The sequence below is a fragment of the Paenibacillus sp. FSL K6-2524 genome (assembly GCF_038005525.1).
Classification (GTDB): domain Bacteria; phylum Bacillota; class Bacilli; order Paenibacillales; family Paenibacillaceae; genus Fontibacillus; species Fontibacillus anaericanus.
Genome location: NZ_JBBOSP010000001.1, coordinates 638,871 through 696,541, shown reverse-complemented (window position 1 = coordinate 696,541; position 57,671 = coordinate 638,871). Strand labels below are relative to the sequence as shown.

Below are 57,671 nucleotides of genomic sequence, written 5' to 3'. Positions count from 1 at the left end.
GGTATTGGCTAAATAGAATATAACCTGTTATCAGATCACCAAATACAAACCAAGAAATAATCGCCGGTAAGAAAGGATGTATATCAGGTAACATCTCCTTTCCAAACGGTATAACTGCCATAGAAACGATAATAATAAATAACGACAAAATCCAAGCGAACTTTCTTTGCTTGTTGCCGGAGGGAATGTCGAATATCTGGGTTGCTACCTTCAAATTATTCTGCAAAGGCGAGTCCCCCCCCTTCATGTTGTGATGGTACTAATTACAATTACAACATATTAGATTTAATATATTTACGCAATCTTTTTACCTTAATTGAAATTTTCCATATTAAGAGAACGCATTAACAGGGCTATCCAAACGCCAATGTGGCCTCTAGATAACCCTGTTTATTCGTCTATATTATTATTTACAAACCAGCACTCGTTTCGCTAGGACGAAGAATGGCCGAGCCAATGGCTAGTAGAATCACGGCCATCAAACCCAGTATTAGCATGGGTAGCGCTAGGCTCTGCATACCCGCCCCAGTTGATAAGTTCTCCACCGCTTCAATCGCCCACTTCTGTGGTACAAAATTCGCTGCTTTCTGCATAATATCAGGCATGAAGGAAATGGGCCAAAAACATCCGCCAATCATACTTGTAGGTATAATAATCAAACTATTTAAAGTCCCCGTGTTTTGTGGATTGCGGATCAAACCAGCTACTGCACTCGCAAGCCCCATCGCCACAAGCATAAAAGCGCTCAAAACTAGAAAGTGTGGCAGTACAGAAACACCATAATCGTAGTTCAGTACCGAGCGAGTCAGGAACAACACCACAACAATTTGCATAAGCCCCACAATGAAGCTGCCTAGGAAGTTACCCAAAGCAATCTCCCACGCCCTTACGGGAGCACTAAACACCCTTGCCATCGTCCTACGGCTGCGATCCTCTACAATTCTAGTAACGGTGCTACTGACCAACCCCATCAAGAACATAAGCGTAAATCCTGTAACTGTTGTAATTCCTGGCTTAGGATATAATCTAAGGTCATTATCAACTGCGCTTATACGGTGTTTCTTGATCTCGTCCAGTACTCGCGAAAAGTTGACACTCACCTCACCCTGAGCTATCGCGGAAGCATTCACTCTTGCCGCAGTCGAAGACATCCCTGCTACTAGATTGTTAATATTTATTTTTATCGTAACCGTTGCTTCACTCATCTTCATTTCATAGGTTTGCAAAATCGGAGTATTCCCTGTTAGAACACCTTCCGTAAACCCAGAAGGGATCATAACGCCAACACTTCCTTTCAGCCCGATGAGATATTCCTTCATAACCTCTTCACTTTGGAACGACTTCAATACATAATCCGGTTTATTAGCCAATTCATCGAGCAGATACTCACTTGCTACACCTGTATCTTCATTGACATAGGCAATTTCTGCTCGGGTTATTTCTTCCCTTCCAAGCAAACCAACAACTGCAGCAATTACAATGCAAGGCAAGAAAATATGCGCTAATACGCCTTTTTTGGTTCCAATCGTTCGCTTAATTATATTCAACGCAATCGTAAAGCTATTCATGGTAACCCACCTTTCGGTACGACACCGTGCCTACCAGTAGCAAAATGACATTAAATAATCCTAATATCAACACATGCTGAAGTATTTCCCCAGTACTCGCATCCAGAATAATACGTATCATCCCTTGCAGCGCCCAGTGATTAATTGTAAATTCACCTAACTTCTCGATAATATCAACCGGAATCCGTTGAAAACCTCCGCTAAGAAAAGTCATTCCAACAATGATAACCTGAAAAATGGTCTGTGCGGACTCTGAAGATTTCGATAGAAGAGTTATGACTACTGCCATTAGCATCGCTGCCATAATGACCAATGCGCACAGAAGAATTAGATATATAGGATGTCTTCCCCAGTTCACACCGTATAGCCATGTAGTACCAAGAATAATGACTACAGCCTGAATGCTTGCGACTAGGCTATTTCCACCTATTTTCCCCAGAAAAATCTTCAGCGTGCTAATTGGCGTTGAGTTTAAACGATAGAGTGTCTTGTTCCTCTTCTCACTCTGAAGACTGCTACTTGCCGTAAGTCCAGAATAGAGCAAGAACATGATAAGCATCGACGCAGCATAATATTGGAAAGCTGAATAGGCATTACCCTCTTTATTAAGTGAAGCCATTTCAACATAGGATGTAGGAACATTTTGTGGTGCAGAATTGAGGGTATTAGGTCCAAGCACCATGGTTGAAGCTTGCACCCGATTCACCTCATCCAAATAAGATTCAAAGATCATCTCAGCCACATGATTTTTGGAGTGATCTTTCCCATAAATCATCTCCCATTTGACCGACTCACCTTTCATGACCTTGTCTGCAAAATCCGGCGGAATAACTACGGCAAAGTCACTATCGCCTGATTTAAGTGAGCTGATTGCTTCCTCACGATGATCACCGTGTTGAACCTTCAGCAGTTCACTTATCTCTGGAGTCTTAAGGAATTCATTCCACCCCACACTTGTTAAAGCTTCTTGCCCAGGAGACTCTACAATCATTGCTGTGACCGTATCTATCGGGGCATCATCTCCTAATGAAATCATCCCGGACAAGGCATTGCCCAGAATCAAAATCAGCACCATTGGAAGTAGAAATTGATTGAGCAGTACAACGCGCATTCGGATCAACATTCGGAGTTCAAACCATATAATATGCCACATCTTCATTACGATATCCCCCTAATCTCGCAACGTGCGCCCGGTCAGATTTAGGAATAGTGTCTCTAGCGTAGGCCGCTCGCACACTACAGAATGAATGACCACATCATGCTGTGCACAAATATACAGAATATCCTGAAGATCACTCTGTGAGGAGGCTGTATACAGCTCTAACACATTATCATGTTGGTGTAAGCTATTAATCCGTGGATGGAGTTTTAATTCCGCAAGAACCGCTTCCCCTATTCCCATTGCCGTCATGACAATTTTTTCTTCTCCTGCAACAAGGTCGCGTAGCTCCTCTTGGGTGCCACAAGCAATGACATGCCCCTGATCCATGATAGCTACTCGGTCGCAAATAGCTGACACCTCTTCCATATAATGACTCGTATAAATAATCGTAGATCCCATCCGATTTAATTCCCGTACTGACTCTAAAATATGATTGCGTGATTGCGGGTCTATCCCTACAGTTGGTTCATCCATAATAATCAATTTTGGGTGATGCATTATCGCGCAAGCAATATTTAACCGCCGTTTCATCCCCCCCGAGAATGTACGCGGCGCTTCTTTAGCTCGATCCTCAAGACCTACAAATCGTAACGCTTCGGTCACCCGCTCCTTGAGTTCACGCCCCCGAAGACCGTATAATTTCCCGAAAAACGTAATGTTATCTGCGGCTGACATCATCTCATATAACGCTAAATCCTGTGGAACGAGGCCTATCTTCTTCTTTACTTCCAATGGCCGATCTTTAACGGAAATTCCGTCCACAAGGATTTCACCTTGATCTAACTTAAGCAAACCTACGATCATGTTTATCGTCGTACTTTTCCCAGCACCATTGGGACCAAGTAACCCGAAGATCTCGCCCTCCTCTATACGTAAGTTGAGATGATCCACCGACAACTTATCTCCATAACGCTTACCGACATCGTTCACTTCTATAAATGCCATTAGTTTCTTCTCTCCCCCAAATGAGCTGATTTCCCAATTCCATGTGTTTATTGTATCAAGTCAGCTTTCATTACGAAGGTCCGAATGGTCATGAATTGAAGGTGACTATAGTCATCTCTTCGGCCAAAAATGATTATGCTATAATAACTCCATTGAAGTCATCCCTATAAACATGTCCATATCTCGAGTAAAGGGTGGGAATGATGTCTAAACATACTCTCCTTCCACTGATGTACGGAATGGTGTTGATTCCGGGAATTATCAACATCTTCTTACTAAAAGATATCTCTTACGAAATATTCGTTGTTCATATTCTATTATTTTTCACACTAGTTGTACTTGGCCGTTTTCTGAATAAAGAAGCGCACTTGACGTTGCTCTCCATTGTCGAGATCATTTTCTCCACCTGGTTATGTATGACATATGGAAATTTGATGTTCATCATTGCGCTTACTCCGTTATTTGTATACTTGCTTCTTCCTGTTATAATGGTTCGCTGGGTGATGCTTGGGATGCATCTAATTGCTATTAACTACGCCCTACTGAATCATCCCCCTGTTCTGATTGTAACCAGTAATATCTTCTTATTACTTATCACCGCCTTAGTAACCTTATTACAGCGATTAGAGCTTCGTAGGGAAGCAGCTCAACTTTTATATGACGAACTGCGCAAGAAACATTATGAGCTTGATGAATCCAAGAGCCGACTAGTCTTATTTAGCAAGCAAGTAGAGGGATTTGCTCAGGCAGAGGAACGCAGTAGAATCTCGCAGCAACTTCACGACGATGTTGGACATCGCATGATTCGAACCAAAATGATGATGGAAGCAGCACTTCAGATTATTCCAGCCGACCAGGACAAGGGAATGGACTTATTGAAGGAGATTCGCGATCAGTTAGCAACCGGACTGGATGAAATGCGTGCAACGGTTCGCCGAATGAGACCATCCCCACAAGTTACAGGGATGCACTCCCTAAGCCGAATGCTGGAGGAAATCGGTAGAGATACCGGTATCCTTACCTCTTTGACTGTGGAGGGGGTACCTTGTACCCTCTACCCTAGCCAAGAGATCATCCTGTATAAGAACGCGCGTGAAGCGGTGACGAATGCCCTAAGACACGGTCATGCTGAATCGATTGGAATTGTTATTCATTATAGAGACACGGAGGTTTGTATGTCGGTATGCAATGATGGCATTCTACCCGCGGGTAATCTCCAACTGAGTGCAGGACTTGGTCTAGCGGGGATGAAAGAACGATGTGACTTGGCCGGAGGGCATCTGGAATGGAGCCTAGAGCCCCGCTTCACCGTCACTACAAGACTTCCAATTACGTATCGCCAAGAGGTCAGATAAGAACAGGAGTGTTACACATGTCAAAGATCGCAGTGCTGATTGTAGACGATGATCCTTTTATTCGAGAGAGTTTAACACTTTTAATTGGAATGGATTCGGATATTGAAGTGATTGGATCTGCATCGAATGGAGCCGAAGCGGTAGATTTCTTACAACGCGGAGGACAACCGGATGTCGTGCTGATGGATATACGTATGCCAGTCTGTGATGGTGTAGAAGGAACTAGAAGAATCAAGGAGATTTCAGCTAACACTTCTGTTCTGATATTAACCACCTTCGATGACGACGAATTCATTCTCGAAGCACTACGCAATGGAGCTAGCGGTTATTTACTTAAAAATATTCCGCCGGATCGAATCATTCAAGGAATCAAAACGGTACAAAGCGGTAGTATGCTTATTCATCCCGATGTCGCCCGCAAACTGTCAGGGCTACTTCGTCCAGCGATGCCAACTCCACAAGTAAACAAACTATCTGTAGCGGGGCTGACAGCAACTGAGCTCAATGTTGTAACGCTAATTGCGGACGGGATGTCCAACAAAGAAATCGCACAGAACCTATTCCTGAGTGAAGGAACGGTTAAAAATTACATAACTGATATCCTGGGCAAACTTGGCGTCCGAGACCGAACACAAATTGCTATCCTCTATTGGAAAGAACAAACTCCATCTACAGACATTTAATTAGTTAATAATTTACATAATAAAAAAGCAGCCCTAATCGTAATAACGAGTAGGGTTGCTCAAATTCGATCGAATTACGATGAACTAGCGATCAATCTTTACGCCTTTCGGCAACGATTTATGATCGGAGTTAGTATTCACAAGTTGGGGGAGCATTTTAGTTCCCTTCACCATTTCAGAGGAACACAGAGGACATACCGGAGTGTAATCAAACGCAAAATTATCCCTCATCCATCCGTTGCAATCCTCACTGCTACAAGACCAAACCGGTGTACTCTCCTCAGGAATTTCTTCTAACGTTTTTTTACGGTAATTCATGCTTTTCCTCCTTCGGGTTTTGGAATGGGCCTATAAGATCCCGATACCCCAAAATAAACAAAAACTGCTCTTAACGCACGCGTTAAGAGCAGTTTAGCCTGCATTACAGTTTTACGACGTTTTCGGCTTGTGGTCCGCGGTTGCCTTGAACAACGTTGAATTGTACACGTTGGCCTTCGTCAAGCGTTTTAAAGCCTTCGCCGGTGATAGCACTGAAATGTACGAATACGTCATTTCCGCCTTCAACTTCGATAAAACCGAAGCCTTTTTCAGCGTTAAACCATTTTACTGTTCCTGTTTCCATGAGGGTACCTCCTAAAAAATATTAACATGCTCCTTTTTTACATAAAAAAATTCACATATTGAAAAAAGTTCCATTTACAAGAGTGACACTCTTTTCAATGTGTGAATATTGTTTTTTTTAATAACTCAAGTAAATTCATTATATCCTCCTTTTAAGTAAAAAGCAAATCCAGAATTAATAAATAAATTTACTCGTCATGTTTTATCTTACACTTCTTTTTAGGAATATTCAACTATTCAGCAGGCCTGCACGGCCGACCAAATAAATAGCCTTGAGCCAGTACTACACCACTGTTCAGGCAAAATTCGAAGTCTTCTCGTTGTTCTACTCCCTCTGCTAATACCTTCCCCCCAAATGCATACGCTTGCTGTATAATGAGCTTAATTTGCTCTTGTTTGAAAAGGTTACGACTACACCCGTTCACCAAGCTACGGTCGATCTTAATATAGTCAGGCCGTAGAGCATTCATCTCCTCTAGTGTAGAATAACCCGATCCCACATCATCAAGAGCCATCGAAATCCCCATATTACGGCACACTTTAAAAATACTTTTCAAATGAGACATGTGTGTAATTCGTTCAGTCTCGACGACTTCAAACACAAAATCTCGCGGGTCGAGCGACATTTTCTCCATCGCCGCAAACGTTTGATTTAAGCATTGATTGGGGTTCTCGATTGAAGACGGCAAAAAATTAATAAACCGCTTTATTCCGCGGGGTAAATGCCGCGCACTGGTCTCAATAGCCGTCAACCTAGCTGCCTGATCAAGCTGAGACTGAAGTCCCGTCTCCCGCGCCACATCAAATAGATCACTTGGTCTAAAGTGATCCTTACTCAGTGAAGGCCGAAGTAGAAATTCATACCCAATAGTCTCTTCTAAAATATTCACAATAGGTTGCATATGACTCTCGAAGCATTTGTTCACGATAATATTTATAATTCGGCGACGCTTCATACGAGACTCCATTTGAGGTAAGGAAAACCACAGCGGAGATCGATTCTGCTGGTCGCCTGTAATCAAGCTGCCCATAAGTATTTCTCCAGTTAAAGAGCTATAGTCAAGCGCACAGCCAAGCAGATGAAATGCTTCATCCCATGACAAGTAATTATACTGACAACCAAGCACACTGCTATCACGAATACATCCCTGGTCTTCCATAAAAGTCATCAATGGCATCGAACACGGACGAAACGAAATAGCTCCCTGATCGACAAGTACCGCATGAATGCCATGATCACTACGCAACATGTTAATCCCCCTAGAGTCACTTTAGCAGTTGATGAGGAAAATTATAACATAACCCAAATATATCTTAGAGTGACCTTAGTCTCTTTATCAAATACGAAAAAAATAGACCAGTAGAAATCTCGATTACAGATTTTCCAGCTAGTCTATTTATTGGTTTAATATAATTCCTTCCATTACTCCATTAATAAATATTTAGAGTTTCATCGGAAAGTTTCATAAATGCATGCACTACATTAGGATCAAATTGGGTACCTGCATGCCGCAGTAATTCTAATTTGGCTTCACTAGTACGCATTTTACTTCCATAAGGTCTGTCTGATAACATAGAATCGAATGCGTCAATAACGGCACATATTCGTGCATGCACTGGAATCTGTTCCATACTTAAGCCTTCTGGATATCCTCTACCATCCCACCGTTCATGATGATGTCGAATTAACCCGAGAATGTCCCCGCTAAGTCCAGTGTTCATTTCAACCATTTCTGCCCCTAGTATGGGATGCATCTTAATAATATCCCATTGCTTCCTAGTTAACGGGGCTCGCTGAAGAACGAGCTCACGAGGAATCATTGCTTTGCCAATATCATGTAAAAAGCAGCCTCGAATCAGTTGATCCTTATCCGCACTACTTAACTCTAATGGAATTGCTATTTTTTCAGCTAAAATGGCCACCCTAACACAATGCTGATAAGTCTCTGGATGTTTCCGCCATAACATACTAATCCACTTGGCAGCATCCGGTTCCCTATCTATATTCTGTTTCTCAGCTCCGTTTGGAACAGTCACCACAGTCCTTTGCCTCCTAAAACTAAGTCGTACTTACTTATCGTAGCTTGTATGACCCCTCTCGTCCCATTCTCCCCTTTTTAGTATTTACAGGCGGAAATTGGATATCTTGCACTTACAACTATACGCCATATTTTACAAAATAAACAGTCGAAATTTAGCATCTCTTGTCGGAAATATCGATTATATTATAGGATAAAAAGGGAATTATAACATAGACATACTTACAGTGAAATTAATATAAACGAAGTCACTTTTTTAAAAACAAACCCCAACACTCATCATCAGCAGCATAAATACCCTCCTACTGGAGGCGGTTCATATAAACGCAAAAAAGCGCCTGCTTTTCGCAGACGCCTTAAATGCAGCAGCAGAAAACCTATTCTGCTTTAGACAACATCATATCCTTGTTCTTCGATGGCTTCTTTAATGGCTTCAACCGTCAGCTTACTTTCATCGAAAGAAACACTAACACTTTTCGCCCCTAGATCAACCTTCGCTTCTGCGCCGAGACCAGCAACAGCACCCTCTACGGATTTAACACAATGACCACATGACATACCTTCTACGTTCAAAGTAATATTTTGCATGAATAATTCCTCCTAAAAGTTTTGTTAGCATTACTTCATTGAATATTGTTCGTACAAAACTTACATCGTAAGCATAAGCTTAAAGTTTTGTTAGCATTACTTCATGAATATGGATCGTACAAAACTCACATCGGAAGCATAAGCTCAAAGTTTTGTTAGCATTACTCCCAATATTATTTCATTAACTTGTTCATCGTAACCAACAACTCATCAACAACATCTTCTTCTCCAGCCTGAATGCGTTCTATTACACAGCTCTTCATATGGCCTTCGAGGAGTAGACGCGCCACACTATTCAGGGCGGACTGGGCAGCGGCAATTTGATTTAGTACGTCATCGCAGTAGGTGTCCTTCTCGATCAATCCTTTGATTCCGCGAATCTGTCCTTCAATTCTGTTTAAGCGGCTCGTCAGATTACTCTTAGTCGCTTCCGAATGATGACTGTTTCTGATCCGTTTGCCGTCCTCTTGACCTTCTTCCCTAGCACAATGCGATGAAAGAGGATGACTCTCCTTCTCCATATAAACCCTCCTCACAAAACCCATTAGCTTTTCCCTACAAATCCATTATTACATACCCCCTAGGGGTATGTAAAGTGCGAGTTTCATTTTTATTAATATCTTCTTTAATAGATTGGAATATTCATTCAAAGTGAACAACTCGAATAAATGATCCCACCTCTCTATCACACCAGCACACAAAAAAATCACCCTGCACGCAGCACATCTGCATACAAGGTGATCTTTATAACTTGAACTCATTCAATTATTTACTATTGTATTACTTGATCTGGTAGCCCCAAATCATCGTAAACAATGTACCAAATATGGTGATTAAACCAACCAATAACGCATATCCGAGATTTGTGTATAGCGCTGTTTTCGATTTATTCTCACCAATGTGCATGAACATGAACAACTGAACTGACATCTGAACGGCTGCACAAATCAGCAGGATGGTTAATCCCAGAGCTACAGACATATCCCAAAGTATTACGGACAATGCAACGACTGAAAGGATAAGTGAAAATAGATATCCCATCACGTGTTGAATCGGGAATAGCTTTTTCATATCACATCAGTCCTTTCAAATATACAAAACTGAAAATGAAGATCCAGACAACGTCAAGGAAATGCCAGTATAGTGAGAAAATAAACGATTTATTTGACGTTTCTAAAGTGTAACCTTCGCGTCTGATTTGTAGCATAAGGCCACCGCCCCACAGCAATCCCATTAAAACGTGTAGTCCGTGTGTCCCTAGAAGAACAAACAAGCTGGACAAGAACGCACTGGTTTGAAGTGTAGCACCTTCATTTACATATGTTACAAATTCCATAATTTCTACACCGAGGAACCCTAGTCCCAATAACAACGTGATTCCAAAGAACACCATCGAAGGTTTCTTCAGTCCAAGTCGCATACTATGCACTGCAAGACCGCAGGTAAAACTACTAGTCAAGAGCAGGAATGTTTCAATGAGTACCGGCCCGATTTCAAAGATTTCCTTGGCATCAGGTCCACTCCCAGTACGAGTCCAAAGTGTCAAGTAGACAGCAAACAGAGTTGAGAAGAGCACAATTTCCGCTCCAAGAAACAACCAGAACCCGAGAATTCGATTACTGTTCTCTTCTGATCTATATTCCATTGGCAAAGTATTGTCTAATTTCATGACTGTTCACCCCGCAATCGTTGTTCCGTCTCCTTAATTTCTTTGACAGAAATATGACGTCCATGATCGCGTTCGAATGAACGTACCGCGAGCATGATCACAATACCAATTCCGAATACTATCGAAGGAACCCACCAGCTGAATACCATACAGAATCCGAAGGCCATGAAAATCATCCCTAGGATAAATGGCTGTCCACTGTTGTTCGGCATATGAATTTCTTCATATTCTCCTTCAGTTAACGGTTGTCCTGTCTTCTTAGAATTCCAGAAAGGATCTAGTCCGTCCACTTTAGGAATGAGTGCAAAGTTGTACTCTGGAACTGGACTTGGCGTGCTCCATTCCAACGTACGTGCATCCCACGGATCGCCCGTAGTATCTCTCGGAGCATAACGGAAACTCCAGTAAATGTTATATACCAGATATACAAATCCAAGAGCCAGACCGACAGCACCGATTGATGCAAGCATATTTAATGGACCAAAACCTGTTTCTGCCGAATACGTGAAAGTCCGGCGTGTCATTCCTTTAAGGCCCAAGAAGAACAATGGCAAGAAAGTCACGTTGAAGCTGACAGCGATTAGCCAGAAAGCACGTTTACCTTGCTTATCATTCAATCTAAATCCGAACAATTTCGGGAACCAATAGTAGAAGCCTGCAAGTACTGCAAATACTGTGCCTGGGATTAATACATAGTGGAAGTGAGCTACCAGGAACATTGTATTATGATACTGGTAATCGGCACTTGCCATAGCAAGCATGACACCTGTTACGCCACCGATCGTAAAGATCGGAATGAAAGCAAGTGAATACAACATAGGAGTCGTAAATTCGATCTTGCCCTTTCGGAGCGTAAACAGCCAGTTAAATATTTTAACCCCAGTAGGTACTGCAATGGCCATCGTTGAGATGGAGAAGAAGCCATTGACCGTAACACCATGACCCATTGTATAGAAGTGATGCGCCCATACAAGGAACGACAATAGCGAAATGATAACCATACTGTATACCATCGATTTGTAACCATACAGATTTTTACGAGAGAACGTTGAGATAATCTCACTATAAATACCAAATGCTGGCAATATTACGATGTAAACCTCAGGATGGCCCCATACCCAGAACAAGTTCGCCCAGAGCATATCCATTCCACCGTTTGCCATCGTAAAGAACTGCGCACCGAACATACGGTCAAACATCATCAAAGCTAGCGAAACCGTAAGCACCGGGAATGCGAACAAAATAATGACGTTCGTGATTAATACTGACCACGTGAACATCGGCATACGCATTAACTTCATACCAGGCGCACGCATTTTAAGAATCGTAACTAAGAAGTTTACACTTGTTAGCAAGGTACCTATCCCTGCAATCTGCAGTGCAATTGAGTAATAGTTATTACCTACAGTCGGACTAAGTTCAATACTCGCTAGCGGGAAGTAAGCAGTCCATCCTGCATCCGGGGAACCCCCGATTACGAATGATATATTTAATAGCATTGCACCCGCGAAGAACAACCAGAAGCTGACAGCGTTTAATCGAGGGAAAGCTACGTCGCGAGCACCAATTTGTAGCGGTATTACGACGTTCATCAATCCTATAACGAAAGGCATAGCCATAAATAGAATCATGATAAGTCCGTGTGTAGTAAATATCTCATTATAATGCTGCGCGTCCAAAAGCCCATTCTCTGGAATGGCAAGTTGGGCTCTCATTAGCAACCCGTCCATACCACCGCGGAATAACATGAGTAATGCAGCGATAATGTACATGATACCGATTTTCTTATGGTCAACAGTCGTTAACCATTCACGCCACAAGTAGCCCCATTTCTTAAAATAGGTCAACCCAACGACGATCGCGAGTGAAGCTAGAACGATACTAGCCATCGCCCCGTAAATCATCGGTTCTCCTGTGACGAAAAATTCATCCCATTTCATTTAAAATATACCCCCTTCCAGTAGTTTCAGTTGCCGTTCGTCGCATTTTCCTCTGAATGATCCATGTTAGAATGGTCCATGTCCATTTCAGAGTGGTCCATCTCCGTGCTAGAATCAGAATCTGAGGAACCCCCATGATCATGTCCCGCATTCTCACCCTCAGGTGGCGGGTTAAACTCTAAATGCGTTGATTTATAGGTCTTTCTACCAGCAAAATTCATTTCTAAAAGAGAATTGAATTCTTCTTCGGTTAGATCCGAAGCCGTATCCTTGACTTCTTTAACCCATTCTGCGTATTCAGTAGGCGACATCGCTAAAGCTTCAAACTCCATTTGCGAGAAGCCTTTTCCGGAGAAGTTAGCATTCTTACCAACATAAGAACCCGGTTGCTCTGCCAGAAGATGTAGGGTATTAACCATATCGCTCATCGCGTACTTCTGACCACCAAGCTGCGGAATCCACAAACTCGATATTGCACCGTATGAGTACAATCGAAACTCTATCGGGCGATGGGTAGGGATATTAACGTAATTTACCGTTTCAATTCCTTCCTCAGGATAGCTAAAGTGCCATTTCCAATCCGAGGATGCGGCATAAATAACTAGTGGTTTCTCATTCTCATAACCTGCAGCAACATTCTCAACTGCACTTGTACTCCGTACCGTAACAACAGACAGCACAGTAACAATGATGATAGGTATGACAATCCAAACCATTTCTAACAACCAATTCCCCTCTTCATGAGGTGGCTCATAATCTGGTGCCGCTTTGGACGCACGGTACTTAGTAATTATGAAGATATACAAAACATAAACAACCAGTAGTATAATCGCCATTACTATCATTGAAAAAATAATGACTTCAGATTGAGTCTTGGCCGCCGGACCTTTCGGGTTTAATACAGCTAGTGAATTACAACCGGTCAGGAGAACAAGAAGCGCTGAAAAAACTACAAGCAGCAACCCTTTCCTTTTCATAGGATACTGATACCCCTTTCTCTAAATATCATCTTCCCGATCACATCGGAATGACTTTGTCTTACATCTAAGTTCTATGTTATGAAAGCACCAAATTAAATACAAATCATAGAGAAAGTAAATTATGTAATATATTTACAAATGTAATCATCTATATTGCTCCCACATTGAATTTATACCCCGTTTACGTCCATATTCGGTCATATTTCAGCAAATATCACGATTTCGATAATTGTTCACATTAATCATCATAAACGCATAAGTTCGGAAAATTGTCATATTATAAACATCGATTGTGATTATTATCACTTATTAAATGAAATAATCATCAATCACCTCTTTTGTTTTAGGTGTTTGATGACTATTTCATTCCGTTTATTCAGTTCGTGTTTACTTCGCCAGACTCTGGATCAAAAGAGAAAAAGACATCTCTCCCCTCCATTTCCGCAAGGAATATTAATTTCTCATTATTCCAGAGTCGCGTGGTAATCTCTCCTGGCTCTGCTCCCCCAACTAACTGGGAAATTAACGTCATTTTATGGCTCCGCAGGTTCAACCTTTGAATATCCGTAGACTTCCGGGTCATGACCATAAGGATATTCCTTTTTACGTCGATAGTAATCGATGACCGTATTACGGCTAACTGTCATTAACCATGGTTTCCATTGATCCGGCGCTAATGTACCTATGACATCGATTCTTTGAAATACTTTACGAAAAATCTCACTTACTAAATCATCTGTAACCCATCGATCTCCTGTCTTGAACAAGACAAATCGATAAACACCATCGAAATGTTGATCATATATACGCTCAAAATTCTCATGCAACCGGTAAGCACCTCCTCATGAGTATTAATCGAATCAGCACTACGAAAAGTATCAACCACTTTAAAATCAATTTTTATAAAAAATTATGTATAGCGACGCAAGTATGTTTGTCCAACACAAAAAAAACCGCAAGAACATAGGATTCCTGCGGTTTAGAATTGATTTATGAAGAAACGAATAGCCTAATTCTACAAAAGTTCTTTGCGAAGCTGCTCTGGCGACTTCGGTGAGAGTAAACCAAAAGGGATGTCGAATACTGTCTTAGCTCCGGCTTGTCCATCTTTGGATAACTTGTATACCGCACGCGTATAGGCTACAAGAACACTGGCAGTGAATTCTGGATTACTATCGAGTTTCAATCCAAATTCAATAATCTGCGTATTGTTCTCACCTGTGCGTCCACTTCTCAACACCGTACCACCGTGAGGCATTGCAGAGTGATTGCTCTTCAATTCCTCTTCACTAATAAAATTAACAGTTGTCACATAATCAGCGAAATAGTTAGGCATCTCTTTAATCTCACGTTCGATCTTCGCTTTATCTGCGCCTTCTTCGACAACAACGTAGCACTCACGAAGATGCTTATCTTTCGTAGTTAACACAGGGTCCTCACCTTTACGAACACTCTCTACCACGGATTCTACAGGAATCGTATATTGGACACCATTCTTTACGCCCTCAACACGACGAATCGCATCGGAGTGGCCTTGGCTAACGCCCTTGCCCCAGAATGTATACTCTTTACCTTCAGGAAGCACCGACTCTGCTAGCAAGCGATTTAACGAGAATAAACCTGGATCCCAGCCAGTAGAAATTACACTTACGTTACCACCTTGAAGTGCCGCCGCGTTAACTTTATCGAAATACCCAGGAATGTTTGCATGGGTATCAAAGCTGTCAACAGTGTTAAACAACGCTGCAAGCTCTGGACCTTGCTCTGGAAGATCAGTAGCCGAACCGCCACAAAGAATCAATACATCGATATCACCTTTATACTTCTCTACTTCCGAAATATGTACGACTCCGTTTCCAGCCGCCACATCGTCCGGATTTCTTCTTGAAAAAATTGCACGTAGTTCGAAATCCGGGTTTTGTTTCAGCGCTTTTTCCACGCCACGCCCTAAGTTTCCGTATCCTACAATACCTACTTTAATCGTTGTTGACACTAACGTTTCCTCCTTAAAATACAATCTGTTATCATTTTATCTTACTCTTGTTCATTTTTAAATAACTAACATAAAAAGTAAACAACTTTTCCACTGTATATAGTCGGGATGTACTATCATTCTACATATTTATACACGTACATTTCCAGTCCACATATATTTATAACCCGTTATAGGCATGTTCATTCGGGAAGAATAGTTGTACAATGATTACCGTCACATATTACACCCATAGATAAGGAGATTTGATGATGAATAGATTCAAAAACCGTTTTATCAGCTCTTTCACCATCGCCACAGTTGTATTGTTACTGTTCTCTGGTATAGCCAGCGCGCATGTCACTGTAAGCCCTGGAGTTTCTTCTCCTGGTGCATGGGAGACCTACAGCATCAAAATTCCAGTTGAGAAGGACATTCCGACCGTCAAAATTTCACTTGAAATACCAAGTGGTATGGAATTTCAACAATATCGCCCAGTGCCCGATTGGACAGTAGAGTTGGTCAAAAATGATACAGGTTTAATAACGATGATCACATGGTCTGCTGAAGGGGATGGGATACAACCCGGTCAATTCCAGCAGTTTGAATTTGTAGCTAAGAACCCTAAAGAAGAGAGCCACTTAGCGTGGGATGCTTATCAATATTATAGTGATGGAAGTATTGTAGAATGGACTGGCGCAGAGAACGAGAAGAACCCTCATTCAATTACAATGGTGACTACCGAAACAGGCACTGAAATGACAGGTGGCCATAACCATACTAGTGGAAGCGCCTCCTCAGGCAATACTGCTACTCCAGCTAGAGAAGCGACACAAGGTGGTTCTACAGCTGCAGGTACAACGAGCATCGTGCTGTCCTCGGTAGCATTACTTATCGCACTCATAGCCTTCTGGATCTCTTTACGCTCCGCTAAGAAGTCAACTTAGTCATACATGCTGAAACAACAATGAACCTCCTGAATCGCCCATAGAGCCGATTCGGAGGTTCTTTATTTTACACAGTAGCACCAAACTAGAGTTTGATTGCCCTCTGCTTGTTATATCGCTCCAATTGGAGTTTCATTTCCTGGATCACTCTCGATCCTCTTTTCATCAGGTGCAATTTTAAGCATACAGAGTAATGCAAGCAGCATACCACCAGTAGCACTAATAAAGAGTGCAGAATATCCAAATGTATCGATTAATAGGCCAAGCAAAGGTGGAGATGTAATTGCAGCTAGTGAAGATACGAAGTAATAGATCCCTGTCCGAGTACCGATACTCTCCTCACGCCCTGTCGATACAATCCAAGGATATGAATTAATATTAATACACGCCCAGAAGAGACCTCCAATAATAAGAAACACCCGCAACCAAAGGACAGACTGGATGAATATTAATGATCCGAAAATTACCATAAGACCAACAACACCGATTAAGATAATTTTCTTCTTCCCAAATTTAGCCCCAAGCCAACCACTCGGCAGAGCAAAAACAAGGAAAGCAAGTGAAAAGAACGTCAATGAGAAGGAAGCAGCGCTATCCGACATTCCTAATTGATTTTTACCATATAAGGTAAATAGGGCTTCGACTCCCTGATAAGCAACAAACCAGAAGAAGATAGCAGCCAAAATGAATACCGTCTTCTTGTCTAATTGTTCCCGAATCCGCACTGGATTTTTCGGTTTCACTTCTGAAGGATTTATAGTCGCTAAAGTTATAGGCTCCTTAATCACCGCTTTAAGCACAAACATGGAGAATAACATCACAAGCCCTGCACAAAGGAACGGAAGATAAGACCCCATCCCGTACAATTTAGAACCAATACCAAATGCAAGTACCGACCCCAGCCCGCCCATAAAATTAATGACTCCATTTGCCTTTGTACGCAGGTGATCCGGTGTAATGTCAGGCATCAGTGCGACCGTTGGAGAACGGAATAAGCTCATAGATAAGTTCATCAACACCATAAATATAACTAATGTAATGAACCCTGTATGTAAAGGAATTAGTGTGGCAAAAACAGCACCCAGTGGCATTCCGATTAACAAATAGGGCATCCGTCGCCCGTATTTGGAATTCGTCTTGTCACTACGGTGACCAATCCATGGCTGCAAAAACATCGCAAAATAATTATCAATCGTCATCATAAACCCGATCATCGCCGTACTCTTTAAATAGTTGTCCAAAAACAATGGAACAAACGCATTATACAAAGCCCAGGTTATGCTGATGCTAAAAAAACCAAGACCAAGCAGCCAAGTCTTTTTCACCCCATCACACTCCTAATAATTATAAAAGTTCTGCCAAACGGTCTGGATAATCTGTAATGATTCCGGCTACTCCCGCCTTAATTAGTGCTTTCATTTCACTTTGCTCGTTAACAGTAAATGCATGATAAACTACTCCCTGCTCCGCAGCAGCTGCGACGAGTTCTGGAATTACGGCAAACTTATTGGCATGCAGTGCATCTGCTCCTATCCGCTTTGCATAATCCCATGGCTCATATAAACCTTCCATATACAGAATGCCTGTACGGATTTCCGGCGCAAGCTTCTTACATTCCACCAAAGAATAATGATTAAAACTAGAAATAATAACTCGTTCCGACATTTCATATCTTTGCACTGTCTCAATTACTTTTTTCTCGATATCGGGATACATGACGATACCATTCTTAAGTTCCAAATTAATGATGGTTTCACTGGATTTCACAAGCTCTAATAGTTCCTCAAGTGTAGGAATTTGCTCTCCACGGTAATCTTCATGAAACCACGAACCAGCTTCATGCGATTTCACTTCCTCTAATGTCAAATCCTTTACCCATGCCGCAACCCCTGCCGTACGGTGCAGGTTCTCATCATGAATCAATATCAAATGTCCATCCTTCGTCACTTGTACATCCGTCTCAATCCCAGTTGCTCCAAGTTCTAGGGCACGGGCAAATGAAATCATCGTGTTCTCCGGGTAGAGTCCTGCTGCCCCGCGATGCGCAAAATTAATTATGTTAGTAGTCAAAATTTCGTCCTCCTTAAATAACATCATGCTACCTTATTGTAATTTAACATTGTTAAATCTGTATAAAGGAGAGGCGCTTTACGCCCCTCCTTTTACTGTTCATTGTTCGCTATTTCCTATACCAGAGACTTCAACTCGGCATTCAACCACGCTGCTTCCACGGCTGCTCTCGAGTCGTTCTTCATATCACCCGGTCTGCTGGCTTTACCGATAATGTACCCTTCAAAAGGGAGGCCAACATAATCAAATGTATATTTCAATTGTTGAATTAGGGGTAATGCTTTAATTCTCGGATTGTCTCCCCCAACAGTAATAACATATGCCTTTTTCTTAGCGAGAATAGCCTTCAAATCGTAATCAGGTGCTCGTAAGCTTTGTGACCAGCGGTCGATGAAATTTTTTAAAATTCCAGAAATCCCATACCAATATACCGGAGTGGTGAAAATAAGAACGTCATGTTCTAATACTTGTCTTATAATCCCATCATAATCGTCATCTACTGCATCAAAACCACCTTCATCATGCCTTTGATCGTGAATCGGTAATATCGTCTTATCGCGAAGTTTAATTTCCGTATGAGGAATCCCTTCAAGAACAAGTTTCGCTAGTTCCTCGGTATTCCCATCCTCTCTTGTGCTGCCGTGTAAAATTGCAATACTCATGTACCGCACTTCCCTTCTTATTGTGATCTTATGTTGATCCATCCGATGAAACAGCTTCCCTATTGTTATACTACGATTTAGCCATTTTATGCCAGCCCAGACTTCTTGACTAGGAACTTCCTCGACCAAAGTCCAGTCTACAAACGGTCTGCAGGCCGTTATCAGGCGCCACGAATCCCGTTAGAATAAAGACATGAACAACGGACAAATACAATTACCTTCGCCATAAAATCATAAAAGGAAAGTGAGTGGTTAGTATATGAAAAGGTTATATCGATCTGTGACAGATAAACAAGTCAGTGGATTATGCGCAGGGGTGGCTCAGTGGCTTGGAATAGATCCTACAGTAGTACGGCTAGTTGCAGTAGTAGCAGTATTGTTCAGTTTCGGTACTGTAGTTGCCTTGTACCTGCTCGGTAGTATCATCGTGCCCAAAGAGCCAACCTACGGTTTCGGACCTAATGACCAATTCTCAAGTTATTAAATTCTAATTATCCTAAAGGAGCGAATAAAATGAACCTATTCGACAGATTATCTAATTTAACCAAAGCTACGATCCATGAAGTATTGAACAAAGTAGAAGATCCCGTAATGATGACAGGACAATATTTACGTAACCTGGAGGGAGATATCGCTGCAGCAGAAAACATGCTCAAAGAACAGAAGATGACGGCTAGTATTCTGAAAAGAAAGAATTCTGAGGCAGAAGCAACATCGAAAAAATTCGAGTTAGATGCCTTGGCAGCACTAGAAGCGGGAGACGAAGATCGTGCCCGTCAAGCTGCTGTAGCTAAGATCAACTATGAGGAGCAAGCCGCACAGTTTGCAACTGAAGCGGAAGAAGCTAGAGGCCGAGTAATTGAGTTAGAAATTCGCCTGAAAGAAGGCAAAGAGGAATACGATCGTCTGAAAGAGAAGCAAAACGAATTAGCGGAAAGAGCACGTAAAGCGAAGGAACGTGCACAAGCTGAACGTCCTAACTTCAGCCGCGGCATAGAAAGTGGCGATGCAGCTAAAGGATTTCAACGAATGGAAGAAAAAATTCTAGCTTGGGAAGCTGGTGCTGAGGTCTCTGGCCATCAATACTCGCCTAGCGAGAGTATTAATTCTACTCCAGCAGTAGATGACTCCGCAGTCCGCGATGAAATCCAGCGTTTGAAGAACAAATTGTCCTCGAAATAAATCTTAGATCTGTAGAATCAGATCATTTACCAGGCAATTTTTTAGAGCTATAAGAAGAGCCCAGGATGTAAGTATCCTGGGCTCTTCCATTGCATCTGTATTGAAGTTAATTATTTAGTCTCTTTGCTTGCTTTGAAGATTTCACCGATAGCTCCTAAGCTACCCAGCGTCTCGATCGCATTCGAAGGAATAAATACTTTATTTGCAGGTCCTTTAGCGATATCACCCAATGCCTCAAAGGAACGATAAGCCAAAATTTGCTCATTCAATCCAGCGCTTGCCAAGAACTCAATCCGTGCCTTCTCAGCCTCGGCTACTGATCTAATAGCAGCTGCTTCCCCGAGTGCTTCCAATTCTTGAGCTTGACGTAAACCTTCTGCTTCACGAATACGAGCTTCCTTATCCCCTTCCGCCTTGAGGATCTTACTTTGCTTATCCCCTTCTGCGCGCAGAATCATATCCTGCTTAGCAGCTTCAGCTTCCAGAACGATAGCACGCTTGCTACGCTCAGCTTTCATTTGTTTGTCCATCGACTCTTGAATATCTAAAGGTGGTTTAATATCAATAACTTCAACCCGCTCAATTCTTACGCCCCACTTCTCAGTGGCCTCATCCAGGGCAACCCGGATTTCAGTTGAGATTTTCTCACGGCCGGACAATGTTTCATCCAGTTCCAGCTTACCGATAATTTGACGCATTGTAGCTGTTGAAATGTTTCTAACACCATATACATAATCGGAGATACCATAAGTAGCTTGTTCAGGACCTACGACTTGATAGAAAATAATCGTATCGATCTGTACTTGAACGTTATCTTTCGTAATTACGGTTTGTGGTGGTACATTAGCTTGTTGAATCCGTAGATCATGATTAACACGTACTTGATCGATAACCGGAATCAGAATGTTAAGACCCGGCGTTAGTAAACGGTGAAATTTACCTAGTCGTTCTACGACACCTACCCGCTGCTGTGGTACTACTTTGACTGTAAGTGAGATAAATACAACTACTACTAGAAGAACGACGACTATAATTGCCCATTCCATTAAATAATTTCCTCCCATCTTTCCACTTCGATAATGGTACTGCTTCGTTCCAGCACGCGCACCCGTTCATCCTTACGTAGAGTCTGTGTTGAGATGGCGCTCCAGGTATCTCCCCCAACCTTCACAATACCATACTGGCCTTGCTCGATCGGTTCGACCACTACTCCTTGCTTTCCTACTAATTCGGTCCCAGTATCCTGAAATCCTTTTGAAGCACGAAGCTTTTTGACAATTGGCTTTGTAAAAAAAGTCAAACCCAAAGCAACCAAACAACCAACCAACACCTGCAACAGGAATCCCTCTGGAGTAATGAGTGCGATAATCGCTGCGACCGCAGCACCTAGACTCAACCAGAGAAGATAGAAAGTTAGCGTCATCATTTCAAACACCAACAGAACTCCTGCGGCAATTAACCAAACTACCCATGCATCCATCTAGTAGATGCACCACCTTTCCGCATTATACTAATAGTATACGGGTATCTGAGTAAAAAGTATCAATAAATGAAAGTTTTGTATCTAAAAAATTATTCGGAACACTAAAAATCAGGACTTTTTTAGGTCTTCATTGTCAAAATAAGCCATGAAATTCTATTTTATTCGCAATTAGCACATCAGATCATTATCCTAAAATGGACTAATTCCTGATACTTGATCTCGTCCGATCAGATCTATTCTCTCCCAACGGCGCGATTTCCATCGACGCCTTAACAGGAACGTTTTAATCCATTCATCAGCTATAAAGGCAATATACACTCCCACCATTCCAAATCCGAAATACACTCCGAGCACATAGGATAGTGAAACACTGACAATCCATACAGACGATACGCTAATATATACGGGAACCTTCACGTCACCTGCTGCACGCAGTGCATTGATCAGGATCAGATTACCTGACCTCCCCGATTCCAATAATACCGCTAGCCATAATAGTTGCATCGCCTGACTAATGATTACTTCATTATTCGTAAATAACGAAATCAAAAAACTGGAGCTTAAAGCAATCAGTAAAGCTGAACCAGCTGACAACATTGCAGCAGCTCTAACATATATCTTGCCTCTCCTGTAAGCATCATCAAACAACTTGGCACCAACGTATCGACCAATCAAAATTTCCGTTGCCAGTGCGAGGGAGATGGTGAAGAGGTTGTTGAACATCCCGATATTCTGAGCATAAATTTTAGCTGATAGTGCCTGGGTACCTAAAAGAGCAATAAAAGAAGTAATACAAATTTGGGCCAAAGTCGAAAAAAAACTCTCCCCCGCTGTTGGAATTCCAATTTTAAATAACGCTGAAGCATGAGTTCGAATTGTTGCCCCTCGCAATTCCCGCGGCTTCCAAGTGAAATCCGTTTTTATCCTCAGCAAGATAAGCAGGAGAACTAAACCGATCAATCGGGAGAGCACTGTGGACATGGCTACACCTGTAATCCCAGAGAACGGCGCTCCGAACGACCCATATAAAACCGCATAATTGCCACCCAAATGAATCACATTAATTCCAAGAGCTACGTACATCGTCAAACGAGTCAATCCATAACTACGGATAATGGTCGACAAAGTTAACCGCACAGCCTCAATGAACACAAAACCACCAGTAATCAATAAATAAGTTGTGGCATCTGGAGCTAATTCTTCTGGAATGTTCATGAGACGGAATACAAATTTTCCACCACCTAGTAGCAGTCCACTCACTAGAATCCCAAATAACATATTTAAAACAATGGCTACGGAAGCCACTTCTGTCGCAGATTTCTCCCTGCCTGCCCCTAAATTCTGGGCAATAATAATACTCGTACCCGCTGACACAACATTAAACATTAAGTTTATAAAAAATAAAATTTGATTCGCTACCCCCACTGAAGCCACTGCCTGATCTGAATAATGACTAAGCATGAAAGTATCGATGTTGCCCATAAGCATACCCAAGAGCATTTCAATAAATATGGGCCAAGTCAGTGCAAACATCGATAAGTTACTACCCGTATTCTTCACCCAAACTCCCCCTTCATTGACAAAAAAATGAGAAGTAGATATAATCTCCCCATATTAACTTATACGTATAAGTATAAGAACTTAATCGAATAAGTAAAGAGGAGGAATCGTATGAAATCAAGTTTTGTTACTTTCGAAAATCTGAATTCAAAATTTCTGCAAAGCAGTAGGGATATCATTATTTATTTACCCCCTTCTTATGAGAGCTCACTTAATAAACAATATCCTGTTCTTTATGTACACGACGGTCAGCATGCATTTCAAGGAGACCTACAAGGTGGATCATGGGATCTACACATTGCAGCAGACCACTTAATCAGCGAAGGAATGATGCAGGAGATCATAATTGTCGCTATATCTTCCGTTTCTCATTTGAGGGTAACAGAGTATTTTCACTATAATCAGGATGTAGAAGAGCGCTACCATTATAAATGTGCCGGAGAGCTCTATGAACGTTTTATAGTTGAGGAACTTAAACCTTTGATTGATATTCGGTTTAGAACATTGTCAGATCAACAAAATACCGCGATGTTAGGGTCTTCTGCTGGCGGGTTAGTTTCCTATCATATTGGATTTCGTCGTCCAGATGTGTTTGGAAAAATCGGAATTCTCTCGCCATTTTTTGTCCAAACCGAGTTGGTGTCACTTGAATCTGGAGATCAGGACATGATTGAAACAAAAAATTATACAGAATTTGATGAAAAGCCTACTCCACCCATTAAAGTTTGGATGGATATGGGCGGCGCAGAAGGAACACTCATGGTTAAACATGTCCGTTCAGTTGCGGATCAATTCATTGATATTGGATTCACCCCAGGATCAGATTTCGTGTTCTTGCTTGATCCAGAAGCAAGCCATACTCAGGAGGAGTGGGCAAAGCGAATATATTCCGTTTTCTTATACTTCTTTGGTGATATAGGAACTCCGCAATGTATAGATATTGTTGGCAGAACAACCATTGGACTAAATGAACGACATTTACGATTATATCCCACCGTCACCTATGATTCCGGCTTCAAAATGAGTTTATTGCATGCTGATTATTCGATAGATCAACCTGATATTGTGTCAATTTTATCGGATGGTACCTTAACCCCGAATAGGGAGGGTTTAACGAACTTATCTGTTTCTTTTGAGAATCTAAAAGCTAGTACAAATATCGAGATCGTACAACATATTTCAGAGGCTGTTGAACTAGTCATTACTGTAGAGGTGCCGGATAGCACACCAACTGATACAGATATTCATGCTGGCATAAAACTTCAAAAAGTACGCGATGGCTTGTATGAAGGAAGATTCATATTGCCACGTGATCTTACCTTTGATATTAAGGTATCCAAAAAATTCGGGAGTCATGAGAAAAGAAAAGAGAGTCGTAGATTCTCAACTACAAATAATCAACATTTGAAATTCATTGTCGAGGAGTGGGAAGAATGAATCAGTCCAATCTCACAGGTCGAATCCTTCATGTTGGCCCCATAAAGTCAGAATATCTACAAAACGAACGTGGAATTACAGTCTATCTTCCGCCTAGCTATGATACTCAAAGTAATAAAGGTTATCCGGTTCTGTATTTACATGATGGACAAGGCCTATTCGAGCCCAATCCTTTCTCCGGAAGTTCTTGGAGGATTCATGAGACAACGGACAGATTGGTCTCACAAGGACTTATGAAAGAAATCATTATTGTGGGTATACATAATCGAGGCTCTGAACGACTTCATGAATATACTCATTCTTTAGATGAACTCGGGATTCAAGGAGCACCCGATATCGAGACTCGCGGAGAATTGTATGAACGATTTATTATTGATGAACTGAAACCTTATATTGATAACACCTTTTCAACGATACCAGGTAGAGAACATACGGCGTTAATGGGCTCCTCTTTAGGAGGGTTAGTAACTTATAACATCGGCCTTCGTAATCCTGAAATCTTTTCCAAGCTCGCAATTCTCTCTCCATTTTTCATTCGACTCAATTTAAACAGCTTACAAGAAGTAATCTTCTATAAACGCTATCCTGAAGTTGATAAGGCTAACTTATCCCTTTGGATTGATATCGGGGAAAACGAGTCGAATATTCTCGTTCAGCATGTTCGTAAAGTAGTAGACCAGCTCATTGATGATGGCTTCGTTCCTGGTCAAAACCTCATGTATTACGAAGTTCCAAATGGGGCCCATACTGAGAGGGACTGGGCACAACGTGTGCATGCTCCATTGCTTTATTTCTTCGGAACTATCGGCCATCCCGTATCAAATCATCTATATGGTAGGAAGGAACTAGGTTTGACCGGAATGGAAGTTAAGACAAATGCTGTTGTAACCTACGATAGTGGGTTTGTAATGACTGATCTATCCGGTATTTATCACGTTGACCACCATGATATTCTAGAGATTAAGCCAAACGGAACACTCATTCCACAACAAACTGGAAAAACTGAGGTGTCATATGCTTATGATGGCGCTGATTCTGTTGTCGGAAGATATAATATAATTCCCCATTTGAACGAGCAAGTCCAACTTTCTCTGTTAATTACAGTTCCTTATAAAATGCACTCAGTTGATACGCTATTCGTTGATAAGTTGGCGGTTCCGCGCCTATCTGATTGTAGTTATGGCGGGACATTTACACTGCCAAGGGACATCGGGATGCAATTCAGGATAAAAGTTCAGGATGGAAATCAAGAAACCTTCAGATCTCAGGATCCAAATTACTATCGTATTCTTAAAGTAGATCAGGATATGGCGGTTAAATATTTCGTAGAAGCTTGGGAAAATGACATCTCCACTTAGGTGCATCCTACATGGTTTGACAGGAAAAAACCGCGGTGATAGAGTTGGAGTGATATTTTACAATTCACAATGATTCATGGTTCATTCTGTCATCTGTCAATGGAGGCGACAAGTTGAGAAAGATCACAATGAAAGATATCGCACGTGAAGCCAATGTGTCTTCAGCAACAGTCAGTTATATTCTTAATCAAGTAAACAATCAAACCATTTCAGATGAAACACGTAACCGTGTTTTAGAAATAGCATCCAGATTAAATTATGTCCCTAACCTAACAGCAAGGTCACTTGTTAAAGGAAAAACCGGTCTGTTAGGTCTCTTATTAATGAGGAATTCAAACGACGGATTTTGGAGAAAATTATATTGGGGCATGTTAACTGAAAGATTAGAGTCGCTGTGTAAGGACAAGGGCTATCATTTACTCGTATCTTATATAGACACCAACAAACCGAGCCTAAATATTGTTTTAGAGCGTGAGTTGGATGGCGTTTTCCTTGTTGATGTTAATAGTGATGTATTCAATGACATATCCGTGCATTTTCAAATGGGTGTTCCGTTAATTGTGTTGGATAGCTATATTCAAGACCCCTTATTCTATAAGGTACTCATTGATTATGAAGAGGCCTTTTTTAAACTCAGAGAAATGGTTGGAGTAACATCGAAATCCTGGTTTTTGGTTACTGAAGCGTTTAATAATAAAGAGATGACTGAAAATATCATTCGCTCTTCACAGGTCCCAGCCGATTGTGTATATGTGCTCGATGCTGATAATATGGAAGGCTTGTCTTCTTTCCTTGAGCAACAACGTGGCAACATGGGGATCGTGACTAACGAATTTATTGGAACATTGGTAGCCAATGAAACCGTTCGATTGCAACTTGACGTGTTTGTCCTTTGTACTGGAGGATGTCCACATATACTCCCCCCAACAGTGCAACCGATTCATATGAATCCAACAGCAGATACTGCGGAACTTGCTTTTGAATTAATGCAACATCTTTTACATGCCCCCATACCTACTAATGTGGCTAATAGCATAGAGGATCCAGCTTCACATATAATATTTAGTAAGATGATGCGATAATCCTCCTCCTTTTTTCTCATTTAACTGGAGTAACTCGAGTACATTTAAGCATTCTCCATCTCTTTTGCATTAAAACGTAAAATCAGATGGAGAAACTTCATTTAAGTTGAACACGAGTCGATTTCAGTCATTTGAACTGGAGAAATCTCCTATCCTCACTTTAATCTCACTTCAATCTCACTTCATATCATTCAGTATTCAAACCAAAACAAGTGCTGCTATCTCCTAAAACTTTAGTTCCTTTTTCGATGTGCAAACGTTTGAATTATTTCGATGCCTGGGGTATGATGAGTTAATAAAGCGTTTACACTTGTAAGGAGGTCATTTATGAAATATCGAAATTGGTTTATCTCTTCAAGTCAGACATCCAGATGGACCCTACATGTAGCCTTAGTCACAACCCTATTCATAGTTCTACTGACAGGTTGTACTGGGGGCATTTCCAACACCTCTTCGAATGGAGCAAATGAGACAGAATCCCCCACAAATAATCTAAGCAATGATCCTAGCATACCTACGTTGACAACAACTTCCTTAGATACTCAGCCATCCACCGTTTATTATGAAATTTTCGTCCGCTCCTTTTATGACTCAGATGGTGATGGAATAGGTGATTTCAAAGGGCTTACGGAAAAGTTGGACTATCTGAACGATGGTAATCCAGATACAGACAATGATCTTGGTATCGGTGGGATATGGTTAATGCCTATTAACACTTCACCTAGCTATCACGGTTATGACGTCAGCAACTATCGGGAAGTCAATCCTGATTATGGTACAATGGAGGACTTCACAAATTTTATTAATGAAGCGCATAAACGGGGAATTAAGGTCATTATGGATTTAGTCGTCAATCATACAAGTAATGAAAATCCATGGTTCACCCAGTCCGCCAAGGACAAAAGTAGCAAGTACCGCAACTGGTATGTATGGGCCGAGGATTCCAATCGAAGCCTAGGTGGAACCAGTGCTGCTAGTACTGGTGATCCTTGGCACACTGTGGAGGGCAAAGATGGTCACTACCTCGGTATCTTCTGGGGAGGTATGCCAGATCTGAACTTCGACAATCAAGAAGTCCGGGATGAGATGAAAGATATAGGGAAGTTCTGGTTAGAAAAGGGGCTGGACGGCTTCCGAGTGGATGCAGCCAAACATATCTACGAGGATTTACTAACCGATAAAAGCCAAGAAACGACAGATAAGAATGTGGCTTGGTGGCAAGAGTTTCGCAGCGGTCTAGTGCAAAGTAATCCCAATACTTACCTCGTCAGTGAAGTATGGGATAAAGGAGCTGTGACGGTTGCCTCTTATCTCAATAAAGCGTTTGACTCCAGCTTCAATTTCAGCTTAGCTGAGACGATAATCCAGTCTGCTAAATCAGAACGAGACAACAACATTGGTTTTATTCTCGAACGTACCTATAAGCTATATGCTGAGAAGTCTGGTGGCGAATTCGTCGACGCAACATTTCTGACTAATCATGACTTAAACCGAGTAATGAGCCAATTAGAGGGGAACAAAGAACATGCTAAGATGGCGGCGAGCCTCCTGCTGACTCTCCCAGGAAATCCATTTATCTATTACGGAGAAGAGATTGGGATGCTTGGAGTAAAACCTGACGAAGGGATCCGCGAGCCAATGGTTTGGTTCACAGATGACAGTGCCGCTGGACAGGCGACTTGGCAGGCATCTATCAACAATCATGGCACAGCAAGATCTAGTGTGGAAGAACAATTATCTGATCCAGATTCTCTACTCTCCCATTATCGACAATTAATTCGTTGGAAAAGTTCTATACCCGCTCTAAGAGACGGGGGAATCCAAGAATACACGACCGATAATGCCAGTTTGGCAGCTTACATCCGTCAGAGTGATGAGGAAACGGTTCTTGTTGTTCATAACTTATCAGGTAAGGAACAAACGTTAGGATTAGCTCTGGACACAGATCTTGGCGAATTTAAGAGTATTTTGCAAGCCACGAAACCAGAGGCTACCCTTACTAGTAACACGTTAACTTTACCGGCTTATACCACTGTAATTCTCAAATAGTTACACTGCAACTCTCCTGTTGCTCAAGAACATAAAGGGGCTGTTCCCAGGTCGATAAAGACTTCTGGGAACAGCCCCTATTCACGTGTTTATATAAATCAAAATTGCTTATTACGCTGGAACATCTTTATCCGTCTCGATATGAAATGCATTTAAGGACTGATTTAGTGACTCAGCAAGCTCCTCTAAACGGTTGGATAGCGCAACAAGTTCTTCACTTACCTTATATTGATCTGAAGACATGGAGGCCACCTCTTCCGTTGAAGCATTACTCTGCTGGACTACTGAACTTACGTTCATGATGAATTCTCCCAGCGATACTTGAGAGGCCAACAGTTCATGAACCGAGGTAGAGGAGCTCTGAATATCTCCCACGAAATTCTCCATTTCCCCTGTCACGTTCTGAAAGATGGAACTCACCTCGTTCACCGAGTTTAATTGCTCATCAAACATAGGTGAAATACTTAGCAATACATTCACCGTATTCTGAATCGCTTCCTGAATTTCCTCTGTAATCATAGACACCGTCTGAATTGAATTGTTAGATTGAACAGCAAGTTTACGTATTTCCTCCGCAATGACCATGAATCCTTTGCCCGCTGCGCCCGCTCGTGCCGCTTCGATTGAAGCATTAAGCGACAGGATATTCGTCTGCTTGGTCATTTCCACCATGGGTGCTAATATGTTTCGGATTGAATAGGTGCTCTTACTGAGCTTGTCGGAATTTTCTTCAATTAATCCGGTCATACGTGTAACGGCTTCTGTTTTGCTGACTAACTGCTCCATATACTCTTTGCCCTGATAACTAACTTCAATAACACGTTCAACCGATTGATTCATCGTATCATTCATTTCAACTACTTTGTTCATTTGAGTGCCTATATCCTCTACAAGTTCAGTACCTCTCTCTGCTTCATTAGCTAAACTTGCTGCACCTTTGGCAATTTCTAATGTTGCTCCTGATATTTCCCCTGCGGTTTGAGATGTATCCTTCGATGCCTTTGCCAAATTCTCAGCTGTCGTTAGTAATTCCAGCGTCGAATGGTTCGTTCGATCTACCAGCAAAGAAATCTGTTCCAGCATCTTATTGAAACTATGTCCGAGTCGGCCAATTTCATCCCGCCCCTTAAAATGAGCACGCACCTTCAAGTTCCCGCGCTCCCCTTCTTCCATCAAACGACATAATTTCTCCAGTGGCTTGCCAATCATTCGGACCAAAGAATATCCAATAAGCAGTGCCACAATAATAGCAAGCAACAATACGATTAACATCACATAAATTAGCTTGTCCGCTGCACTGAGGAAGTCACTTTCAGGAGCATACCCTATAATGCGCCAATCCCCCGTTAGCAGTGGTTGATAAACCACCAATTGTTTAACACCTTGTTCATCTTCCCTGCTGAACGAGCTTTGTTCACTCTTCAACACACTGTCATCTAAACCAATAAATGACTCGGACTCCAATAGTTCAACATCGGGGGCATGAACGATCTTATTGTCCGCTGTCAGGATACGTACTTCTCCGGAATTACCAATCTTTAAATTGGATAATAAGCTTCCGAGCGATCTCTCCTTGATCTCTATTAACAGTATGTATTCCGCATCCGGGTTCTTCATGTTTCGTAACAGTCTACCCATGGTTACCGTTGGTTCCGTGTAGGCGTCGAAGAACCCCTTCGAAAGTGCGGGTAACCATACTGGTTCACCACTAGCATCAAGGACCGACTTCACCCTACTCTCAACAACCTCATCCGTGCGGATAGCAGCAATACCAGTAGACTTGTACGATTTAACATCTTCCATGCTCTTGCTGACAAGTCTCACAGCTAATAACCGATCATCGGACGCTCTCAAGGAATCCAATCTTTTATTAATCCGACTCTCAGCTTGATTCTTTGTTACAGTATCAACATTTTCCTTGTTCACGATCTCCAAATCACTCTTCAAGGTCTGATCTACAGCTAACTGTCTAGATATCGATTCATATTGTGTAAACAGGAAATCAAGCTTGTCCGCCGCCTGTTCAATCGCTTGACTCGATGCCATCCCAACCTGACCACGGATGATTTCTTTGGACATGACATACGAGCTTAACCCCAAAACCACTGACAACAATACAATCGCCCCAAATATAATAAAAAACAACTTCATTCCGACCGACTTAAATTGAATCCGACCCCAAAATTTCATAGTTTGCCTCCCCCTTCTAATGGGTAATTTCAGTAAGAAATATTCAAAGGGTTTTTATTGTGAAAAAATGGTATAGCCTCTCGCGAATGCTGAGACTATACCATTAGTGATTTTGCTCTTTATGATGGATCTACTTGGATCCTCTATGTTGTAATTATTAACCTTTACTAGCGCCTGATGTTAAACCATCAACCAGTAATCGCTGTAGAAACATGAACAATATTGTAATCGGCACGGCGATTAGGACTGCTCCAGCTGCAAATAATGTGAAGTTGGAGTTCTGGTTACTATTAACCATGTCCCACATCCCGACCGCAATGGTCCATTTGTCTTTAGACCGGAGAACGAGCCTAGCAAAGATGAAATCCGCCCATGGGCCAACAAACTGGAGTAATGCTAGATAGGTCAGTATAGGCCTAGATAAGGGCAAAATAATACGTGAGAAAATAGCAAAATTGCTGGCTCCATCAATTCTTGCCGCTTCATCCAGAGATCGAGGAATCGTGTCAAAAAATCCTTTTGCTATCAACGTTCCTCCTAAAGGTGCTCCAGATGCATACACAAGAATTATAGCGGTGTGTGTATCCAACAAGTTTATTTCTTTAAGCAATAAGAAGATTGCAATCATACTCATAAAACCAGGAAACATCCCTAATACCAGCACAACCGAAAGCGCAGTCTGACGTCCACGAAACCGGAATCTGGATACAGCATAACTAGTAAGCAAGATAAGAAGGACTCCTAGTATCGTTGAAAAAGTAGCAACCTTCAAGGTGTTCATATACCATTGTCCAAATAGAACAGTTTGTGAATGGAATAGCTCTTTGTAGTGACTAAACGTAATGGACTCGGGAAACAGTGTTTTACTATATAAGGACTTTCCGGGCCGAACGGAACCCATTATGATCCATAAGGCCGGGTAGATCGCCGCAATTGCCAATAAAACCAATGTAATATAGCTTACACCTAACCGTAGGTTATTTTTGATTTTATGTCCGCTCATTGGATCATATCCTCCTCTTTAAATGACTTGGTTCGACGATAGTTGTATATCGAGAACGAGGCAACGATCAAGAAGATAATGATACCGATAGCAGAAGCCATGTTGTATTTATTCTGATTTAGCGTTAGTTTATATAACCATGTTACTAGCAAATCAGTAGCTCCAGCATATTGATAGTCGCCTTTGACTGGATCTCCACCTGTCAACAGGTAGATCATATTGAAATTGTTAATGTTACCAGCAAACTGCATGATGAGCGTTGGCGCCGTTGTAAATAAAATCATCGGTAAGGTAACGATCTTGAACTTTTGGAATCCAGTCGCACCATCGACCTCAGCCGCTTCATACATATCTCTTGGTATCGTTGTCAGCACTCCCATGATGAGTAACATAGAGACAGGAATACCAACCCACATATTAACGACGATTAAGGTTACCTTGGCCCAGAATTCATCGGTCAGCCACGGCAGCCCTCCAAGTCCAAAATACCCAAGATATTGATTTATTGCTCCAAACTGGCCGTTAAACATCATTCTCATAACTAGTAACGAGATAATCTGCGGAATTGCGTAGGGAAGAATCAATATCGTTCTCCATAACCCCTTAAAGCGAATCCCCTTTTGATTAATGAGCAATGCAACTAGCATTCCTCCGAAATAGGTGGTGACCGTTGATAACACTGCCCAGATAATAGTCCAAGTCAATACACCATAGAAAGTTTGACTCCAGGTCTTAAGTACTAATAGGCTTTTAAATGTATCGAATCCAACCCAACCCACTAACTTAGCTGGAGGTATATGATTCGGTGCAGAATAGTTAGTGAATGACAACATCACCATAAATATAATCGGCATCACCGTTAAGAATAAAATCCCTGTAGCAGGAATACTCAAAAAGGCTAGGGCAAATTTATAGTCAAGTACATATCTGACTGACTGCCTGAAATTATTCACTTGTTTCCCAAGTTCCCTATCCCGGCCAATCTTTCTGGCATCTTTGACATTTAGAATATAAACTCCAATAAAAATCAATAGAAACAATATCGTAATCAAACTAGTTACCATTATAAAAATGGAATGGTCCCCGTCCATCCATTTTCCTTTTACGAGCATTCTTGGCTTTTCCCCAAGAGTAACAATTCCCCATAGTGCTCTTGGCAAATTATTAATGAGATATGTAACGCTAAAGACTTCAAATATTAACAAGATTAATCCTTTTATAAATTGCCGGTTATATAATTGTCCCAATCCCATGCATAAAATTGACAGTATCGTTGCTTTGTTCCGATGTCGGTCCATTGCGTTCCTTCTCCTCTCCCTTTGAAATCGAGGAATTACCCGCCGCCCTTAGGCCGCGGGTAAAAACAGCTCCACGTGGGTAGTATTATCCTCTGATTACTCGGCAGCAACTCCGTTGTTCAGATCTGTAATTTGTTTCAGAGCATTTTCCATCGTTGCTTTTGGATCTGCGTTGTTATTCCATATTTCTGTTAAAGCTGCTCCCATCGGAGACCATGTGTTACCTATTTCCGGAATAGAAGGCATTGGTTGAGAATTAGCAGCTTGAACTGCAAATCCGGATACGATTGGATCATTTAAAATTTGATCTGACTCTAGAGCTTCCAAGTTAGTAGGAACTGAACCAACTGTTTCGTTCAAGAGAAGTTGGGCTTCCTTCGACGATGCGAATTCTGCAAACAATTTAGAAGCATTTGGATATTTCGTAAACGAGTTAACAACGTAAATTTTCATACCTGAGAATGAAATAGCTGTCTTCCCATTAATCGTTGGAATTGGTGCTATTGCTAAGTTATCGCCTAAAACTTCTTTGTAACCAGCAACTTCCCAAGGACCGTTGATATCCATAGCTATATCGCCAGTACCGAACAAACCACGTTTGATATCTGCGTTAATATCGCCAGCCTTGATTGGAAGAATTGCATTCAAGCTTTGGAAAACCTTCAGGCCTTCAATTGCGCCATCTTTAGCAACACCAATATCATCTTTGTTGGTACCATTGTCACCGAAGAGGTATCCTCCACCAGTTGCGATAAACGGATAGTTGTAATACATATTACCTGCTTCCCACATCAAAGCGTATTTCTTTTTCTTAACATCATTAAACGTTTTTGCGAACTCAATGACTTCTTCGAAGGAGGTCGGAGGAGTTGGCACAAGTGACTTGTTATAGAACAATGCATAGGTTTCAGCTGCTCTCGGATAACCGTATAACACACCATCATATGTGGATGCTATAATAGAAGCTTCCGTATTGTTCTTTGTTGTTTCTTCTGCGAACACATCATTAGCTAAAACTAAACCTGAATTCGCAGCTTCACCCATCTTATCATGCGGAGTAATAATTACGTCAGCTGCAAGTCCGGAAGGACCATCTGTTGTCAATCTACCTACTTGGTCTGTAGGGGCAACTTCTTCAATTTTCACCTTAACACCATACTTCTCTTCAAAGCGTTTCACAATTTCATTCGTGAATTTTATTTCGTCTTTACTATCCCAAATTAACAATTCTGCGCCTTCTTCAGGCACAAGCGCCGTGTCAGCTGGTGCTGGCTCTGTAGTATTCTCAGGTGTATTTTCAGTAGTTGGTGCTGGAACATTGTTGCCACCGTTAGCAGTGTTGTTCTTCGAACCGCAAGCTGTGATAGACAGCATCAAAGACATTGCAGCAACTAGAACTAGTAGCTTTTTAAGTTTCATTAAATAACCCCTCCTAAAATGTATACATCATGACCACCAAGAAATTGCGCAAACGATACCATAAATTCTGAAGATGTCCCCCGTATTACCTTAATCTCTCTTAAAAAACCTGAGACAAGACCAGTTTTCAGGATAGAAAGCGCTTTATCCTTGGGAACATCATACAACACAGATCCATCTTTGTAAAAACGTTTGCACATATCGTTTTTATGTTCTTTTGCCCACTTATCTTTGGATATCTCCAACATACTCACTTTATCGCATTTTATCTTTATTTAATGAAAAAAATAACTCACTTTTTGTTGATAACTCCTATGTTTCCCCTTATAAATCAACACTTTATTAGGATTATTTATTCCTATTAATTCCTTAAATATTATGTGCAAAAAAATATGTTGTCATCTTGTACAACGGTTTGAACAGTGTTATACTCCTGAGCTATATTGGATATTACATAGGTTACTATCTCCTAATCACATACGAACTATAGGAGATTCTTAGCGAAAGGTACATCTTCGGCTGTAGTTCTTCGGCCTATTTGTATCTTTTTTGATTATCAAAAGTATATAGGAGGAATTACTCAATGCTACTAGAAGCAATTTATCATCGTCCTAGATTAAACTGGTGTTACGCCTATGATCGTGAGACCATTCATCTTCGGTTACGTTCCAAGAAGAATGATCTTTCTGAGGTATTTGCTTACATAGGTGACAAATATGCATGGGAGCAAACAAATGAATTGATTCCTATGAAGAAGCTAATATGCGATGAAATGTTCGATTATTGGGAATGTTCGGTGAAACCTCCATTTCGCCGTTTGAAATATGGATTTTTGTTGCAATCTGGACACGAACAACACTGGATGTCCGAGGATGAGTTCACTATTACACACCCAACTACCCCCAATCGTTTATTTGAATATCCCTACCTTAACCCGTCCGATATATTTATAGTGCCAGATTGGGTTAAAGATGCCACCTTTTATCAAATTTTCCCGGAACGCTTCGCCAATGGAGACCCCCAAAACGATCCTGCAGGTGTTCTTCCCTGGGGTGGTAAACCTGAGCGTGACAATTTCTTTGGAGGTGATCTGCAAGGAGTTATCCATCACTTGGATCACTTAAGCGAACTCGGCATTACAGCTATTTATTTCACGCCTGTATTCACAGCAACGACCAACCATAAATATGACACTACCGATTACATGACAATCGATCCACATTTTGGTGATGTAGAGACCATGAAACAACTTGTTATCGCTTGTCATGAGCGGGGAATTCGCATTCTACTCGACGCGGTGTTCAATCATTCAGGTAAAAAGTTCGCGCCATTCGTTGATGTACTTGATAAGGGAGAACATTCCGATTATAAGGATTGGTTTCACATACATAAGTTCCCTCTAAATGTGGTTGATGGGATTCCAACCTATGACACTTTTTCTTTTGATCCGATAATGCCTAAACTAAATACTGGTAATCCAGAGGTACGGGACTACCTGCTGCAAGTTGCACATTTTTGGATTAAAGAAGTCGGAATCGACGGTTGGAGACTAGATGTAGCGAATGAGGTCGATCATCAATTTTGGCGGGAGTTCCGTAAAGTTGTGAAGCAAGCTAACCCTGAGGCATATATTCTTGGGGAGGTTTGGAATGAGTCATCCAATTGGTTGCAAGGAGATCAATTTGATGCAGTCATGAACTATCCTTTTACCGATGCCGTACTAGATTTTATCGCAAATGGAACCTTAGACGCTCAAGGCTTCGCCCATGCTATCGGCAAACAGTTATCGCGTTATCCGCAGCAGGCAAGTGAAGTTGCATTCAACCTACTCGATAGTCATGATACTCCACGTCTGCTAACTGTTTGTGAGGGGAACAAGAATAAAATGAAATTGGCTTCCGTGTTATTATTTACTTATAGCGGAACGCCTTGTATCTACTACGGTAGTGAAATCGGCCTCGACGGTGGACAAGATCCGGATAGCCGAAAATGTATGGAATGGGATGAAACGTTACAAGATCGCGACTTATTTAATTTCTACCAACGACTAATTTCTCTGCGCAAGGAACTTCCTGCACTACGAACAGGTTCGCTCCAGTTTTTGTTGGCTGAAGAATCCGCTACAAAGTTAGCCTTCAAGCGCCAGATTGGTGATGAAACAGTACTCGTACTGCTCAATAACGATAATTCCGCTCAGACGATAGAGCTAGTAGTGGAGCAATGCATGTGGTTAAATACCAACAACGACATCACTATAGAGGCGAAGGGTAACACATTATCAGTCCACCTTCCAGCCTATGGATATGCTATACTAACGGCAATCAAGTAGGAAAGATACCAATACCAACCGAAATAAGCAGGTGCCTATTATATACTACTTAGGCACCTGCTTATTTTATTTGATACCTATTAGGTCCACGCCCAGAAAAACCCATCTCTATCCCAGGCAATCTTCCCAGCGTGCAATTTACGAAACGCCTTCTTTACTTCTTTGGAAAGTGATGAATGTCCCTTCTCATTCACAAAAACAAACTCATCCCCGAAATGTGACTTGACATAGGCTATGGCATCACTTTGACTAAGGATTCCTTTAAACTTGATTTCATTTACCATCCATTCGGCAACGTCATTCTCTGTATACTCCACTAAAATCCTCCCTACTATATCGGCTTATGTTGTGAACAACACAATATACAGATAGGCGTTGTAATAAAAACCAGTCTACATGTTGCTAACGATCTTATCTATTTCACTCTTCAACAATAGATACCTATGGACATTTCTCATGATTGGAACTTTAGTTAGTTTGTTTTTATCCACATAAACTTTCATTTGATCCTTAGTTAGACCTAAAGATTCCCCTGCTTCCGTAACCGTTAATACAACTTCATTACTTGTCGCATTAAAAGTTTTCTTCGCCTTTTGATTCCAATCCTCAAATGCAAGCATATATAATAAACCCTTTCTTAAATCATTCTTTTTAACTAGATCCTTCATTATACCATGAATGCACAAAATTTGAGCCAATTAGAGAAATCTCTTTCAATCCTCCCTTTATGTAAAACGTTTGCTCAAACCATAATCCAGCTCTAATTTATTTTATTGCAAAAATATCAGATACAATTCCTGGACATACCCAAAAAAACCTATATCATTCATATTTACCAGGTTAATATTCACATATATAGACATGATTAGGGTTAGTTCATTCTTAGGTCACACTTTCACTGGGAATATCTATTTACAATCTATTACCTTTAGATTAAAATTACAATGTAAAAGCAAACGGTTCCACAGAGGAGTTTTATTATGGCTGTAACCATAAAGGATGTTGCCAAAAGGGCTGGAGTATCACCTTCTACCGTGTCCCGGGTACTATCCAATCACCCTAGAATCAGTACCGAAACTTCAAGAAAAGTAAAACTTATTATGGAAGAGATGGGTTATCACCCTAACATCATGGCCAAGAGCCTAGTTTCCAAAACAACGAATAGTATTTGTATCATGTTACCGAAATCAGCCGAGGAGTTATTCTCTAACTTTTTCTTCATGGAGTTGATTCGTGGTATTGTGACACAAGCTAGTCGTCTGGGATACGATGTGTTGATCAGTTCAGGTTCTAATGAGAAAGAAGAAGTTGATGGAGTATCTAGGCTTCTGAATGGACGTCGGGTTGATGGAGTGATTCTACTTTATTCGCGCAAAGACGATCCAGTTATCGATTTTTTACATGACAATGGACATAATTTCGTCTTGATCGGACGCAGTGAACAATATCCCGACATTTTATCGGTAGATAACAATAACGTACAGGCTTCTTATGATGCCACGAAACACCTAATCTCTTTGGGACATGAGCGAATTGGATTCGTCAGTGGACCACCACATCTTGTTGTATCCAAGGATCGACTCAAGGGCTACTTAGACGCACTTCATGATGCCGGACTCGAGTCGAAACAAGAATGGATTGTGGAAGGTGAGTTCCTTCAGGAAAGCGGCTACCGAGCCATGTCATTCTTCATGAATCTCCCTGATCGTCCCACATCCATTGTGCTGATCGACGATGTCGTTGCCTTCGGTGTTTTACGTGGATTAAATGAGCTCAATTACAAAGTTCCTGAGGATTTATGTCTAGTTAGCTTCAATAACATTCCTTTAACGGAATTATCAACACCACCACTGAGTAGTATAGATATCGGGATATATAACTTAGGTTATACCGCTTCCCAGGTCTTGATCCAGTCTATTCAGAACAGTAACGATGCATCTTACCAAAAGCGACAGATCATTCCTCATCGCTTAATTGTTCGCGATTCGTCTATGTACTCTGTACCGAAGCACTAAGTAATAAGCACAAAAATAAATGAAGCATTCTGCTTCTTTTATTTTTTACACTTTGTTCAAACGTTTGCGCTATTGAGAGGAGAAAGTTATATGTCCCCCATTAAAGCTTGTTTATTCGATTTAGATGGTGTCTTAGTTGATACCGCTAAATATCACTATCTAGCTTGGCAACGATTAGCAAATGAACTAGGATTTGAATTTACTGAACAAGATAACGAGAAGCTAAAAGGTGTTAGTCGTATGGCCTCACTAGACATTTTATTGAGTATCGGTGGGCTTAGCTTGGACGAATCCGTCAAAAATGAGCTTGCAACTCGTAAAAACGAATGGTATTTCCAGTCCATCTCGACGATGGATCATTCAGAAATCTTATCCGGTGCGCTGGAGTTTGTTAAAGAATGCCGCGATCATGGCCTAAAGATTGCCTTAGGATCCGCCAGCAAAAATGCAATGACGATCCTAAATAATACAGGCCTTACTCCATATTTCGACGTGATTATTGATGGGACTCGAACGGCGAGTGCCAAACCCGATCCAGAGGTGTTTATACTTGGAGCTGCTGAATTAGGTGTTCTTCCAGAGCAATGTGTCGTCTTTGAAGATGCTGAGGCGGGAATTGAGGCCGCACGTCGCGCTGGTATGGCTTGTGTGGGTATTGGATCACCACAGACTCTTGGCAGTGCTGATTTCGTGATCCCCTCACTCCAAAACATGTCGGTAGACCGTCTGCAAGAACTAACAACAGACTCCTGCATGTAGATATCACTAGGCAGTAGTTTTCGCTATTCACCATATAATATCATCAGTATGATGACTTAAAGGAGCCGATTAACGTGAAACAATATTTAAAACTGGATGAATGGTCAATTATTGAAGATTCTTTTGATCCGACAACGCATGAGATATCCGAAAGTATCTTTAGTATTGGTAACGGATTCATGGGGCAACGAGCTAATTTCGAAGAGCAATATAGCGGTGCCTCCTTACAAGGTAGCTACATGGCTGGAGTATACTATCCCGACAAAACCCGTGTTGGCTGGTGGAAGAATGGTTATCCTGAATACTTTGCCAAAGTGTTGAACAGCACGAACTGGATTGGTATTAATGTATTCATCGAGGGAACGGCTTTAGATTTGGCAAAATGCAATGTTAAAGACTTCGTTCGTGAATTAAACATGAAAGAAGGATACTTGTCCCGTAGCTTTGTAGCCACGCTTGAGGACGGTAAAGAAATTGAAGTGAAAACTATCCGTTTCGTCAGCATCACACGTCACGAAATTGGAGCGATTCGTTATCAGGTAACTCCACTCAATTTTTCAGGTTCCATTACGGTTGTCCCTTATCTTGACGGCGACGTTCAGAACAAGGACTCCAACTATGAGGAAAAATTCTGGCTTGAAGTAGAAAAATCAGCCGCTAGTGATCTTTCCTACCTTACCTTAAAGACTAAAAAGCTGGACTTTCATATCACCTCCATCATGGCCTTTGACGTTTATAAGAGTGATGAGAAGTTAGATATTGAACCTTCGCTAACCGAACGCGAGAAATATGTAGCCAGTGAATTCACTGTACATGCGGAACAAGGTATCCCTTTAACCCTGTACAAATATGTAGCCAACGTTACTTCCCGTAACTATGGGCTTGGTGAACTAGTTCCGGCCGGGAAAAATTCGCTTCTAGCTGCAAAAGCAGCTGGATTTGAAGCGTTGCTTGCTGAACAAGCGGTAGCATGGAATGAGAAATGGAAAGGCAGCGACATTATCATTGAAGGAGATGTCTCGGCACAACAAGCGGTGCGCTTTAACATTTTTCAATTGAATCAAACCTACAGCGGGGAAGACGACCGTTTAAATATCGGACCTAAAGGCTTCACGGGTGAGAAATACGGCGGAAGCACTTACTGGGATACTGAGGCATATTGCGTCCCATTCTATCTCAGTACGGCGGAATCAGATATTGCTCGTAACCTACTCATATACCGTTATAAACACTTGGAGAAGGCGAAGGAAAACGCTAGAAAGCTTGGATTCACTAAAGGTGCCCTTTTCCCGATGGTCACGATGAACGGCGAAGAATGCCATAATGAGTGGGAAATCACATTTGAAGAAATCCATCGGAATGGTGCGATCGCTTACGCAATCTATAACTACGTTAACTATACTGGTGACAAATCCTACCTAGGGCAATACGGTCTAGAGGTTCTCGTGGAAATCTCTCGTTTCTGGGAACAACGTGTTAACTACTCAACTGCTAAGGGGAAATACGTAATTCTTGGCGTTACCGGACCAAACGAGTATGAGAACAATGTCAACAATAACTGGTACACTAACCGAATTGCCGTTTGGACGCTAGAGTACACATTGGAAGTAATAAGTTACCTCAAAGCAAACGAGGAAGTCCATTATCTCGAATTGGCTGATAAGCTAAAACTGCAAGATGAAGAAATGAAGCAATGGAAAACGATTATAGATAATATGTACTATCCTTATGATGAGGAACGTCAGGTGTTCTTACAACAAGATGGCTTCTTGGATAAAGAACTTATACCCGTGAAGGACCTGGCCCCTGAGCACTTACCAATCAACCAGAACTGGTCATGGGATCGCATTTTGCGCTCTTGCTACATTAAACAAGCCGATGTACTACAAGGTCTCTATTTCCTTGGTGATCGTTACGACCTGGAGACTAAGAAACGTAACTTCGACTTCTATGAGCCATTGACCGTTCATGAATCATCCCTGTCACCTTGTCTACATGTTATCCTTGCCTGCGAGCTTGGCTATCAAGATAAAGCATATGAAATGTATCTGCGTACGGCCAGACTCGACCTCGATAACTATAATAACGATACAGAGGATGGCTGCCATATTACAAGTATGGCGGGAACATGGATGTCTATCGTTCAGGGCTTTGGTGGATTGCGTGTGAAGGATGGCGAGTTGATTCTACATCCATTCATTCCATCCCACTGGAACTCGTTCTCGTTCAAAGTTATGTTCCGTGGTTCTCGTCTCAAAGTGAACGTTACTGACAACAATGTTACCGTAACAAATGAAACGGAAACTTCGGTCTCCATCAAGGTTTACGATCAAAGCTACACAGTAAGTAGACTTGGAGAAGTTCAAGTACTACGTTCAGCGGTTACGATCTAAAAAAATAAATAAAGAGCAGTTCCCGATCTTAAGTATATGATCAGGGAACTGCTCTTATTTATTGTTTTTTTCAAGGACTAGTTGGATCCAATAGGTTGATTACTCCACTTATTCTCCAGTTGCTGTGGAGTGTAAGTCTCCATCTGATGTATCAGTTCTTCCGCATGTTCAGCGACATTAAGCAAACTTAAGTGCGTGGGCTTGACAAAACCTTCAGTAATGCTAGTGTGAATCATCTTAAGTAGTGGATCAAAGTAACCTTTGACGTTCAGCACACCAACCGGTTTCTGATGAATGCCGATTTGCGACCAACATAGTACCTCGAACAATTCTTCATAGGTTCCAAAACCACCGGGTAAGGCAATAAATCCGTCAGCAAGCTCCGCCATCTTAGCTTTACGCGAATGCATGCCATCTACCTCAATCAGCTCTGTCACTTCCCTGTGCACCACCTCACCGGCAAATAGTCCGGTTGGCATCACTCCAATTACTTCACCACCACAAGACATAACCTCATTGGCTGTCACCCCCATAAGGCCCATCCTTGATCCACCGTATACTAAACGATAATTCTGCCGTGCCATATACCCGCCGAGCTCAATTGCTGCTAGTCTGTAAGCCTCATCAGATCCCATGTTGGACCCTGAAAAGACACAAATTGTTTTCATATTATCGCCTCCAACTCAGGTATCTATATGTATAGCAAAAGACAATTATAATTATACTGTATTTTTGTAAAATGTAATGTAACCCTCTACTCAAATACAAAAAATACAACCGGAAGCTACAGGTAAGTAGATCCGGCTGTATTTATTCGGGAGCTGGGTCTTCAACCGGCTGCTATGATGTCACAGCGAGAACGACCATCCCGATCCCTTGAACCTTTAGCTTATTGTATTCTAGGGCACTCACAAATTCCCCACCATACCGTACCTTCCAGCGCCCAAGATTAGGCAGGTCAAGTATAGTAAGATGGCGATTAGCGTTATAAAGTACGTACAGATGAAGGTCAGGGTCTCCTCCTGCGTGGTTTCGAAGTGTGTAGGCTACAGTATGACTTGGTGCATTCTCAAAAATGAGATGCTCACGAATTTCCTGCGCTTTACGGAGAGAAAAGGCGGGATGAGCTTTACGTAATTGAATAAGGCTACGCATATATTCCACATCTATCTGATGGGCCGCACAACGTTCCCAGTCCAAAGCGTTAATAACTTCAGAGGATTTATAGCTATTCTCAACCCCGTTCTTACTGCGCATAAACTCCTGCCCCGCATGGATAAAGGGGATGCCTTGACTTGTTAGTATAATAGCCGAAGCAAGGCGATGCATGCTACGACGCTGTTCCTCGGATTCACCTTCAGTGGTCAACACAATTTTATCCCATAAGGTATGATTGTCATGACATTCCACATAATTCACGGTTTGTGTAGGTTCATCCGCAAATTGCCGCAGATTCCCCCCATAATTTATGCCTCCAACAATCCCCCGTCGAATACTATCCTCTAATCCTGCTCCACCACTAACAAACCCTTTACTTCTTGATATAAATATATCGCCTTTGATCGCATCGCGATAATCATCATTAAATTGTCCAATTTCGGGAATCTGCGAAGCATTTCTCTGATTTGCCCTCAGAGCCTCAGGTAGTACCGTATCCATCATCCAACCTTCAGCAATCATGATTATAGAGGGATCCAACTCATCTAAGCGTCGCCTAACTTCATTCATTGTATTGATGTCGAGCAAGCCCATTAAGTCAAAGCGGAATGCGTCGATATGATATTCACGTGCCCAATGGATGACGGAATCAACAATAAATTTTGACACCATACGACGTTCTGAAGCACACTCATTGCCACAAGAAGCACCATCCGAGAACGTGCCATCTGGCCGATAGCGCAAATAATATCCTGGAACCAATTTCGTGAAATTAACTAGATAACCATCATATACGTGGTTATATACTACATCCATAGTTACTCTTAGTCCACGGTCATGTAGCGCCTGGATACTCTGTTTCAATTCGTTGATCCTAATGGAAGGAGAGTACGGGTCGGTCGCATATGAACCCTCAGGGACATTGTAGTTTTTCGGGTCGTATCCCCAGTTGTAGTGCGGCTGATCCAGCTTTGTCTCATCAACACTTTCGGTGGCATAATCGTAGATGGGTAATAATTGTACATGGGTTACTCCTAAATCCACGATATGATCTATTCCGGTTGAAATACCCTCAGGTCCGAGAGTTCCCTTCTCCGCTAACCCCAAGTACTTCCCCTTATGGGTAATACCACTACGGGGATGAATCGATAAATCCCGAACATGAAGTTCATAGATTATGGCATCTACAGCTACTCCGGAGAATGATGGTTTATCTTCTGTCCAGCGTGTTGGGTCTGTACTTCGTAAATCGAGCACGACGCCCCTGTCACCGTTAACCCCTACTACCTTAGCATAGGGGTCAGCTGCTTCATTCAGCTGGTCTCCCACTTTGACACGATACGTATAATAGCTATTCTTGATATCGCCAGAGACGCTCAAAATCCACGTCCCTTGTACATCACGTGCCATCGGCAATACACTTACAGGCTCTCCATCCCAAGATTCGTAGCATACAACATAAGCCTCCGAAGCAGTAGGCGCCCATAATCGAAACTTGGTCTCCTCGGGGGTATAGGTTGCCCCCAAATCATCACCGTCATAGTAGAACATCTCATCAAACTTCGGGTCAAAAACAGAAACGCCATTCGTCACCGCAAGATCTCCATAATCTATCACGATATCGATTTCCTTCTGTACTGACATATGATTCACTCCAATCGTCTTAAAATAAGCACTGCTACGAGGTGATTCATTCCTTATTTCATGTTCGGTAAAACATCCTCGGTATATGCCCGCAGAATTTCACCCACACTCCATGCCTGAGTGAAACAACCTCTTCCTGTGCAAGTAAAGTCTCCGTCAAAAATCTCAGCAATTCCCCCAAGGCCACCATCCTGCATATGATCCTCAAATACCTCACACATCTCCTTCGCCACTGCTATAGCCTCCGCCGTGTAGTTGTTTACTTTACAATAAGCCGTAATGAAAGCACCCAACGGGAAAGCCCATACAGTCCCCATGTGATAAGCAGCATCACGGTCGATGAGTTTACCAATATACTGGGCTTTATAAGCGGGGTCTTCAGATGATAGCGAGCGCAGACCATAAGGTGTGTACAAATGTTTGTACACCGTTGCTACAACTGCTTTAGCCCTTGCCTCTGGCAGCATGCTGAAAGGCAATGACACCGCCCAAATTTGATTCGGGCGAATCGCATCGTCGTTAATCTGCACACCATTACCGAGGTCAACATCTACTACGTCGAACAAACATCCCTTATCCTCATTCCAGAAACGCTTATTGAAGGATTCATAAACGATGTGAGATAGTTCATCATATGGTGAGGATTCCCCAAAACGTTCCGATAGCTCAGCCATAATTCGTAATGAGTTATACCATAACGCATTGATCTCGACAGGTTTACCGTGCCGGGGTGTAACAACCCAATCTCCGACACGGACATCCATCCAGGTTACCTGATCTAATCCACCACCAGCATGAATAAGCCCATCCTTATCCATCCCAATGGAGAAGTCAGTACCGTTACTATATGCTGTAATAATTTCCTTCAACTTGGGATAAATAACTTGCTCTATGAATTTGTAGTCTTCTTCCCCACCGGTATATCTCAAATATTCATAGACAGAGTGGAAATACCACAGTGAGGCATCGACCGTATTATAAAGCGGTTCTTGTCCATCATCAGGGAACATATTGGGAATGAGCCCATTCCGAAGATACTTAGAAAAGGATTCAAGAATCTCACGTGCTTCATCAAAACGTTTAGTGGATAACGTTAGGCCCTGAAGTGCGATCATCGTATCTCGTCCCCAATCGGTAAACCATGGATAACCAGCCAGTATCGTCTTGAGACCAGTCGATTCGCGGTCCACAATAAAATGATCTCCTGCTTCTACCAGTCGATCCGCCAATCGGTCATTATAACCAGCTTTGCTAACGAGATCCGCCATCCTTTGTCTGTATTCACGGACGATTGTAAACCCGTCCCTATCATCAAGTGGCTCAATTGAACATTTTACATAGAAGGATTTCTGTTCAAAGGGTTCTAGCGTTATGTTAATTTCATAGGGAGTATAATGATTATCCACACCAAGAAAGCCATTGCGGTTCTCAAAAGCATAGTAATGGTTTTCTTCATATACATAATTAGGTGTAGCCATCGTCACTGGTAACGTCGAACGGTCCAGATATTGACCTGCAGATGACATGAAGGAAATTGTTATGTCAGGATTGTCCTGTGGAATAAGCTTCAGCACATTTGCGGACAACTCTGTACGAAAACGTAAGCCCCCCTTCTCGGAGACATCACCTGGTGAGCGATGATTGAAGAGAGGCACTATTTTAAATTGAGTAGGTTCACTACCCCCGGACACCTCATAACAAACAACAACCGTATTATGCCCGTATTCCACTGAAACTGTTTTGCGAATCCTAACATCCTCTACTTGATAGTGATATTCCGGCACAATGTCTAACTTGAACTGCTTCAAATGTCGCTGTCCATTCTTCTCCCAATTGACATACTGCTGGGAAGTCAGATCATAACCTTTACCGCCAATCTCCAGTTGCTCCTGTGTCCTAGTAAATACCAGCAGGCGATTCACTGGTGCCTTCGTAGAAGTCACTAAATAACCGTGTGACATCCGATATCCGCCACCCGGAACAGAATGGTTAGCATAACCTCCAATTCCGTTCCCGATTAGCCACTCCCGTTCGTTGCCCTCTTGAATATTTCGCCATGCACTACGTCCCAAGACATAAGGTCTATTCACACGAAACTCCCCCTTCACAACATGAGAAACGATCCACCGCTAAACGGTTAATAAACCGCTTACCTTGCTTATATGTGCTGCATTATATCATCGTTATTTTAGTTTGGTCAATCGTTTGCACAATCTTGATATAACTACACTATTTTGCAATTAGGAAAGGGGATTACTTATTAAACTATCCTTTAATCGCTCCTGCGGTAATTCCGGCAATAAAGTAACGCTGCAATAAAAGGAACAATAACATAATAGGTACAATTGCAATTAAAGAGCCAGCAAATACGATTCCCCATTGAGTTGTATATTGACCTTGGAAATTAGCAAGCGCAACAGGGAGTGTCCGTTTCATAGGATCGTTGATAATCGTTAATGCCCAAGGGAACTCTTCCCATATAGTAAGTGCGTTGAATATCGTAGCTGGTACAAAGGCTGGTTTAGAGAGCGGGATAATGACAGCTGAGAACAAAGTCCAAGCATTGCCTCCCTCCATTTCTACTGACTCATCAATATCACGGGATATAGAATCAAAAAAGCCTTTTAGTAAGAAGGTTGTAAATGGTATTGCACCTGCTACATAAACGACAACCAATCCCCATCTGGAATCGAACATCCCCAACTGACGGATTAACATAAATTGCGGTATAAGCAATGTTAAGCTCGGAATGACCAGACCACTCATTAGAATGGCAAAGCTTAACCCCTTTCCTTTAAAATGAAACCTTGAATAAGCAAATGCTAGCATAGAAGAAAAGAGAAAGATGAGTGCAAAGCTCCCTAGTGTTACTAACAAGCTGTTGAACAAATAGAGCGCAAAATTCTGACTCACCCAAGCATCCCTGAAATTGGACCAAGTCATCTCCGAAGGTAAGAACCGCGGTGGAAACTCGAACAGCAGTGTCATCGGCTTCAGTGCGGTCAATAACATATAGACTAACGGGTAAACGGATATGAGCCCACCTGCGATGAGCAGGGTATATGTCAATATAGATTTCCAAAGCGAGCGCATGAGTTCGCCTCCCTATTCCTGTTTGTTCAGACGGAACTGTATCAATGTTAAGCAGGCAATAATGATCGCAAATACATAGGATAACGCGGAAGCATATCCGAGATCATACTCGGTGAATGCTTTCTGATACATCCATGTCAGCATTACCTCTGTCTGGTGCAGCGGTCCGCCATTCGTAATTAAGTAGATTGAAGTGAACACGTTAAACGCTCCGATAATGAGCATCATTTGAATAAAAAATGTAGTACTACGGATCGAAGGCAATGTGATGTACCAAATCCGTTGTAAGGTATTACAGCCATCCAACGAAGCTGCTTCATATTGCTCCTGGGGTACTCCTTGAAGCGCAGCCATGTAAATGACCATCACCCAGCCTACACCCTTCCATATTCCCAAGAACCCGATGACAAGCATAGCCTTGCTGGGTTCACTTAACCAACTGATCGTATTATTAGTTAAATGAAGCTTCTCCATAATGAAATAATTCAAAAATCCCTGATCAGTAAACACAAATTTAAAAATGAGAGAAGCAACAACCCATGACGTAATTACCGGCAAAAAATAGAGAACCCTAAACGTTTTTGTACCGAATCGATTTTTTTGCAATGCATATGCAACAAAGAATCCCAATATCATCTGCCCAGGCACGGATATGAGCCCATAGATGATAATATTTTTGAGAGAAGTCCAAAAAACCTGATCCTGAAATACGTTCTTATAGTTATCAAATCCAATAAAAGTAAGCTGGCTCAGATCCGTCAACCGAAAATCATAGAAGCTATATACAAAATTACGAATTAACGGGTAGAGGATAAACAGTGAAAAGAACAAAAAACCGGGAATAAAAAACAAATATCCGGCCGCCCCGTCCTTTTTGCGCATGACACGACTCCTTAATGGAGAAAGCGTCTCTTTAAGTACAAGACGCCCCTCCCAATGATGTAATTATTGCTTCAATAAATTATCAATCTTGATTACTGCAGCGTCTAACTCCGCTTTGACATCACTATCTGTCATAAAAATGCTACTCATTGTATCGCTTAATACACCATCAATTTGCGGCCATGCTTCTACTGTTGGACGAGCCTTGGATGTCTTAAGCTGCTCTAGGAAGGGTGCATAATAATCAATAGCCTTTATTTCTGCATGATCCATCGCTGCAAGATTAACTGGGATTTGACCGATTTTGCCCATCGCTACTTGTGCAGATTCCGATACCATAAATTGAACAAACTTCCACGATTCTTCCTTCTTATCCTTACTAAAAATGCCTAGATCTTCGCCACCTAACACTTGAATCGAGCCAGCAGATCCTTTCGGAAAAGAAGTCATTTGTGCTGTGAAATCTGGAAACTGCGACTGAAATTGGGCTACTGCCCATGGTCCTTCTGCCATCATAGCGTAGCTTCCTCCTGCGTGACCCTCCGTTACCGGAACATCCCCAGGTTTGAAGCCCGCTAACTGATCGCCTTTATAAGCCGCTTTCAATTTAGTAATAATATCTACAGACTCCGGTCCGTTAAAATAACCTTCTGCTGTTGTGTAATCAGGTGAGAGGATATCCCCACCGTTACTCCAAATCCACGGCAATACATTCCACCCTTGAAGTGCCGGCTCACCAAATCCCCAACTCTTAGCATACTTCGTCTTAAGCTTAGCAAGCGCATCCAAGAATTGATCTGTTGTTTCTGGAGCTTGTTCGATACCACTCTGATTGAGCATATCCTTATTCCAGAACAATACTTTGGTATTTGTATTTAGCGGTAGGCCGTAGTAATGATCGCCCACTTTACCTGTTGATAATGGTCCTTCTAACAAGCCACTAGCAATTTGATCAAACTCTGTAAATTGATCTAGTGGTTCTAACAAATCACGTTTTTGAAACTCTGGTACCCAGATGATATCCAAGCGCGCGATATCTGGCATGTCGCCACCACTACCACCAATCTGAAGCTTCTTATGCAATTCGTCCCAAGGGAAGGCGATTGCCTTCACTTTAATTTCAGGATTCTCAGCCTCAAATTTAGGGATTAGCTCCTCTGTTAAGATCTTTTCCTCCGGGGATGCCGTGCTGTAATGATGCCAAAAGGTCAATGTCACTGTTTTACCCTGTGAACTAGAGGTTCCTCCGCCGTTAGAACCTGAACTACAAGCGGATAACACCAGAATTAGTGACAACAGCACAAGGGGTAGGATGTTCCGTTTTTTTAACATATGTTGTACTCCTTTACTTCGCAGATTGGAATAAAATATATTGTCTCGGATCAATTTCTTCTGGTCGATTACCATCAACCATCGAATTATATACAGAACTGTGCTCATCCAGATTGAATTGGGTAAGAACTGTTGAAAGATTCAATGCAGCTTTGGAGAAATTGATCAATAGAACCACTTCCCCAGCATTATCATAACGTCGAATAACATAACATTCTGAGTCTGGAACGTACCTTAACTCCAATGCTCCGTGCTGTAGAACTGAATTTGTTGTTTTTCGCTGGATCCATGTCTGCCATTGTTTGAACATAGCTCCCTTAATGGAGAGGTTGTCCCATGGCATGCACCCGCGACAACCAGGATCGTTCTCGCCCGTCATCCCAATCTCGTCTCCATAATAAATAGTAGGATTCCCTGGGAATATGAACTGAATTGCTAATAATAGGGACAAGTCTTGTTCATTCTCTTGGCATCTCGTCAGAATACGTTCTGTGTCATGGCTACCCAGTAAATTGAACATTTGATGGAGCTCAGCTAATGAATAACGGTGTGCCAGCCGTACCAGACGGGCATGAAATTGTTCCAGTGTTATGGAACGATCCAGAACATAGTCAAATAAGATCGTCCGCAAATCGTAGTTCATCACACTGTCGACTCCACCAGAAACCATTAGTCTCTTGGCATCGTCCCATATTTCTGCAATAATAATAGCGTTGGGATTTAACTTCTTAACATAGGTTTTCAGCTCCCGCAAGAAGCTGATTTCCACCTCATCTGCGACATCGATTCTCCAGCCATCAATATCGGTTTCTTTCTGCCAAAAAGAGACGATATCGAAGATATACTGCTTAACAAAGGGATTCGATGTCCGTAGTTTAGGCATCCATTGGTAATATCCTACGGAGTCATAATGTTCTTCACTTCGTACAATCGGAAATTGATTAATATAGAACCAGTCCTTGTATTCTGAAGCCTCTCCTAGTTGAACAACATCCTGGAAATATGGATGATAGAATCCGCAATGGTTAATCACGAGATCCAAGACCACTTTGATGTCTCGGTCATGACATTGACCAACAAGTTTTTTCAAATCTTCAACCGTTCCAAACTGAGGATCGATTTCAAAATAATTAACCGTATCGTATTTGTGATTTGAGGTAGCTGTGAATAATGGATTTAAATAGATGCTATTAATTCCTAAATTATTCAAGTAATCTAAACGGTCAATAATCCCCTTTATATCCCCTCCCATGTAATTATCTCTCGTTGGTGCGGTTCCCCATGATTCTGTATTCACAGGGTCATTGCTGGCATCACCGTTACCAAACCGTTCAGGGAACACTTGATACCATACCCGGCTTGTGATCCAGTCTGGAGAACTTACCATATCTCTGTCTCCGGCATAAGAATATGAGTAGCTTCCCTTCATCTCATGGGGCACATTCATTTTCTGTATCCCTTCGGCATTTAACCAAAGAATTTCTCCTTCCTTTTCATATTCAAATTTATATTGAAGATATCGAATGCGTGATTCCATACCCGTCAATACCGTACGGTAGTACCTGAAGTCCCCTGACTCGGCCCACAACGTCATTGGTTGTACCTTAACTCCATATTGATCCAGTTTATATTTGTTCCAGAACAAAAGTTGGACTTTGCAGCTCTCCTTCGGAAGTCTAAGGTGTACTTCAAGCTCACCCAGAGTGATCAATGTTGTGTCTATAGCAGGGTCATGATAATAGTTTGTCATCATCTTAGTTTTTACCTCGTTAGCGTAGTATGGTATAGTTAATTTCCGATTTTGGTCAGAATGGATATAGATTTTGGGATGCCCTCATCTTTATTCATCAAAGAGAACAGCATTTGTGCTGCTTGTCTTCCCATCATCTCAAGATCAATCTCAACAAAATGAACAGGGTACTTCATATATTGGGACATTGGAAAATTGTCGAATGTTGCCAAGGTAAGCTCTGACAAAATAGGATTTCCGTACTCCCAATCTAAAATTTCAAATAGTTGCTCATGCGTACAACAGATTAAAGCATCAGGATAGTGTCTGTTATCATTGTGTTCATCTTCTAGACGATTTCGGTTAAGCGTTTTCAATACATCGGCGTTCTCAATCACTGTGACGTTTAATTTACTTCTCATCATGGTATTTGTATAACCCTTAATACGATCAGCAATAAACTTATCTCGCTTCACAGCCGCCGCTCCTGCATAGATCATAATGTTGCGATGGCCTAATTCAATAAGACGATCACTTAGAATTTGACCTGCCTGGACATTATCGATATCAACCCACTGTACTCCCTCCTTTGGCAGCATATTTTCCCCTGTAACTACAAAGGGCATATTATGTTTAACGAGCAACTCATAGTTTTGCTCATTTAACAACGTATTAGGGATGATCAGACCATCCACACGGTGTTCGACAACTATGCGCTCAAAGGTAGACTGGCGCTTCTTGTTATCATGGTCACTCATCATCAGAAACAAATAATCATGGTTATACACGATTTCTTCAATCCCCTGCAATACCTTGTAAAAGAATGGGTTAGCATAGGCCTGCTTATCCGTATAATCAAAACAGAAACCCACCGTAAATGTCTTGTTAAACGCCAGTCCACGTGCGATTGAATTAGGAACATAATTATGTTTCTTCATGATTTCTTCGACTCTTAGCCGCGTTTTCTCAGAAATGTTACTATTTCCGTTAATCACTCGAGATACCGTTGCCTTATTCACACCTGCCAAATCAGCAATTTGTTGAATTGTCATCCTTGCCATGTCTTAACTCCTTTCAATGCAACCGGTTGCATTTTTATTATATCCAAAGTTATCTTACATTGCAATCATGAAATATGTTAGGGAGTCACTATCAATTGGCCGCATGAAATTATTCTCAATCGCCAATCTATCCTTTATAATTAAAATAGATCTTTAGTACCAATTTATAACATCCCTAGATCAAATCAGATGGAGGTCATCATGTACTGCTATAACTGTGGCACGATCATTAATGAAGAAGATAAATTTTGCGTAAAATGTGGGGCAATCGTAAAACCCCGCCAAGATGTTGAAGCCAATATTCCGGCCTTTCTCCGGCCAACGGAACATAACGGTGAGATTCAACATGAGTCTAATACCCGAGACTTTGCAGAAGAACTGAAACTCTTTGTAGGTTCACGAGCGGAAGTGTATTCTCGTAAATGTAGAGACAACAGCCGCTGGAATTGGGCTGCCTTTCTATTTGGCGGTTACTGGATGCTGTACCGAGGTATGTACCTGTATCTACTCATTTACTTAATATCCGAAGCATTGATCCTTAACATCGTTGGTTCTCTTTTCCCGAGATTTTCTTTCTCGGCTGCAATGGTAATCGTCATGCTTCTTACTAACCTCGTGATAAAGATTGGCCTTACTGTTGTTGCTAACACGATATATCTACATCATGCACGTCGTAAAATTAATGCAATACAAGAGCGCTATCGTAATGATACAGAGACCGCAGATGCGAAGATAGTACTAGCAGGTGAAACAAGCTTGTACATCCCAATCGCACTTGCTGTTCTTCCCATTCTTATTGCATTCGTCTACGGACTCTATAGTTTTCTACATATGTATAATCAAATTAATCAGGACTTTCCACTCAAATAATTCAGTCACCATTTAATACATATACATAAGAAATGTTATGAAATACCTCTACTCAGGCTATCGTATTAATTAGCTTTACCCTAGATCATCATATATAATAATATTATATTTGCATTATTCTATATTTTAAAAGAAAAAAGGAGAAGATGTTCAGAATGGAAAGTGACAGGCTTTTGGTATTAAACTTGGTTTTGATCGTAGTACTTATCGGACTTACGGCGTTTTTCGTAGCAGTGGAGTTTGCGATCGTTCGTGTTCGAAGCAGTAGAGTAGATCAATTAATTGCCGAGGGACGCAAAAATGCGTTGTCCGTCAAGCAAGTAACATCAAACTTAGACGGGTATTTATCAGCTTGCCAATTGGGGATTACCATTACAGCTCTCGCGTTAGGTTGGCTAGGGGAGCCTACGGTGGAAAAAATCATGCACCCAGTATTCGAAAGGATCCATGTACCAGAAGCATTAGTTGGAGTTCTATCTTTTATTATCGCGTTTGTTATTATCACTTACCTTCATGTCGTTGTGGGGGAATTAGCCCCAAAAACAATCGCCATTCGCAAGGCGGAAAATGTAGCTCTGATTACAGCAAAACCGCTCATCCTTTTCACAAAAATCATGCGCCCGTTCATCTGGGCACTAAACGGATCGGCTAATCAACTTGTGCGGCTAATCGGCGTTAAGCCTGCTTCTGAACAAGAAGAAGCCCACTCTGAGGAAGAGCTCCAAATCATTATTAACGAGAGTTTCGAAAGCGGGAATATTAACTTAACTGAATACGGTTATGTTAATCGTATCTTTGCCTTCGACAATATGCTCGCCAAAGAAATTATGGTTCCGCGCACTGACATGGTGTGCTTATATACAGACAAAACAAGAGAAGAGAATCTGGAAATCATCAAAGAACAACAATATACCAGGTTCCCTGTCGTCTCTGGAAGCAAAGACAATGTAATAGGTACAATCAATACAAAGAAATTTTTCCTCGCCTATGAGGATAACCCGGATCTAGAGGTCTCTTCTATCCTACAACCTGTGATGGGCGTCTCCGAGGTTACACCTGTTGACCAATTATTGAAAAGAATGCAGCGTGAAGGTACGCATATCGCCATTCTGATTGACGAATACGGTGGAACAGCTGGACTTGTAACTATTGAGGATATTCTAGAAGAAATCGTTGGGGAAATTCGTGACGAGTTTGACCATGAAGAAGAGCAACCGGTTCAGCAGATCAACGAGCATCATCTAATCGTTGATGGTAAAGTAACGATTAACCAAATCAATGACTTACTACACTGCGATCTAAACTCCGAAGATATCGACACCATTGGCGGCTGGTTATATGGGACACACCCTGAGATGGGCGAAGGTGAAACCCTGCAGCACCAAGAGTTGACCTTTATATTACTAGAGAGAGAACCTCATCGTTTCCGTAAACTTGAAATTATCAAGAATATTTCTGAAGAATCTGTATAAAGCAAAACCTCAATCCATAAACGGATTGAGGTTTTTATGTTCTTAAACGTTATAATTTCAACTTGTCTCTAATAGCTGCTATCTCCGCATCATCTGGTCGCTCTTCTCCGTAACGAACTCTATAATATAAGTTAACTAACGGTTCAGTAGATGGTCGCACCTTTCCTCGCTTAGCCTTCGCTTGAGTGGATGCCTCCCCTGCTTCGCCATGATCCAACCATTTCTTAAATTCTCTTTCCTGTTCCAAGGGAGTCAGGCCGGGCCTCGGTTCATATCCCACTCCTAGTTCCGAGCGTACTAAACGGCGATACAAATAATGGACACGTTCCTTATTGTCGCCCATGTCCTCCCAGCGTTCATTACTTCTTCCTATTCGAGTGAAGGGAATACGTATATCCCTTAACCTTTTAGAAACACTTTCCCAAGAGAAAATATTTTTTTCATCATCATGATACGAAGTGCTGGATTCATCCCGTCCGCGGCGCCTCAGTAAACCTAGCAGAGAATCTATACTCTTTCGCCAGAATCCACCTACATTTTTGTATAACCAGTAAACCAGTAATGCCACTAAACCAGCCACGATCAGCGCACCAATAACGTATGCCATTATATTCAGAATCTCTGATAGTAGCCCTGGAGAACTCACTTCCTGAGGTAGAAATGGCTCCATAACAGGAGGTGCTTCTTCTTCTGGAACCTGCACAGGCTCCACAGGAGATTCTCTTGTTAACCAACCTACAACCGCCTTGACTAATCTCCATAACGTACTGCTGATCCATTTCCCAGCACCCGCCGCAAGCAACGCCGCCACTATAACAATTACAGCCATATAAATACGGTTATGACGACGTAAACCATCTGGGAGATTCGGTGTTGTTTCGTCCGAAAGTGTACTAGAGCGCAAATGCCCTACATTCGTAATAAATAGTGTTAGTACGAGAGTAGCTACTCCCGTCCAAGTTAATAGAGGCCACCAGATCTGTAATACCTCAATACGGGGAAAAAAGATACTGGAGACCAAATATAAAATAATACCCCACCCGTATAGTCTATGATCGTGAAGGCGTGCTGAAGCGGTCATTCCCTGCAAAGCACAAAATGCCCCAGAGAAACAAAACCAAACCAGCATGATCCATGATCCATTTACAACCAAAATGCCAAATAAGAGGCCTAACAAGACAGCGGCGCCTAACCTTTTCCACATCACCTGTAGATATCGTCGCAGCATCACACCTACGAACGAGAACAGTAACAATCCGCTAATCCAAATGATATTTATCGGTCCAGCAGGCAGCAAATAGACGGAAACCATTATCCAAAGCGGCAGACACAAACTAATCTCCATCAAACAAGATAACCAGAGCCTAAATGATCTATTTATATAAACGGAGGTATCACTATTCACGATAAACTCCCTCTCATAGTGGGGTATGTATCTTCCAATTCTACGTCCATCAATAGCTCGATCATAGCATACTCTACACAAATAACGAATAACTGCTGAATAGAATAATTATAGAATAAAGCTGATTCTAGCATTCAGACGGACAACAAAGAGACCGAATAAGGTAACTACCCTAGTCCAGCCCCAATTTATAAATAAAACCGTTACAGCTTGAAATTAACTATATTGTTTCGTTATCGTCACCCTATCTTGTTCCAAGCGGTACTC

55 protein-coding genes (2 of these 55 cut by a window edge) are annotated in these 57,671 nt (G+C 41.7%); 15 read left to right on the top strand and 40 right to left on the bottom strand.

The window, feature by feature from the left end; genetic code table 11:
• The 4 genes from NST85_RS03000 to NST85_RS02985 form a co-directional block, all read right to left on the bottom strand.
• Positions 1–226, bottom strand: partial view of a sensor domain-containing diguanylate cyclase gene (locus NST85_RS03000; protein WP_341188502.1) — the beginning only. The gene continues 1,229 nt to the left of window position 1, outside the view; only the first 226 of its 1,455 coding nucleotides appear in the window; its start codon is at positions 224–226; its stop codon lies off the left edge, out of view.
• Positions 227–410: 184 nt separating this feature from the next.
• A complete protein-coding gene (locus tag NST85_RS02995) occupies positions 411–1,568 on the bottom strand; it encodes an ABC transporter permease (RefSeq protein WP_341188501.1) in 1,158 nt (385 codons plus the stop codon).
• Positions 1,561–2,727, bottom strand: a complete 1,167-nt coding sequence (locus NST85_RS02990) for an ABC transporter permease (RefSeq protein WP_341188500.1) — start codon at positions 2,725–2,727, stop codon at positions 1,561–1,563. The genes NST85_RS02995 and NST85_RS02990 overlap by 8 nt, the downstream gene beginning before the upstream one ends.
• Before the next feature lie 12 nt (positions 2,728–2,739).
• Complete coding sequence (locus tag NST85_RS02985; protein WP_127190003.1) at positions 2,740–3,675, bottom strand: ABC transporter ATP-binding protein; 936 nt, start codon at positions 3,673–3,675, stop codon at positions 2,740–2,742.
• Positions 3,676–3,875: 200 nt separating this feature from the next.
• On the opposite strand from NST85_RS02985, the gene NST85_RS02980 reads away from it, so the two are divergent.
• Both NST85_RS02980 and NST85_RS02975 read left to right on the top strand, forming a co-directional pair.
• Positions 3,876–5,030: a sensor histidine kinase gene (locus tag NST85_RS02980; protein WP_127190002.1), complete on the top strand. Its 1,155-nt coding sequence runs from the start codon at positions 3,876–3,878 to the stop codon at positions 5,028–5,030.
• 17 nt (positions 5,031–5,047) lie between these two features.
• Positions 5,048–5,713, top strand: a complete 666-nt coding sequence (locus tag NST85_RS02975) for a response regulator (protein ID WP_127190001.1) — start codon at positions 5,048–5,050, stop codon at positions 5,711–5,713.
• A gap of 84 nt (positions 5,714–5,797) precedes the next feature.
• Here NST85_RS02975 and NST85_RS02970 read toward each other — a convergent pair whose 3' ends face one another.
• From NST85_RS02970 to NST85_RS02910, 13 genes are all read right to left on the bottom strand, one after another.
• Positions 5,798–6,031, bottom strand: a complete 234-nt coding sequence (locus NST85_RS02970; RefSeq protein WP_127190000.1) for a cold-shock protein — start codon at positions 6,029–6,031, stop codon at positions 5,798–5,800.
• Between the two features lie 103 nt (positions 6,032–6,134).
• Positions 6,135–6,335, bottom strand: a complete 201-nt coding sequence (locus NST85_RS02965; RefSeq protein ID WP_009223993.1) for a cold-shock protein — start codon at positions 6,333–6,335, stop codon at positions 6,135–6,137.
• A gap of 232 nt (positions 6,336–6,567) precedes the next feature.
• The gene (locus NST85_RS02960; protein WP_127189999.1) at positions 6,568–7,584 is read right to left on the bottom strand and encodes an EAL domain-containing protein; all 1,017 of its coding nucleotides are present in this window, start codon (positions 7,582–7,584) and stop codon (positions 6,568–6,570) included.
• A gap of 181 nt (positions 7,585–7,765) precedes the next feature.
• Positions 7,766–8,374 carry an HD-GYP domain-containing protein gene (locus NST85_RS02955; RefSeq protein ID WP_246053928.1) on the bottom strand — a complete coding sequence of 203 codons (609 nt, stop codon included), beginning with the start codon at positions 8,372–8,374 and terminating at the stop codon, positions 7,766–7,768.
• A 386-nt stretch (positions 8,375–8,760) separates the two neighbouring features.
• Positions 8,761–8,961 carry a copper ion binding protein gene (locus NST85_RS02950; protein WP_127189998.1) on the bottom strand — a complete coding sequence of 67 codons (201 nt, stop codon included), beginning with the start codon at positions 8,959–8,961 and terminating at the stop codon, positions 8,761–8,763.
• 173 nt (positions 8,962–9,134) lie between these two features.
• Positions 9,135–9,482 (bottom strand): metal-sensitive transcriptional regulator, encoded by a 348-nt coding sequence (locus NST85_RS02945; RefSeq protein ID WP_127189997.1) that lies wholly within the window; start codon positions 9,480–9,482, stop codon positions 9,135–9,137.
• Positions 9,483–9,741: 259 nt separating this feature from the next.
• Positions 9,742–10,032, bottom strand: coding sequence for a cytochrome aa3 quinol oxidase subunit IV (gene qoxD, locus NST85_RS02940; protein ID WP_127189996.1), 291 nt, complete (start codon positions 10,030–10,032; stop codon positions 9,742–9,744).
• A 1-nt stretch (position 10,033) separates the two neighbouring features.
• A complete protein-coding gene (gene qoxC, locus NST85_RS02935) occupies positions 10,034–10,630 on the bottom strand; it encodes a cytochrome aa3 quinol oxidase subunit III (RefSeq protein WP_127189995.1) in 597 nt (198 codons plus the stop codon).
• The gene (gene qoxB / locus NST85_RS02930; protein ID WP_127189994.1) at positions 10,627–12,570 is read right to left on the bottom strand and encodes a cytochrome aa3 quinol oxidase subunit I; all 1,944 of its coding nucleotides are present in this window, start codon (positions 12,568–12,570) and stop codon (positions 10,627–10,629) included. The genes qoxC and qoxB overlap by 4 nt, the downstream gene beginning before the upstream one ends.
• Before the next feature lie 26 nt (positions 12,571–12,596).
• On the bottom strand, positions 12,597–13,547 hold the full coding sequence (qoxA, locus tag NST85_RS02925; protein WP_127189993.1) for a cytochrome aa3 quinol oxidase subunit II: 951 nt from the start codon (positions 13,545–13,547) through the stop codon (positions 12,597–12,599).
• A 379-nt stretch (positions 13,548–13,926) separates the two neighbouring features.
• Positions 13,927–14,082, bottom strand: coding sequence for a hypothetical protein (locus NST85_RS02920; RefSeq protein WP_341188499.1), 156 nt, complete (start codon positions 14,080–14,082; stop codon positions 13,927–13,929).
• 1 nt (position 14,083) lies between these two features.
• Positions 14,084–14,377: an RNA polymerase sigma factor gene (locus NST85_RS02915; RefSeq protein WP_127189992.1), complete on the bottom strand. Its 294-nt coding sequence runs from the start codon at positions 14,375–14,377 to the stop codon at positions 14,084–14,086.
• 188 nt (positions 14,378–14,565) lie between these two features.
• Positions 14,566–15,543: a diaminopimelate dehydrogenase gene (locus tag NST85_RS02910; RefSeq protein ID WP_127189991.1), complete on the bottom strand. Its 978-nt coding sequence runs from the start codon at positions 15,541–15,543 to the stop codon at positions 14,566–14,568.
• A 248-nt stretch (positions 15,544–15,791) separates the two neighbouring features.
• Between NST85_RS02910 and NST85_RS02905 the strand changes: the two genes are divergently transcribed.
• On the top strand, positions 15,792–16,469 hold the full coding sequence (locus NST85_RS02905; RefSeq protein ID WP_341188498.1) for a YcnI family copper-binding membrane protein: 678 nt from the start codon (positions 15,792–15,794) through the stop codon (positions 16,467–16,469).
• A gap of 110 nt (positions 16,470–16,579) precedes the next feature.
• Here NST85_RS02905 and NST85_RS02900 read toward each other — a convergent pair whose 3' ends face one another.
• The 3 genes from NST85_RS02900 to NST85_RS02890 all read right to left on the bottom strand — a co-directional run bounded on the left by NST85_RS02900 (position 16,580) and on the right by NST85_RS02890 (position 19,201).
• Positions 16,580–17,794, bottom strand: a complete 1,215-nt coding sequence (locus tag NST85_RS02900; RefSeq protein ID WP_127189990.1) for an SLC45 family MFS transporter — start codon at positions 17,792–17,794, stop codon at positions 16,580–16,582.
• A 19-nt stretch (positions 17,795–17,813) separates the two neighbouring features.
• Positions 17,814–18,563, bottom strand: a complete 750-nt coding sequence (locus NST85_RS02895; RefSeq protein WP_341191061.1) for a glycerophosphodiester phosphodiesterase — start codon at positions 18,561–18,563, stop codon at positions 17,814–17,816.
• A gap of 92 nt (positions 18,564–18,655) precedes the next feature.
• Positions 18,656–19,201, bottom strand: coding sequence for a flavodoxin family protein (locus NST85_RS02890; protein ID WP_307398051.1), 546 nt, complete (start codon positions 19,199–19,201; stop codon positions 18,656–18,658).
• A 259-nt stretch (positions 19,202–19,460) separates the two neighbouring features.
• Here NST85_RS02890 and NST85_RS02885 point away from each other — a divergent pair, with 259 nt between their 5' ends.
• Positions 19,461–19,685 carry a PspC domain-containing protein gene (locus tag NST85_RS02885; RefSeq protein WP_127189988.1) on the top strand — a complete coding sequence of 75 codons (225 nt, stop codon included), beginning with the start codon at positions 19,461–19,463 and terminating at the stop codon, positions 19,683–19,685.
• A gap of 29 nt (positions 19,686–19,714) precedes the next feature.
• Positions 19,715–20,383, top strand: coding sequence for a PspA/IM30 family protein (locus NST85_RS02880; RefSeq protein WP_127189987.1), 669 nt, complete (start codon positions 19,715–19,717; stop codon positions 20,381–20,383).
• A 110-nt stretch (positions 20,384–20,493) separates the two neighbouring features.
• On the opposite strand, the gene NST85_RS02875 is transcribed toward NST85_RS02880, so the two are convergent.
• The 3 genes from NST85_RS02875 to NST85_RS02865 form a co-directional block, all read right to left on the bottom strand.
• Complete coding sequence (locus NST85_RS02875; protein ID WP_127189986.1) at positions 20,494–21,429, bottom strand: SPFH domain-containing protein; 936 nt, start codon at positions 21,427–21,429, stop codon at positions 20,494–20,496.
• Positions 21,429–21,863: an NfeD family protein gene (locus NST85_RS02870; protein ID WP_127189985.1), complete on the bottom strand. Its 435-nt coding sequence runs from the start codon at positions 21,861–21,863 to the stop codon at positions 21,429–21,431. The genes NST85_RS02875 and NST85_RS02870 overlap by 1 nt, the downstream gene beginning before the upstream one ends.
• Positions 21,864–22,055: 192 nt before the next feature.
• Entirely contained in the window at positions 22,056–23,426 is a 1,371-nt protein-coding gene (locus tag NST85_RS02865; protein ID WP_246053927.1) for an MATE family efflux transporter, read from the bottom strand.
• Positions 23,427–23,537: 111 nt separating this feature from the next.
• Between NST85_RS02865 and NST85_RS02860 the strand changes: the two genes are divergently transcribed.
• The 4 genes from NST85_RS02860 (at position 23,538) to NST85_RS02845 (ending at position 29,352) form a co-directional block, all read left to right on the top strand.
• On the top strand, positions 23,538–24,863 hold the full coding sequence (locus tag NST85_RS02860) for an alpha/beta hydrolase (RefSeq protein ID WP_127189984.1): 1,326 nt from the start codon (positions 23,538–23,540) through the stop codon (positions 24,861–24,863).
• Positions 24,860–26,221 carry an alpha/beta hydrolase gene (locus NST85_RS02855; protein ID WP_127189983.1) on the top strand — a complete coding sequence of 454 codons (1,362 nt, stop codon included), beginning with the start codon at positions 24,860–24,862 and terminating at the stop codon, positions 26,219–26,221. Before NST85_RS02860 ends, NST85_RS02855 begins: the two co-directional genes overlap by 4 nt.
• Positions 26,222–26,349: 128 nt before the next feature.
• Entirely contained in the window at positions 26,350–27,303 is a 954-nt protein-coding gene (locus NST85_RS02850; RefSeq protein WP_341188497.1) for a LacI family DNA-binding transcriptional regulator, read from the top strand.
• A gap of 327 nt (positions 27,304–27,630) precedes the next feature.
• The gene (locus NST85_RS02845) at positions 27,631–29,352 is read left to right on the top strand and encodes an alpha-amylase family glycosyl hydrolase (protein ID WP_127189981.1); all 1,722 of its coding nucleotides are present in this window, start codon (positions 27,631–27,633) and stop codon (positions 29,350–29,352) included.
• Positions 29,353–29,463: 111 nt separating this feature from the next.
• On the opposite strand, the gene NST85_RS02840 is transcribed toward NST85_RS02845, so the two are convergent.
• The 5 genes from NST85_RS02840 to NST85_RS02820 all read right to left on the bottom strand — a co-directional run bounded on the left by NST85_RS02840 (position 29,464) and on the right by NST85_RS02820 (position 35,510).
• On the bottom strand, positions 29,464–31,542 hold the full coding sequence (locus tag NST85_RS02840; RefSeq protein ID WP_341188496.1) for a methyl-accepting chemotaxis protein: 2,079 nt from the start codon (positions 31,540–31,542) through the stop codon (positions 29,464–29,466).
• Positions 31,543–31,699: 157 nt separating this feature from the next.
• Positions 31,700–32,545: a sugar ABC transporter permease gene (locus NST85_RS02835; protein ID WP_127189979.1), complete on the bottom strand. Its 846-nt coding sequence runs from the start codon at positions 32,543–32,545 to the stop codon at positions 31,700–31,702.
• Positions 32,542–33,843: a carbohydrate ABC transporter permease gene (locus NST85_RS02830; RefSeq protein WP_341188495.1), complete on the bottom strand. Its 1,302-nt coding sequence runs from the start codon at positions 33,841–33,843 to the stop codon at positions 32,542–32,544. Before NST85_RS02830 ends, NST85_RS02835 begins: the two co-directional genes overlap by 4 nt.
• 96 nt (positions 33,844–33,939) lie before the next feature.
• A complete protein-coding gene (locus NST85_RS02825; RefSeq protein ID WP_341188494.1) occupies positions 33,940–35,262 on the bottom strand; it encodes a sugar ABC transporter substrate-binding protein in 1,323 nt (440 codons plus the stop codon).
• On the bottom strand, positions 35,262–35,510 hold the full coding sequence (locus NST85_RS02820; RefSeq protein ID WP_341188493.1) for a hypothetical protein: 249 nt from the start codon (positions 35,508–35,510) through the stop codon (positions 35,262–35,264). Before NST85_RS02820 ends, NST85_RS02825 begins: the two co-directional genes overlap by 1 nt.
• 335 nt (positions 35,511–35,845) lie before the next feature.
• On the opposite strand from NST85_RS02820, the gene NST85_RS02815 reads away from it, so the two are divergent.
• Complete coding sequence (locus tag NST85_RS02815) at positions 35,846–37,591, top strand: alpha-glycosidase (RefSeq protein ID WP_341188492.1); 1,746 nt, start codon at positions 35,846–35,848, stop codon at positions 37,589–37,591.
• A gap of 80 nt (positions 37,592–37,671) precedes the next feature.
• On the opposite strand, the gene NST85_RS02810 is transcribed toward NST85_RS02815, so the two are convergent.
• Both NST85_RS02810 and NST85_RS02805 read right to left on the bottom strand, forming a co-directional pair.
• A complete protein-coding gene (locus tag NST85_RS02810; RefSeq protein WP_341188491.1) occupies positions 37,672–37,908 on the bottom strand; it encodes a DUF6953 family protein in 237 nt (78 codons plus the stop codon).
• Between the two features lie 75 nt (positions 37,909–37,983).
• Positions 37,984–38,211 carry a DNA-binding protein gene (locus NST85_RS02805; RefSeq protein WP_127190364.1) on the bottom strand — a complete coding sequence of 76 codons (228 nt, stop codon included), beginning with the start codon at positions 38,209–38,211 and terminating at the stop codon, positions 37,984–37,986.
• 360 nt (positions 38,212–38,571) lie between these two features.
• On the opposite strand from NST85_RS02805, the gene NST85_RS02800 reads away from it, so the two are divergent.
• The 3 genes from NST85_RS02800 to NST85_RS02790 all read left to right on the top strand — a co-directional run bounded on the left by NST85_RS02800 (position 38,572) and on the right by NST85_RS02790 (position 42,758).
• Entirely contained in the window at positions 38,572–39,606 is a 1,035-nt protein-coding gene (locus NST85_RS02800; protein ID WP_127189974.1) for a LacI family DNA-binding transcriptional regulator, read from the top strand.
• A gap of 90 nt (positions 39,607–39,696) precedes the next feature.
• Positions 39,697–40,365 (top strand): beta-phosphoglucomutase, encoded by a 669-nt coding sequence (pgmB, locus tag NST85_RS02795; protein WP_341188490.1) that lies wholly within the window; start codon positions 39,697–39,699, stop codon positions 40,363–40,365.
• 74 nt (positions 40,366–40,439) lie between these two features.
• Positions 40,440–42,758, top strand: coding sequence for a glycoside hydrolase family 65 protein (locus tag NST85_RS02790; RefSeq protein ID WP_341188489.1), 2,319 nt, complete (start codon positions 40,440–40,442; stop codon positions 42,756–42,758).
• Positions 42,759–42,835: 77 nt separating this feature from the next.
• On the opposite strand, the gene NST85_RS02785 is transcribed toward NST85_RS02790, so the two are convergent.
• From NST85_RS02785 to NST85_RS02750, 8 genes are all read right to left on the bottom strand, one after another.
• Complete coding sequence (locus NST85_RS02785) at positions 42,836–43,426, bottom strand: LOG family protein (protein WP_341188488.1); 591 nt, start codon at positions 43,424–43,426, stop codon at positions 42,836–42,838.
• Between the two features lie 172 nt (positions 43,427–43,598).
• Positions 43,599–45,560, bottom strand: a complete 1,962-nt coding sequence (pulA, locus tag NST85_RS02780) for a type I pullulanase (RefSeq protein ID WP_341188487.1) — start codon at positions 45,558–45,560, stop codon at positions 43,599–43,601.
• A 53-nt stretch (positions 45,561–45,613) separates the two neighbouring features.
• A complete protein-coding gene (locus tag NST85_RS02775; RefSeq protein WP_341188486.1) occupies positions 45,614–47,650 on the bottom strand; it encodes an amylo-alpha-1,6-glucosidase in 2,037 nt (678 codons plus the stop codon).
• Positions 47,651–47,825: 175 nt separating this feature from the next.
• A complete protein-coding gene (locus NST85_RS02770) occupies positions 47,826–48,653 on the bottom strand; it encodes a carbohydrate ABC transporter permease (RefSeq protein WP_341188485.1) in 828 nt (275 codons plus the stop codon).
• 12 nt (positions 48,654–48,665) lie between these two features.
• Positions 48,666–49,535, bottom strand: coding sequence for a carbohydrate ABC transporter permease (locus NST85_RS02765; RefSeq protein WP_341188484.1), 870 nt, complete (start codon positions 49,533–49,535; stop codon positions 48,666–48,668).
• Between the two features lie 63 nt (positions 49,536–49,598).
• Entirely contained in the window at positions 49,599–50,867 is a 1,269-nt protein-coding gene (locus NST85_RS02760; RefSeq protein WP_341188483.1) for an extracellular solute-binding protein, read from the bottom strand.
• A gap of 13 nt (positions 50,868–50,880) precedes the next feature.
• Positions 50,881–52,620 (bottom strand): glycoside hydrolase family 13 protein, encoded by a 1,740-nt coding sequence (locus tag NST85_RS02755; RefSeq protein ID WP_341188482.1) that lies wholly within the window; start codon positions 52,618–52,620, stop codon positions 50,881–50,883.
• Between the two features lie 35 nt (positions 52,621–52,655).
• Complete coding sequence (locus NST85_RS02750) at positions 52,656–53,657, bottom strand: LacI family DNA-binding transcriptional regulator (RefSeq protein ID WP_341188481.1); 1,002 nt, start codon at positions 53,655–53,657, stop codon at positions 52,656–52,658.
• Positions 53,658–53,858: 201 nt separating this feature from the next.
• Here NST85_RS02750 and NST85_RS02745 point away from each other — a divergent pair, with 201 nt between their 5' ends.
• Positions 53,859–54,527, top strand: a complete 669-nt coding sequence (locus tag NST85_RS02745; RefSeq protein WP_341188480.1) for a DUF2628 domain-containing protein — start codon at positions 53,859–53,861, stop codon at positions 54,525–54,527.
• 155 nt (positions 54,528–54,682) lie between these two features.
• Positions 54,683–55,999, top strand: a complete 1,317-nt coding sequence (locus tag NST85_RS02740; protein WP_127193032.1) for a hemolysin family protein — start codon at positions 54,683–54,685, stop codon at positions 55,997–55,999.
• Between the two features lie 49 nt (positions 56,000–56,048).
• Here NST85_RS02740 and NST85_RS02735 read toward each other — a convergent pair whose 3' ends face one another.
• Together NST85_RS02735 and NST85_RS02730 are read right to left on the bottom strand one after the other, a co-directional pair.
• Entirely contained in the window at positions 56,049–57,404 is a 1,356-nt protein-coding gene (locus NST85_RS02735) for a DUF4129 domain-containing protein (protein WP_341188479.1), read from the bottom strand.
• 216 nt (positions 57,405–57,620) lie between these two features.
• Positions 57,621–57,671, bottom strand: partial view of an acyltransferase gene (locus tag NST85_RS02730; protein ID WP_341188478.1) — the final stretch only. It continues 534 nt past the right edge of the window; 51 of the gene's 585 nt are visible here — the last part of the coding sequence; the start codon falls outside the window, past its right edge; it ends in the stop codon at positions 57,621–57,623.

What these genes read in the sequence shown, in the direction of transcription:
- NST85_RS02905 (WP_341188498.1), top strand. Translation starts at nt 15,792, where the DNA reads ATGATGAATAGATTCAAAAACCGTTTTATCAGCTCTTTCACCATCGCC.
- pgmB (WP_341188490.1), top strand. Translation starts at nt 39,697, where the DNA reads ATGTCCCCCATTAAAGCTTGTTTATTCGATTTAGATGGTGTCTTAGTT.
- NST85_RS02895 (WP_341191061.1), bottom strand. Translation starts at nt 18,563, where the DNA reads ATGTTATTTAAGGAGGACGAAATTTTGACTACTAACATAATTAATTTT.
- NST85_RS02840 (WP_341188496.1), bottom strand. Translation starts at nt 31,542, where the DNA reads ATGAAATTTTGGGGTCGGATTCAATTTAAGTCGGTCGGAATGAAGTTG.
- pulA (WP_341188487.1), bottom strand. Translation starts at nt 45,560, where the DNA reads ATGTCAGTACAGAAGGAAATCGATATCGTGATAGATTATGGAGATCTT.
- NST85_RS02815 (WP_341188492.1), top strand. Translation starts at nt 35,846, where the DNA reads ATGCTACTAGAAGCAATTTATCATCGTCCTAGATTAAACTGGTGTTAC.
- NST85_RS02755 (WP_341188482.1), bottom strand. Translation starts at nt 52,620, where the DNA reads ATGATGACAAACTATTATCATGACCCTGCTATAGACACAACATTGATC.
- NST85_RS02950 (WP_127189998.1), bottom strand. Translation starts at nt 8,961, where the DNA reads ATGCAAAATATTACTTTGAACGTAGAAGGTATGTCATGTGGTCATTGT.
- qoxD (WP_127189996.1), bottom strand. Translation starts at nt 10,032, where the DNA reads ATGAAAAAGCTATTCCCGATTCAACACGTGATGGGATATCTATTTTCA.
- NST85_RS02975 (WP_127190001.1), top strand. Translation starts at nt 5,048, where the DNA reads ATGTCAAAGATCGCAGTGCTGATTGTAGACGATGATCCTTTTATTCGA.
- qoxC (WP_127189995.1), bottom strand. Translation starts at nt 10,630, where the DNA reads ATGAAATTAGACAATACTTTGCCAATGGAATATAGATCAGAAGAGAAC.
- NST85_RS02870 (WP_127189985.1), bottom strand. Translation starts at nt 21,863, where the DNA reads ATGGATGCATGGGTAGTTTGGTTAATTGCCGCAGGAGTTCTGTTGGTG.
- NST85_RS02830 (WP_341188495.1), bottom strand. Translation starts at nt 33,843, where the DNA reads ATGGACCGACATCGGAACAAAGCAACGATACTGTCAATTTTATGCATG.
- NST85_RS02945 (WP_127189997.1), bottom strand. Translation starts at nt 9,482, where the DNA reads ATGGAGAAGGAGAGTCATCCTCTTTCATCGCATTGTGCTAGGGAAGAA.
- NST85_RS02785 (WP_341188488.1), bottom strand. Translation starts at nt 43,426, where the DNA reads ATGAAAACAATTTGTGTCTTTTCAGGGTCCAACATGGGATCTGATGAG.
- NST85_RS02890 (WP_307398051.1), bottom strand. Translation starts at nt 19,201, where the DNA reads ATGAGTATTGCAATTTTACACGGCAGCACAAGAGAGGATGGGAATACC.
- NST85_RS02770 (WP_341188485.1), bottom strand. Translation starts at nt 48,653, where the DNA reads ATGCGCTCGCTTTGGAAATCTATATTGACATATACCCTGCTCATCGCA.
- NST85_RS02855 (WP_127189983.1), top strand. Translation starts at nt 24,860, where the DNA reads ATGAATCAGTCCAATCTCACAGGTCGAATCCTTCATGTTGGCCCCATA.
- NST85_RS02835 (WP_127189979.1), bottom strand. Translation starts at nt 32,545, where the DNA reads ATGAGCGGACATAAAATCAAAAATAACCTACGGTTAGGTGTAAGCTAT.
- NST85_RS02880 (WP_127189987.1), top strand. Translation starts at nt 19,715, where the DNA reads ATGAACCTATTCGACAGATTATCTAATTTAACCAAAGCTACGATCCAT.
- NST85_RS02995 (WP_341188501.1), bottom strand. Translation starts at nt 1,568, where the DNA reads ATGAATAGCTTTACGATTGCGTTGAATATAATTAAGCGAACGATTGGA.
- NST85_RS02750 (WP_341188481.1), bottom strand. Translation starts at nt 53,657, where the DNA reads ATGGCAAGGATGACAATTCAACAAATTGCTGATTTGGCAGGTGTGAAT.
- NST85_RS02970 (WP_127190000.1), bottom strand. Translation starts at nt 6,031, where the DNA reads ATGAATTACCGTAAAAAAACGTTAGAAGAAATTCCTGAGGAGAGTACA.
- NST85_RS02875 (WP_127189986.1), bottom strand. Translation starts at nt 21,429, where the DNA reads ATGGAATGGGCAATTATAGTCGTCGTTCTTCTAGTAGTAGTTGTATTT.
- NST85_RS02820 (WP_341188493.1), bottom strand. Translation starts at nt 35,510, where the DNA reads ATGTTGGAGATATCCAAAGATAAGTGGGCAAAAGAACATAAAAACGAT.
- NST85_RS02745 (WP_341188480.1), top strand. Translation starts at nt 53,859, where the DNA reads ATGTACTGCTATAACTGTGGCACGATCATTAATGAAGAAGATAAATTT.
- NST85_RS02990 (WP_341188500.1), bottom strand. Translation starts at nt 2,727, where the DNA reads ATGAAGATGTGGCATATTATATGGTTTGAACTCCGAATGTTGATCCGA.
- qoxA (WP_127189993.1), bottom strand. Translation starts at nt 13,547, where the DNA reads ATGAAAAGGAAAGGGTTGCTGCTTGTAGTTTTTTCAGCGCTTCTTGTT.
- NST85_RS02765 (WP_341188484.1), bottom strand. Translation starts at nt 49,535, where the DNA reads ATGCGCAAAAAGGACGGGGCGGCCGGATATTTGTTTTTTATTCCCGGT.
- qoxB (WP_127189994.1), bottom strand. Translation starts at nt 12,570, where the DNA reads ATGAAATGGGATGAATTTTTCGTCACAGGAGAACCGATGATTTACGGG.
- NST85_RS02860 (WP_127189984.1), top strand. Translation starts at nt 23,538, where the DNA reads ATGAAATCAAGTTTTGTTACTTTCGAAAATCTGAATTCAAAATTTCTG.
- NST85_RS02885 (WP_127189988.1), top strand. Translation starts at nt 19,461, where the DNA reads ATGAAAAGGTTATATCGATCTGTGACAGATAAACAAGTCAGTGGATTA.
- NST85_RS02825 (WP_341188494.1), bottom strand. Translation starts at nt 35,262, where the DNA reads ATGAAACTTAAAAAGCTACTAGTTCTAGTTGCTGCAATGTCTTTGATG.
- NST85_RS02740 (WP_127193032.1), top strand. Translation starts at nt 54,683, where the DNA reads ATGGAAAGTGACAGGCTTTTGGTATTAAACTTGGTTTTGATCGTAGTA.
- NST85_RS02980 (WP_127190002.1), top strand. Translation starts at nt 3,876, where the DNA reads ATGATGTCTAAACATACTCTCCTTCCACTGATGTACGGAATGGTGTTG.
- NST85_RS02920 (WP_341188499.1), bottom strand. Translation starts at nt 14,082, where the DNA reads ATGACGTTAATTTCCCAGTTAGTTGGGGGAGCAGAGCCAGGAGAGATT.
- NST85_RS02850 (WP_341188497.1), top strand. Translation starts at nt 26,350, where the DNA reads ATGAAAGATATCGCACGTGAAGCCAATGTGTCTTCAGCAACAGTCAGT.
- NST85_RS02800 (WP_127189974.1), top strand. Translation starts at nt 38,572, where the DNA reads ATGGCTGTAACCATAAAGGATGTTGCCAAAAGGGCTGGAGTATCACCT.
- NST85_RS02760 (WP_341188483.1), bottom strand. Translation starts at nt 50,867, where the DNA reads ATGTTAAAAAAACGGAACATCCTACCCCTTGTGCTGTTGTCACTAATT.
- NST85_RS02845 (WP_127189981.1), top strand. Translation starts at nt 27,631, where the DNA reads ATGAAATATCGAAATTGGTTTATCTCTTCAAGTCAGACATCCAGATGG.
- NST85_RS02965 (WP_009223993.1), bottom strand. Translation starts at nt 6,335, where the DNA reads ATGGAAACAGGAACAGTAAAATGGTTTAACGCTGAAAAAGGCTTCGGT.
- NST85_RS02985 (WP_127190003.1), bottom strand. Translation starts at nt 3,675, where the DNA reads ATGGCATTTATAGAAGTGAACGATGTCGGTAAGCGTTATGGAGATAAG.
- NST85_RS02805 (WP_127190364.1), bottom strand. Translation starts at nt 38,211, where the DNA reads ATGCTTGCATTTGAGGATTGGAATCAAAAGGCGAAGAAAACTTTTAAT.
- NST85_RS02960 (WP_127189999.1), bottom strand. Translation starts at nt 7,584, where the DNA reads ATGTTGCGTAGTGATCATGGCATTCATGCGGTACTTGTCGATCAGGGA.